Annotated in this window: 53 protein-coding genes and 1 tRNA gene (1 of these 54 running past the window's edge); 48 read left to right on the plus strand and 6 right to left on the minus strand. The window is 69.0% G+C overall.

Features of this window, described 5'->3' with window-relative positions; all coding sequences use genetic code 11:
• Window positions 1-260 precede the first annotated feature (260 nt).
• From ACFV5H_RS23635 to ACFV5H_RS23670, 8 genes are all read left to right on the plus strand, one after another.
• The gene (locus ACFV5H_RS23635) at window positions 261-851 is read left to right on the plus strand and encodes a small secreted protein (RefSeq protein WP_385197129.1); all 591 of its coding nucleotides are present in this window, start codon (window positions 261-263) and stop codon (window positions 849-851) included.
• 36 nt (window positions 852-887) lie between these two features.
• Window positions 888-2,417, plus strand: coding sequence for a methyltransferase (locus ACFV5H_RS23640; protein ID WP_385197130.1), 1,530 nt, complete (start codon window positions 888-890; stop codon window positions 2,415-2,417).
• Window positions 2,418-2,709: 292 nt separating this feature from the next.
• On the plus strand, window positions 2,710-2,907 hold the full coding sequence (locus ACFV5H_RS23645; protein WP_385054325.1) for a hypothetical protein: 198 nt from the start codon (window positions 2,710-2,712) through the stop codon (window positions 2,905-2,907).
• A gap of 246 nt (window positions 2,908-3,153) precedes the next feature.
• Entirely contained in the window at window positions 3,154-6,021 is a 2,868-nt protein-coding gene (gene topA, locus ACFV5H_RS23650; protein ID WP_385197131.1) for a type I DNA topoisomerase, read from the plus strand.
• 136 nt (window positions 6,022-6,157) lie between these two features.
• Window positions 6,158-9,316, plus strand: coding sequence for a dTMP kinase (gene tmk, locus ACFV5H_RS23655; RefSeq protein ID WP_385197133.1), 3,159 nt, complete (start codon window positions 6,158-6,160; stop codon window positions 9,314-9,316).
• An 88-nt stretch (window positions 9,317-9,404) separates the two neighbouring features.
• Window positions 9,405-10,610: a DNA polymerase III subunit delta' gene (locus ACFV5H_RS23660; RefSeq protein WP_385197134.1), complete on the plus strand. Its 1,206-nt coding sequence runs from the start codon at window positions 9,405-9,407 to the stop codon at window positions 10,608-10,610.
• 97 nt (window positions 10,611-10,707) lie between these two features.
• Entirely contained in the window at window positions 10,708-12,300 is a 1,593-nt protein-coding gene (locus tag ACFV5H_RS23665; RefSeq protein ID WP_385197136.1) for an alpha/beta hydrolase, read from the plus strand.
• 117 nt (window positions 12,301-12,417) lie between these two features.
• Window positions 12,418-12,494, plus strand: a tRNA-Thr gene (locus ACFV5H_RS23670).
• Window positions 12,495-12,644: 150 nt separating this feature from the next.
• Here the strand turns inward: ACFV5H_RS23670 and ACFV5H_RS23675 are convergent.
• Window positions 12,645-14,273 carry a tyrosine-type recombinase/integrase gene (locus tag ACFV5H_RS23675; RefSeq protein ID WP_385197137.1) on the minus strand — a complete coding sequence of 543 codons (1,629 nt, stop codon included), beginning with the start codon at window positions 14,271-14,273 and terminating at the stop codon, window positions 12,645-12,647.
• Window positions 14,274-14,383: 110 nt separating this feature from the next.
• Between ACFV5H_RS23675 and ACFV5H_RS23680 the strand changes: the two genes are divergently transcribed.
• Entirely contained in the window at window positions 14,384-14,647 is a 264-nt protein-coding gene (locus ACFV5H_RS23680; protein ID WP_385197138.1) for a DNA-binding protein, read from the plus strand.
• A 24-nt stretch (window positions 14,648-14,671) separates the two neighbouring features.
• Window positions 14,672-15,622, plus strand: a complete 951-nt coding sequence (locus ACFV5H_RS23685) for a recombinase zinc beta ribbon domain-containing protein (RefSeq protein WP_385197139.1) — start codon at window positions 14,672-14,674, stop codon at window positions 15,620-15,622.
• 17 nt (window positions 15,623-15,639) lie between these two features.
• Here ACFV5H_RS23685 and ACFV5H_RS23690 read toward each other — a convergent pair whose 3' ends face one another.
• On the minus strand, window positions 15,640-16,419 hold the full coding sequence (locus tag ACFV5H_RS23690; protein WP_385197140.1) for a hypothetical protein: 780 nt from the start codon (window positions 16,417-16,419) through the stop codon (window positions 15,640-15,642).
• Window positions 16,420-17,163: 744 nt separating this feature from the next.
• Here ACFV5H_RS23690 and ACFV5H_RS23695 point away from each other — a divergent pair.
• The 20 genes from ACFV5H_RS23695 to ACFV5H_RS23790 all read left to right on the plus strand — a co-directional run bounded on the left by ACFV5H_RS23695 (window position 17,164) and on the right by ACFV5H_RS23790 (window position 38,512).
• Entirely contained in the window at window positions 17,164-17,340 is a 177-nt protein-coding gene (locus ACFV5H_RS23695) for a hypothetical protein (RefSeq protein ID WP_385197141.1), read from the plus strand.
• A 163-nt stretch (window positions 17,341-17,503) separates the two neighbouring features.
• Complete coding sequence (locus ACFV5H_RS23700; RefSeq protein WP_385197143.1) at window positions 17,504-18,619, plus strand: ParB/RepB/Spo0J family partition protein; 1,116 nt, start codon at window positions 17,504-17,506, stop codon at window positions 18,617-18,619.
• A 125-nt stretch (window positions 18,620-18,744) separates the two neighbouring features.
• Window positions 18,745-19,101, plus strand: coding sequence for a hypothetical protein (locus tag ACFV5H_RS23705; RefSeq protein ID WP_385197144.1), 357 nt, complete (start codon window positions 18,745-18,747; stop codon window positions 19,099-19,101).
• Between the two features lie 260 nt (window positions 19,102-19,361).
• Window positions 19,362-19,697 carry a hypothetical protein gene (locus ACFV5H_RS23710; RefSeq protein ID WP_385197146.1) on the plus strand — a complete coding sequence of 112 codons (336 nt, stop codon included), beginning with the start codon at window positions 19,362-19,364 and terminating at the stop codon, window positions 19,695-19,697.
• 192 nt (window positions 19,698-19,889) lie between these two features.
• A complete protein-coding gene (locus ACFV5H_RS23715) occupies window positions 19,890-20,636 on the plus strand; it encodes a ParB/RepB/Spo0J family partition protein (protein ID WP_385197147.1) in 747 nt (248 codons plus the stop codon).
• On the plus strand, window positions 20,633-22,108 hold the full coding sequence (locus ACFV5H_RS23720) for a ParB N-terminal domain-containing protein (RefSeq protein ID WP_385197148.1): 1,476 nt from the start codon (window positions 20,633-20,635) through the stop codon (window positions 22,106-22,108). The genes ACFV5H_RS23715 and ACFV5H_RS23720 overlap by 4 nt, the downstream gene beginning before the upstream one ends.
• Window positions 22,109-22,718: 610 nt before the next feature.
• The gene (locus ACFV5H_RS23725; RefSeq protein ID WP_385197149.1) at window positions 22,719-23,267 is read left to right on the plus strand and encodes a hypothetical protein; all 549 of its coding nucleotides are present in this window, start codon (window positions 22,719-22,721) and stop codon (window positions 23,265-23,267) included.
• Complete coding sequence (locus ACFV5H_RS23730) at window positions 23,251-24,804, plus strand: terminase large subunit domain-containing protein (protein ID WP_385197150.1); 1,554 nt, start codon at window positions 23,251-23,253, stop codon at window positions 24,802-24,804. The genes ACFV5H_RS23725 and ACFV5H_RS23730 overlap by 17 nt, the downstream gene beginning before the upstream one ends.
• A 76-nt stretch (window positions 24,805-24,880) precedes the next feature.
• The gene (locus ACFV5H_RS23735; RefSeq protein WP_385197151.1) at window positions 24,881-25,195 is read left to right on the plus strand and encodes a hypothetical protein; all 315 of its coding nucleotides are present in this window, start codon (window positions 24,881-24,883) and stop codon (window positions 25,193-25,195) included.
• A gap of 60 nt (window positions 25,196-25,255) precedes the next feature.
• On the plus strand, window positions 25,256-26,401 hold the full coding sequence (locus ACFV5H_RS23740) for a TIGR02391 family protein (protein WP_385197153.1): 1,146 nt from the start codon (window positions 25,256-25,258) through the stop codon (window positions 26,399-26,401).
• Between the two features lie 424 nt (window positions 26,402-26,825).
• Window positions 26,826-28,397 carry an N-6 DNA methylase gene (locus ACFV5H_RS23745; protein ID WP_385197154.1) on the plus strand — a complete coding sequence of 524 codons (1,572 nt, stop codon included), beginning with the start codon at window positions 26,826-26,828 and terminating at the stop codon, window positions 28,395-28,397.
• On the plus strand, window positions 28,390-29,508 hold the full coding sequence (locus tag ACFV5H_RS23750) for a restriction endonuclease subunit S (protein WP_385197155.1): 1,119 nt from the start codon (window positions 28,390-28,392) through the stop codon (window positions 29,506-29,508). The genes ACFV5H_RS23745 and ACFV5H_RS23750 overlap by 8 nt, the downstream gene beginning before the upstream one ends.
• 3 nt (window positions 29,509-29,511) lie before the next feature.
• Window positions 29,512-32,589: a type I restriction endonuclease subunit R gene (locus ACFV5H_RS23755; protein ID WP_385197156.1), complete on the plus strand. Its 3,078-nt coding sequence runs from the start codon at window positions 29,512-29,514 to the stop codon at window positions 32,587-32,589.
• Between the two features lie 164 nt (window positions 32,590-32,753).
• Window positions 32,754-34,655: a hypothetical protein gene (locus ACFV5H_RS23760; RefSeq protein WP_385197157.1), complete on the plus strand. Its 1,902-nt coding sequence runs from the start codon at window positions 32,754-32,756 to the stop codon at window positions 34,653-34,655.
• A gap of 37 nt (window positions 34,656-34,692) precedes the next feature.
• Window positions 34,693-35,451 carry a hypothetical protein gene (locus ACFV5H_RS23765; RefSeq protein WP_385197158.1) on the plus strand — a complete coding sequence of 253 codons (759 nt, stop codon included), beginning with the start codon at window positions 34,693-34,695 and terminating at the stop codon, window positions 35,449-35,451.
• A gap of 118 nt (window positions 35,452-35,569) precedes the next feature.
• Complete coding sequence (locus tag ACFV5H_RS23770) at window positions 35,570-35,980, plus strand: head decoration protein (RefSeq protein ID WP_385197159.1); 411 nt, start codon at window positions 35,570-35,572, stop codon at window positions 35,978-35,980.
• Window positions 35,981-35,993: 13 nt separating this feature from the next.
• Window positions 35,994-37,043 (plus strand): major capsid protein, encoded by a 1,050-nt coding sequence (locus ACFV5H_RS23775; protein WP_385197160.1) that lies wholly within the window; start codon window positions 35,994-35,996, stop codon window positions 37,041-37,043.
• A 1-nt stretch (window position 37,044) separates the two neighbouring features.
• Entirely contained in the window at window positions 37,045-37,278 is a 234-nt protein-coding gene (locus ACFV5H_RS23780; protein WP_385197161.1) for a hypothetical protein, read from the plus strand.
• Window positions 37,279-37,352: 74 nt separating this feature from the next.
• Complete coding sequence (locus ACFV5H_RS23785; protein ID WP_385197163.1) at window positions 37,353-37,694, plus strand: hypothetical protein; 342 nt, start codon at window positions 37,353-37,355, stop codon at window positions 37,692-37,694.
• Window positions 37,694-38,512 carry a phage minor capsid protein gene (locus ACFV5H_RS23790; protein WP_385197164.1) on the plus strand — a complete coding sequence of 273 codons (819 nt, stop codon included), beginning with the start codon at window positions 37,694-37,696 and terminating at the stop codon, window positions 38,510-38,512. Before ACFV5H_RS23785 ends, ACFV5H_RS23790 begins: the two co-directional genes overlap by 1 nt.
• Window positions 38,513-38,568: 56 nt before the next feature.
• On the opposite strand, the gene ACFV5H_RS23795 is transcribed toward ACFV5H_RS23790, so the two are convergent.
• Window positions 38,569-39,192: a 2'-5' RNA ligase family protein gene (locus ACFV5H_RS23795; RefSeq protein ID WP_385197166.1), complete on the minus strand. Its 624-nt coding sequence runs from the start codon at window positions 39,190-39,192 to the stop codon at window positions 38,569-38,571.
• A gap of 14 nt (window positions 39,193-39,206) precedes the next feature.
• On the minus strand, window positions 39,207-40,688 hold the full coding sequence (locus ACFV5H_RS23800) for an XRE family transcriptional regulator (RefSeq protein ID WP_385197167.1): 1,482 nt from the start codon (window positions 40,686-40,688) through the stop codon (window positions 39,207-39,209).
• A gap of 245 nt (window positions 40,689-40,933) precedes the next feature.
• Here ACFV5H_RS23800 and ACFV5H_RS23805 point away from each other — a divergent pair, with 245 nt between their 5' ends.
• The 9 genes from ACFV5H_RS23805 to murF all read left to right on the plus strand — a co-directional run bounded on the left by ACFV5H_RS23805 (window position 40,934) and on the right by murF (window position 50,567).
• Entirely contained in the window at window positions 40,934-41,491 is a 558-nt protein-coding gene (locus tag ACFV5H_RS23805; protein ID WP_385197169.1) for an ATP-binding protein, read from the plus strand.
• A gap of 169 nt (window positions 41,492-41,660) precedes the next feature.
• Window positions 41,661-42,680 (plus strand): hypothetical protein, encoded by a 1,020-nt coding sequence (locus ACFV5H_RS23810; RefSeq protein ID WP_385197171.1) that lies wholly within the window; start codon window positions 41,661-41,663, stop codon window positions 42,678-42,680.
• An 83-nt stretch (window positions 42,681-42,763) separates the two neighbouring features.
• On the plus strand, window positions 42,764-44,275 hold the full coding sequence (locus tag ACFV5H_RS23815) for an amino acid permease (protein ID WP_385197173.1): 1,512 nt from the start codon (window positions 42,764-42,766) through the stop codon (window positions 44,273-44,275).
• Window positions 44,275-45,633, plus strand: a complete 1,359-nt coding sequence (locus ACFV5H_RS23820; RefSeq protein ID WP_385197174.1) for a glutamine synthetase family protein — start codon at window positions 44,275-44,277, stop codon at window positions 45,631-45,633. The genes ACFV5H_RS23815 and ACFV5H_RS23820 overlap by 1 nt, the downstream gene beginning before the upstream one ends.
• A 49-nt stretch (window positions 45,634-45,682) precedes the next feature.
• The gene (locus tag ACFV5H_RS23825; RefSeq protein ID WP_385197176.1) at window positions 45,683-46,378 is read left to right on the plus strand and encodes a hypothetical protein; all 696 of its coding nucleotides are present in this window, start codon (window positions 45,683-45,685) and stop codon (window positions 46,376-46,378) included.
• Window positions 46,379-46,410: 32 nt separating this feature from the next.
• On the plus strand, window positions 46,411-47,427 hold the full coding sequence (locus tag ACFV5H_RS23830) for a D-alanine--D-alanine ligase (RefSeq protein ID WP_385197177.1): 1,017 nt from the start codon (window positions 46,411-46,413) through the stop codon (window positions 47,425-47,427).
• Window positions 47,428-47,450: 23 nt separating this feature from the next.
• Window positions 47,451-48,446 carry a threonine/serine dehydratase gene (locus ACFV5H_RS23835; protein ID WP_385197251.1) on the plus strand — a complete coding sequence of 332 codons (996 nt, stop codon included), beginning with the start codon at window positions 47,451-47,453 and terminating at the stop codon, window positions 48,444-48,446.
• Complete coding sequence (locus ACFV5H_RS23840; RefSeq protein ID WP_385197178.1) at window positions 48,427-49,149, plus strand: peptidase; 723 nt, start codon at window positions 48,427-48,429, stop codon at window positions 49,147-49,149. The genes ACFV5H_RS23835 and ACFV5H_RS23840 overlap by 20 nt, the downstream gene beginning before the upstream one ends.
• Before the next feature lie 23 nt (window positions 49,150-49,172).
• The gene (murF, locus tag ACFV5H_RS23845; RefSeq protein ID WP_385197253.1) at window positions 49,173-50,567 is read left to right on the plus strand and encodes a UDP-N-acetylmuramoyl-tripeptide--D-alanyl-D-alanine ligase; all 1,395 of its coding nucleotides are present in this window, start codon (window positions 49,173-49,175) and stop codon (window positions 50,565-50,567) included.
• On the opposite strand, the gene murC is transcribed toward murF, so the two are convergent.
• Window positions 50,564-52,018 (minus strand): UDP-N-acetylmuramate--L-alanine ligase, encoded by a 1,455-nt coding sequence (gene murC / locus ACFV5H_RS23850; protein WP_385197179.1) that lies wholly within the window; start codon window positions 52,016-52,018, stop codon window positions 50,564-50,566. The two genes, murF and murC, sit on opposite strands and share 4 nt — an antisense overlap.
• A 182-nt stretch (window positions 52,019-52,200) precedes the next feature.
• Between murC and ACFV5H_RS23855 the strand changes: the two genes are divergently transcribed.
• The gene (locus ACFV5H_RS23855; protein ID WP_385197181.1) at window positions 52,201-52,620 is read left to right on the plus strand and encodes a hypothetical protein; all 420 of its coding nucleotides are present in this window, start codon (window positions 52,201-52,203) and stop codon (window positions 52,618-52,620) included.
• A 199-nt stretch (window positions 52,621-52,819) separates the two neighbouring features.
• Here the strand turns inward: ACFV5H_RS23855 and ACFV5H_RS23860 are convergent, their stop codons facing one another.
• Complete coding sequence (locus ACFV5H_RS23860; RefSeq protein ID WP_385197182.1) at window positions 52,820-53,599, minus strand: hypothetical protein; 780 nt, start codon at window positions 53,597-53,599, stop codon at window positions 52,820-52,822.
• Window positions 53,600-53,932: 333 nt separating this feature from the next.
• Between ACFV5H_RS23860 and ACFV5H_RS23865 the strand changes: the two genes are divergently transcribed.
• From ACFV5H_RS23865 to ACFV5H_RS23900, 8 genes are all read left to right on the plus strand, one after another.
• Complete coding sequence (locus tag ACFV5H_RS23865; protein WP_385197184.1) at window positions 53,933-54,076, plus strand: hypothetical protein; 144 nt, start codon at window positions 53,933-53,935, stop codon at window positions 54,074-54,076.
• Window positions 54,077-54,395: 319 nt separating this feature from the next.
• Window positions 54,396-54,836, plus strand: coding sequence for a DUF6093 family protein (locus ACFV5H_RS23870; protein WP_385197185.1), 441 nt, complete (start codon window positions 54,396-54,398; stop codon window positions 54,834-54,836).
• 52 nt (window positions 54,837-54,888) lie between these two features.
• Window positions 54,889-55,284, plus strand: a complete 396-nt coding sequence (locus ACFV5H_RS23875) for a hypothetical protein (RefSeq protein WP_385197187.1) — start codon at window positions 54,889-54,891, stop codon at window positions 55,282-55,284.
• Window positions 55,268-55,708, plus strand: coding sequence for a hypothetical protein (locus ACFV5H_RS23880; RefSeq protein ID WP_385197188.1), 441 nt, complete (start codon window positions 55,268-55,270; stop codon window positions 55,706-55,708). Before ACFV5H_RS23875 ends, ACFV5H_RS23880 begins: the two co-directional genes overlap by 17 nt.
• Complete coding sequence (locus tag ACFV5H_RS23885; protein ID WP_385197189.1) at window positions 55,705-55,956, plus strand: hypothetical protein; 252 nt, start codon at window positions 55,705-55,707, stop codon at window positions 55,954-55,956. Before ACFV5H_RS23880 ends, ACFV5H_RS23885 begins: the two co-directional genes overlap by 4 nt.
• The gene (locus ACFV5H_RS23890) at window positions 55,957-56,400 is read left to right on the plus strand and encodes a hypothetical protein (protein WP_385197191.1); all 444 of its coding nucleotides are present in this window, start codon (window positions 55,957-55,959) and stop codon (window positions 56,398-56,400) included. It begins immediately after the preceding gene.
• Between the two features lie 142 nt (window positions 56,401-56,542).
• A complete protein-coding gene (locus ACFV5H_RS23895; protein WP_385197192.1) occupies window positions 56,543-57,052 on the plus strand; it encodes a hypothetical protein in 510 nt (169 codons plus the stop codon).
• On the plus strand, window positions 57,049-57,301 hold the 5' end (the start) of the coding sequence (locus tag ACFV5H_RS23900; RefSeq protein ID WP_385197194.1) for a hypothetical protein. It continues 359 nt past the right edge of the window; the window shows 253 of its 612 coding nt (coding positions 1-253); it begins with the start codon at window positions 57,049-57,051; its stop codon lies off the right edge, out of view. Before ACFV5H_RS23895 ends, ACFV5H_RS23900 begins: the two co-directional genes overlap by 4 nt.

Consider the following 57,301-nt stretch of genomic DNA (forward strand, 5'->3'; position numbering starts at 1 on the left):
CGGGGTTGTGCCCTTGCCCGACCCCGCGCGGCACCCCATGTCGCCGGACCGGGGGGTGTTTCCATCGCGCGGGCGGGCTCAATTGTCATCTTGGTGGGGGGGGCCCGCGCTTATTGCCGCGCGCCCCCCCCTCTCCCCGTGCTCGAGGACCATGCCGTGAGCCTTCTCTCGCGTGGTGCAAATGGCTTCAAAAGTTCCTTACCGGATGTTCGACGGGTGGGTGTAGGCCATCTGGCGTGTATGTTCCGGGGCCGAAGGCCATGGAAGGGACCAATCCGGTGAACAAGAAGCTCGCGGCCGCACTGTCCGGCGGTGCGGTACTGGTACTGGCGCTGACGGGATGCGGCGGCGACGACAACAACGAGAAGCTGGACGCCTGGGCGAAGCAGGTCTGCGACGCGGTGAAGCCGCAGGCCGCCAAGATCAAATCGGCCAACGCCGCGATCCAGAAGGAGACCTCGGACAACAGCACGCCGGAAGAGGTCCAGAAGGCCGACTCGAAGGCCTTCCAGGACATGTCCGACGCCTACAAGGCGATCGGCGCCGCCGTGGACAAGGCCGGGGCGCCGGACGTCGAGAGCGGGGAGAAGAAGCAGACGGACGCGGTCAAGGAGCTCAACGGCATCTCCGCGTCGTACGCCTCGCTGAAGAAGCAGGTCGACGGTCTCGACACGGACGACCAGGCGGAGTTCGCCGACGGTCTGAAGGACATCGCCGCCGAGCTGGACAAGCTCGGCAAGAGCGGCAGCGACGCCCTCAGCACGCTGGAGGAGGGCGAGGTCGGCGAGGCCATGTCCCGGCAGGCGAGCTGCCAGACGGCCACCGCGACGGCGGGGGCCACCAAGAGCTGACGCCGTGGGACGCGCCGGGTGAGGGCGGCGGCCACAATGGAGGGCGTGAGTGACGCCAGCCTGCCGCCCCTGCCCTCGTCCGACCGCCCCGAAGCCGCCGCCCGGCTGCGGGACGCGCTGCTCGGAGCCTCCTTCACCGCCGACGGACTGCTCGAACTGCTCGGCGCCCCCGCCTACGCGGCGCTGGCCCGCAGCGAGACCGTGCCCGCCCTGAGGGCCACCCGCGGGGACACGCCGCTGGAGACGCTCGTACGGCTGTTCCTGCTGCAGCAGCCCGTACCGCACGCGCGCGTGGCCGGCGTACTGCCCGTGGACGTCTGCCTGGAGAGCGGATGGCTGACGCGCACCGGCGCGGACGAGCTCACCGCGACCGTGGACGTAAGGCCGTACGGCGGGCCGGGCGGCGAGGACTGGTTCATCGTGTCCGACCTCGGGTGCGCGGTCGGCGGCGCCGGGGGCATCGGCAGCCGCGACGAGGGTGTCGTGCTCGGCGTCGGCGGGGCGTCCACGACCCTGGCCGGCATCACCGTCCGTACGCCCGTGGCCTCCGCGCTCGACCTGGGCACCGGATCCGGCATCCAGGCGCTGCACGCCGCCCGGCACGCCACGCGCGTGACGGCCACCGACGTCAACCCGCGCGCCCTGCACATCACCGCGCTCACCCTGGCCCTCTCCGGGGTCCCGGCCGCCGACCTGCGCGAGGGCTCGCTGTTCGCGCCGGTCCGGGACGACGAGACGTACGACCTGATCGTGTCCAACCCGCCCTTCGTGATCTCGCCGGGCGCCCGGCTCACCTACCGCGACGGCGGGATGGGCGGGGACGATCTGTGCCGCACGATCGTTCAGGAGGCGGGGGAACGGCTGAACGAGGGCGGGTTCGCGCAGTTCCTCGCCAACTGGCAGCACGTCGAGGGGGAGGACTGGCAGGACAGACTCAGGTCATGGGTGCCCCGCGGGTGCGACGCCTGGATCGTGCAGCGCGAGGTGCAGGACATCACCCAGTACGCCGAACTGTGGCTGCGGGACGCGGGCGACCACCGCGGTGACCGGGCCGAGTACCGGGCACGGTACGACGCGTGGCTGGACGAGTTCGAGGCGCGTAAGGTGAAGGCGGTCGGCTTCGGCTGGATCACCCTGCGCAAGTCGGGCTCCGCCGCGGAGTCGATCACGGTGGAGGAGTGGCCGCACCCGGTCGAGCAGCCGCTCGGCGAGACGGTCCGGGCGCACTTCGACCGGCTCGACTACCTGCGGACGCACGACGACGCGGCGCTCCTCGAAGCACGCTTCGCGTTGGCCGCCGAGGTGGTGCAGGAGCAGGTCGGGCTGCCCGGCGCCGAGGACCCGGAGCACGTCGTGCTGCGGCAGAACCGCGGGATGCGCCGGGCCACCAAGGTGGACACGATCGGCGCGGGCTTCGCGGGCGTGTGCGACGGCTCCATGGGCGCGGGCCGGATCCTGGACGCCATCGCCCAGCTCCTCGGCGAGGACCCCGTGCTGCTGCGCGACCGCACGCCGGCCCAGATCCGGCTGCTCGTGGAGCAGGGGTTCCTGGAGCCCGCCGGCTGACACGAGCGGCGGCGGTCCCATGGACGGACGGTCCCACGGGGCACCTCGGCGGGTCGCCTCATGAGTCACGTCACTGTCTCCTGTCGCGTCCTTCACACCGGCCGCAGCCGCCGTCCCGGCCCTTTCACGCCGATCCGGAATTTCCGTGAAAGGGCCCCCGGGCCGCTTTCCGGACACTTGATCAGGTCCGTGGCCCTCCCGTTCACCTCCGATTCGTCTGTCCGCCGCCCGGGCGTGGCAGCGTCACCCCGAGGCCGGTACCAGCGGACGGGAAAGAGGGCATCGGGCGACCATGGAGAGCGGACCGGCGATCTTCGCGGGGATGGTGTTCTGCCTGTTCGGAGGTGGATTGCTGGCCTGGACCGTGACCCGCGCGCGGCAGCACCGCCCCGTCGCCCAGGGTGTGAGCCCCGTCGCATCGGCCACCGTCGCGGGACTGGTCGCGACGATCTCCCTGGCCCTCGGCGCATGGTGCCTGACCCGCCTGTGAGAAGCGCGAAACCCTAGCAGCTCCCGGTAACCGGTAGATCGCGCTCCGCATAAGCGCGGGTGGAGTCTGGGCAGTCCCGGCGGCAGGAACGGTGGTAGTCGGGTTACCGTTCGAGTGGCCGTTGCGGGCTTTTCCCGTTTGACACGGAGGCGGGATGTACCGTCACACTCCGCAGCGTCACCATGACCCGACCCCGGGGGAGACCGCCTGGGGAGCCCCAAGCGCCGACCGGAGAGAAGAGCGAAGTTGTCCCCGACCAGCGAGACCGCGAAGGGCGGCCGCCGACTCGTCATCGTCGAGTCGCCTGCCAAGGCGAAGACGATCAAGGGCTACCTCGGCCCTGGCTACATCGTCGAGGCGAGCGTCGGGCACATTCGCGATCTTCCCAACGGCGCCGCCGAGGTGCCGGAGAAGTACACCGGTGAGGTCCGCCGCCTCGGTGTGGACGTCGACCACGACTTCCAGCCGATCTATGTGGTCAACGCGGACAAGCGGGCCCAGGTCAAGAAGCTCAAGGACCTGCTGAAGGAGTCCGACGAACTCTTCCTCGCCACCGATGAGGACCGCGAGGGCGAGGCCATCGCCTGGCACCTGCAGGAAGTGCTCAAGCCGAAGATCCCGGTCAAGCGGATGGTCTTCCACGAGATCACCAAGGACGCGATCCGCGCGGCCGTGGCCAACCCGCGCCAGCTCAACCAGAAGCTGGTCGACGCCCAGGAGACCCGCCGCATCCTCGACCGCCTCTACGGCTACGAGGTCTCGCCGGTCCTGTGGAAGAAGGTCATGCCCCGGCTGTCCGCCGGCCGCGTCCAGTCCGTCGCCACGAGGCTCGTGGTGGAGCGGGAACGCGAGCGCATGGCTTTCCGTTCCGCTGAGTACTGGGACCTGACGGGCACCTTCTCCCCCACCTCCGACTTCGCTCCGGCGGGGGGACCCCCATCCGGCCGCGCGGGTGACGCGTCGGACCCCTCGTCGCTGGTCGCCCGCCTGCAGACCGTCGACGGGCGGCGGGTCGCGCAGGGCCGCGACTTCGACTCCCTGGGACAGCTGAAGAGCGCGAACACCCTCCACCTCGACGAGGCGAACGCCCGCGCCCTGGCCGCCGCCCTGGAGAACACGCGGTTCGCCGTGCGTTCCGTCGAGTCCAAGCCGTACCGCCGCTCGCCGTACGCCCCGTTCCGTACGACGACGATGCAGCAGGAGGCTTCGAGGAAGCTCGGCTTCGGCGCCAAGGCGACCATGCAGGTCGCCCAGAAGCTGTACGAGAACGGCTACATCACTTACATGCGTACGGACTCGACGACCCTGAGCGAGACGGCGGTCGCCGCCGCCCGCGCCCAGGTCACGCAGCTGTACGGCGCCGACTACCTGCCCCCGCAGCCACGCACCTACGCGGGCAAGGTCAAGAACGCGCAGGAGGCGCACGAGGCGATCCGTCCCTCGGGCGACCGTTTCCGTACGCCCGCCGAGACCGGGCTGACCGGTGACCAGTTCAAGCTCTACGAGCTGATCTGGAAGCGGACCGTCGCCTCGCAGATGAAGGACGCCACCGGCGACTCCGTCACCGTGAAGATCGGCGGCACGGCGGCCGACGGCCGGGACGTCGAGTTCAGCGCGTCCGGCAAGACGATCACCTTCCACGGCTTCCTGAAGGCGTACGTGGAAGGCGCCGACGACCCGAACGCCGAACTCGACGACCGCGAGCGCCGGCTGCCGCAGGTCACCGAGGGCGACGCCCTCACCGCCGAGGAGATCACGGTCGACGGGCACGCCACCAAGCCCCCGGCCCGCTACACCGAGGCGTCGCTGGTCAAGGAGCTGGAGGAGCGGGAGATCGGCCGCCCGTCGACGTACGCGTCGATCATCGGCACGATCCTCGACCGCGGCTACGTGTTCAAGAAGGGCACGGCCCTGGTGCCGTCCTTCCTCTCCTTCGCCGTGGTCAACCTGCTGGAGAAGCACTTCGGCCGGCTCGTCGACTACGACTTCACCGCCCGGATGGAGGACGACCTCGACCGCATCGCGCGGGGCGAGGCGCGCGCGGTGCCGTGGCTGAAGCGGTTCTACTTCGGCGAGGGCGCGAGCAACGGAGACGCGGCCGACGCCGGCAACGGTGACGGGGACCACCTCGGCGGCCTCAAGGAGCTGGTGACCGACCTGGGCGCGATCGACGCGCGCGAGGTGTCGTCGTTCCCGGTGGGCAGCGGCATCGTGCTGCGGGTCGGGCGCTACGGCCCGTACATCGAGCGCGGCGAGAAGGACACCGAGCAGCACCAGCGCGCCGACATTCCCACGGACCTGGCGCCCGACGAGCTGACCGTCGAGCTCGCCGAGGAGCTGCTCGCCAAGCCGAGCGGCGACTTCGAGCTGGGCACCGACCCGGCGACCGGTCACACGATCGTCGCCAAGGACGGCCGCTACGGCCCGTACGTCACGGAGATCCTCCCCGAGGGCACCCCGAAGACCGGCAAGAACGCGGTCAAGCCGCGTACGGCCTCCCTGTTCAAGTCGATGTCCCCGGACACGGTGACGCTCGACGAGGCGCTGAAGCTGATGTCGCTGCCGCGGGTGGTCGGGACCGACGCCGAGGGCCAGGAGATCACCGCGCAGAACGGCCGTTACGGGCCGTATCTGAAGAAGGGCACCGACTCGCGGTCGCTGCAGTCCGAGGAGCAGCTCTTCACGATCACGCTGGAGGAGGCGCTGGCGATCTACGCCCAGCCCAAGCAGCGCGGTCGGGCCGCGGCCAAGCCGCCGCTGAAGGAGCTGGGCACCGACCCGGTCAGCGAGAAGCCGGTCGTGGTGAAGGACGGCCGCTTCGGGCCGTACGTCACCGACGGGGAGACCAACGCGACGCTGCGCTCCGGCGACAGCGTCGAGGAGATCACCCCGGAGCGCGGTTTCGAGCTGCTCGCCGAGAAGCGGGCGAAGGGCCCCGCCAAGAAGACGGCGAAGAAGGCCACCACCAAGAAGACGGCGGCCAAGAAGGCGCCGGCGAAGAAGACGGCTGCCGCCAAGAAGACCGCGGCGAAGAAGACCACGACCGCGAAGAAGACGACGGCCAAGGCGACCGCCGCCAAGAAGGCGACCGCCTCGAACGGCGCGGAGGACTGACCTCTTCTCCGGTCACGCCGGGCGGTCTTCGCCCGGCGTTCGGAATGCGAACGCCCCGACAACACTTCGGTGTCGGGGCGTGTGCATGTCAGGCGCGTCGCGCCGGACTGTCGGCGCGGGCCGATAGGCTGAACGCATGACGCGAGCCGAGCAGCCAACGGCCCCTCGACCGAACCCCGACGACGCCCTTGTCGCGGACTCCCGCGAGCGTGCCGTCCGCGCCCTGCTGCGCCGACCTCAGCTGAAACGGCTGTGGAGCGCGCAGCTCGTGGGCGGGGTCGGTGACGTCCTCGCCCTCCTGGTGCTGGTCCTCCTGGCCCTGCAGGCGGCGGTCGCCGAGGGGTCCTTCGGCGGGGGCTACCGGGGCGTGGCGTTCGCAGTGGCGACCGTTTTCGGGGTACGCATCCTGGCGACGCTGCTGTTCGGCGCCGTACTCCTCGGCCCGCTCACGTCGCTCACCTCGCAGGACGGACCGCTGGACCGCCGCTGGACCATGGTCGGCGCGGACGGTCTGCGGGCCGCGCTGCTCATCGTGGCGCCGCTGTGGATCGACTGGACGCCCGAGGACGCGCTGGCCGTGCTCCTCGTCACCGCTTTCGTGACCGGAGTCGCCGAGCGGTTCTGGGCGGTGTGCCGGGAGAGCGCCGCGCCCGCCCTGCTGCCCGCCCCGCCCCCGGAGGGCGCGACCGTGCGCCCGCTGCCCGACCACATGGACGCGCTGCGCCGGCTGTCACTGCGTACGGGCTTCGTGGCGATACCGCTGGCGGCCGTCACACTCGTCGTCGCGGCCCTGTTCAACAACCTGCTCGGCACCGGGATCGACTGGTTCGGCGAACACCGGGCGGCCCTCGCCTCGTACGTCGCGGCCGGTCTGTTCGCCGCGTCGCTGTCCGTCCTGACCTTCCTGGAACTGCCCGGCACCCGCACCCCGCGCGCACGGTCGCCGCTGGAGGGACTGCGCCGCCCGAAGAGCGCCACCGGCTCCGACAAGGGCCGCACCGGCGCGATGCCGCTGCTGGTGCTCGCGTCCGCGTCCGTCGCCGCCGCGGTGTCGGCCGCCGTCGCCGTGTCGGTGCTGCACGCCAAGGACCTGGGCGGCGGCCCCGTGCTGTACGGCCTGCTGGTGGGCGCGCTGACCGGTGGTGTCGTCGTCGGCATCCGTACGGCGCCCGCCCTGCTGCCGGCCCTGTCCCGGCGCCGGCTGCTCGCGCTCGCCCTCGCCTTCACGGGCGTCGCGCTGCTGGCCGCCGGACTCGTACCGGACGTCACCAGCGTGGTGCTGATCATGGCGCTGGCCGGTGTCGGCGCGGGGCTCGCCGCCAACACCGGGCACACGCTGCTCGACCAGGAGGCCGAGGACCAGCGGAGGGCCCGTACGACCGAGCACCTGCACGCGGTGGTCCGGGTCTTCGTGGCGCTCGGCGCGGTGATCGCCCCGCTGGTCGCCGCGGCCATCGGGCCGCACCGGCTGGAGAACGGCCGGTTCGTCTTCGCGCACGGCGGCGCCGCCTTCACGCTGATGCTGGTCGGCGCGCTGCTGCTGCCGGTGGCCGCGCTGGTGCTGGCCAAGGTCGACGACCGCTCCGGCGTGCCGCTGCGGCAGGACCTGCGCGACGCGCTGCTCGGTGGCGCCGACCCGGACCAGACGCCCGCCGCCTCCGGCTTCTTCATCGCCCTGGAGGGCGGCGACGGCGCCGGGAAGTCCACTCAGGCCGAGGCCCTCGCCGAGTGGATCAGGGCCAAGGGCCACGAGGTCGTGCTCACCCGCGAACCCGGGGCGACCCCGGTCGGCAAGCGGCTGCGCTCCATCCTGCTGGACGTCTCCAGCGCCGGACTCTCGCACCGCGCGGAGGCACTGCTGTACGCCGCGGACCGCGCGGAGCACATCGACACCGTCGTACGGCCCGCCCTGGAGCGCGGCGCCGTCGTCATCACCGACCGGTACATCGACTCCTCCGTCGCCTACCAGGGCGCCGGGCGCGATCTGTCGCCGACCGAGATCGCCCGCATCAACCGCTGGGCGACCGACGGACTGGTCTCGAATCTGACGGTGCTGCTGGACGTGGCCCCGGAGACCGCGCGGGAGCGCTTCACCGAGGCGCCGGACCGGCTGGAGTCGGAGCCCGCCGAGTTCCACGCGCGTGTGCGGGCCGGTTTCCTCACCCTGGCCGCGGCCGACCCCGGCCGCTACCTGGTGGTCGACGCCGGCCAGGAACCGGAGGCGGTCACCACCGTGATCCGGCACCGGCTCGACCAGGTGCTGCCCCTGTCCGAGGCCGAGATCGAGGCCCGCGAGGAGGCACGCCGCAAGGCCGAGGAGGAGGCCCGCCGCAAGGCGGAGGAAGAGGCGGCCCGCAAGGCCGAGGAGGAGCGCCTGGAGCGCGAGCGCGAGGAGCAGCTCGCGCGGCTGCGCGCCGAGGAGGAGGAGCGCAAGCGGCGCGAGCTGGAGGAGGCGCAGCGGCGCGAGGCGGAGCGGCAGGCGGAGGAGGCCCGGCAGCGGGCCGAGGAAGCACGTCGGCGCGCGGAGGAGGAGCGGCAGCGGCTGCTCGCCGAGGAGAAGGCGCGCGCCGAGGAGGAGGCCCGCCGCAAGGCCGAGGAGGAACGCCGCCGTAAGCAGGCCGAGGAGGAGGCGCGGCTGCGCGCCGAGGCCGAGGCACTGCGCCTGGAGAAGCAGCGCAAGGCCGAGGAGGCGCTGCTGCGCGCGGAGCAGGCCCGGCGGCTGGCCGAGCAGGCGGCGGCCGCGGCGGAGGCGGGACCGAAGACGACGGCTGCCCCCGACGCCGTACGTGGGCGAGCGGCCGACGAAGCGGCGACCGTGCCGACGCCGGTGGTGACGCCGACGAACGCGTCGGGCGGGCCGGTCGACGAGACCGCCGTGCTGCCCCGGGTGCCGGAGGAAGACGCCGGGCAGCGGTCCGGCGGCCGGTCCGAGGTGTCCGACGCAGAGGTGACGACCGAGCTGCCGATGCCGTCGGTTCCGCCGGGCGCGGCGGACGAGACGGCGGTGCTGCCCCCGGTGCGGGGAGACGAGCAGGGCCCCGCGGACCGGAGGGTGCCGTCCGGCTACTTTCGGGGCGAGCGTCCGGTGAGCGGCCCCGAGGACCCCGACGGCCCCGACGACCGCACGCGCGAGCTGCCCCAGATCGACCCCGAGGGCTCGCCCCGCCGCCGGCAGCGTTCGGACTGGGCGGAGGAGACCCCGCTGGACGACCTGCCGACGCTGGCCGACGAACTGCTGGGCCCCCGAGACGGCGAGGACGGCGACGAGGACGGCCGCCGGGGGCGCCGGCGCTGACCGGCCGGTCCACAGGTGCGGGTGTTGTCAGTGCCCACCCGCACAATGGATCCGGTAAGGCAGACGTGACGGAAGGACGGGCTGACCCATGACCGTGTGGGACGACCTCGTCGGGCAGGAGCGGGTGAGCGAGCGGCTCGACGGCGCCGCCCGCGACGCCGACGCGCTCGTCACCGCCGCGGCGGCCGACGCGCCCCCGCCGGAGGCGTCGAGGATGACGCACGCCTGGCTGTTCACGGGCCCGCCCGGCGCGGGACGCAACCAGGCGGCGCGTGCCTTCGCCGCCGCGCTCCAGTGCGTCAGCCCCGACCGCGCCCTCGGCGGAGCCCCCGGCTGCGGCTTCTGCGACGGCTGCCACACCGCCCTGATCGGCACCCACGCGGACGTCAGCTCGATCGCCGCCGTCGGCTCGGAAATCCTGGTCAGGGACATGCGTGACACCGTCCGCAAGTCGTTCACCGCCCCGGCGAACGGCCGCTGGCAGGTGATCCTCGTCGAGGACGCCGAGCGGCTGAACGAGAGATCGGCCAACGCCGTCCTCAAGGCCGTAGAGGAGCCCGCCCCCCGTACGGTCTGGCTGCTGTGCGCCCCCTCCCTCGAGGACGTCCTGCCGACGATCCGCTCCCGCTGCCGCCACCTCAACCTGAGCACGCCGTCGGTGGCCGCCGTCGCCGACATGCTCGTCCGGCGCGAGGGCATCGAGCCGGACGTCGCCGCCTCCGTCGCCCGCGCCACCCAGGGCCACGTCGACCGTGCCCGCCGCCTCGCCACCGACCCCGCCGCCCGCGCGCGCCGGGCCGCCGTGCTGAAGCTGCCCCTGCGGGTCGAGGACATCGGCGGCGCGCTCAAGGCCGCCCAGGAACTCGTCGACGCCGCCACCGAGGACGCCAAGCAGCTGGCGGAGGAAATGGACAACAAGGAGACGGAGGAGCTGAAGGCGGCGCTCGGTGCGGCCCAGGGCGGTCGCCTGCCGCGCGGCACGGCAGGCGTGATCAAGGACCTGGAGGAGATGCAGAAGCGCCGCAGACGGCGCACGCAGCGCAACAGCCTCGACGTCGCGCTGAGCGACCTGACCGGCTTCTACCGCGACGTCCTCGCCCTCCAGCTCGGCTCCCGCGTCGCCATCGCCAACGGTGACGCCGAGGACGTACTGGAGCGCATGGCCCGCGGCAGTTCCCCGGAGTCCACGCTCCGCCGCATCGAGGCGGTCGCGGCGTGCGGCAGGGCCCTGGACCGCAATGTGGCCCCGCTGCTCGCGGTGGAGGCGATGACGATGGCCCTCAGAGCGGGCTGACCGAGGGCATCCGCTCAGTGGCTCGACGCGGTAACTCGTACGAGGCACGACATGCACACTGAGCACCCGTTGCGTTGCACACGGTTACGCTCGCAGTATGCACACAAGGCGCACCCACCGCAGGACCCGTACCGGGACCGGAGTCGCTCTGCTCGCCGCCGCCGCGCTGCTGGTCTCGGGCTGCTCCTCAGGGAACAGCCCGAGCACGGCCAGTGCGGCGGCGGGGGAGGCGGCGGCAGCCCTCGCACCCCTGCCCCGCTCCACACCTGCGGCCCTCACGCCGTACTACGGGCAGAAACCGGCCTGGCGCGACTGCGGAGTCCCCGGTTTCCAGTGCGCCACGCTGAAGGTCCCGCTCGACTACGCCGAACCGGCGGCCGGTGACGTGCGCCTCGCCCTCACCCGCAAGAAGGCCACCGGCCCGGGAAAGCGGCTGGGCTCACTGCTGGTGAACCCCGGCGGCCCGGGCGGCTCGGCGATCGGCTACGTCCAGGCGTACGCCGGGATCGGCTACCCGGCCGGTGTGCGCGCCCGCTACGACATGGTGGCCGTCGACCCGCGGGGCGTCGCCCGCAGTGAACCCGTCGAGTGCCTGGACGGGACCGGGATGGACGCGTTCACCCGGACGGACATCACCCCGGACGACGCGAAGGAGACCGGCGCGCTGGTCGCGTCGTACAAGAAGTTCGCCGAGGGCTGCGGGGCGGACGCGCCGAAGCTGCTGCGCCATGTGTCCACCGTCGAGGCGGCCCGGGACATGGACATCGTCCGGGCCGCGCTGGGCGACGAGAAGCTGAACTACGTCGGCGCCTCGTACGGCACCTTCCTCGGCGCGACCTACGCCGGCCTGTTCCCGGACCGGGCGGGCCGGCTCGTCCTGGACGGCGCGATGGACCCCTCGCTGCCCGCGCGCCGGCTCAACCTGGAACAGACGGAGGGCTTCGACACGGCGTTCACCGCCTTCGCCAAGGACTGCGTGCGGCAGAGCGACTGCCCGCTCGGCGGCCGGGGCACCGCCCCCGAGCAGGTCGGCAAGAACCTCAAGACGTTCTTCGAGAAGCTCGACGCCCGTCCGGTCCCCACCGGTGACGCCGACGGCCGCCGGCTCACCGAGTCGCTCGCGACGATCGGCGTGATCGCCGCGATGTACGACGAGGGCGCCTGGCAGCAGCTGCGCGAGGCACTGACGGCCGCGATGAAGGAGAACGACGGCGCAGGACTCCTCCTCCTCTCCGACAGCTACTACGAGCGTGACGCGCACGGCGACTACAGCAACCTGATGTTCGCCAACGCGGCCGTGAACTGCCTCGACCTCCCGCCCGCCTTCGACTCCCCGAAGGAGGTGCGCAAGGCGCTCCCCGCCTTCGAGAAGGCGTCCCCGGTGTTCGGCGAGGGCCTCGCCTGGGCCTCACTGAACTGCGCGTACTGGCCGGTGCGGGCCACGGGCGAGGCGCAGCGCATCGAGGCGAAGGGCGCGGCCCCGATCGTCGTCGTCGGCACCACCCGGGACCCGGCCACCCCGTACCGCTGGGCCGAGGCCCTGGCCGGCCAGCTCTCCTCGGCCCGCCTCCTCACCTACGAGGGCGACGGCCACACCGCCTACGGCCGGGGCAGCTCCTGCATCGACTCCGCGATCAACGCCTACCTGCTCGACGGCACCCCGCCGAAGGACGGAAAGCGCTGTTCATAGCCGGTACGACCACCCCCGGAGGCGTACGCTCCGGCCCGCCTCCGGGGCCGGTACGAAGCACCCTCGGAAACTGTGTAGACTTACCGACGTTGCTGATCGCACCATGGTGCGCAGCGCGCCGCCTTAGCTCAGATGGCCAGAGCAACGCACTCGTAATGCGTAGGTCTCGGGTTCGAATCCCGAAGGCGGCTCCATTGAGAAGGGCCAGGTCAGTATCTCTGACCTGGCCCTTTCTTGCTTTCTTGATCAACTCGCGGTCTAGTCCACTGCCCTGTTAGGTGTGTATGAGGGCCAGATGGGGCCAGGATGGGGCCCGCGCTGACCCAGATGGGGCCCGGAGTCCGTCAGGCGACCCGCCTACGCTGCCTCTTGGCCTTCTTCGCCATCTGCCTGGACTGCGCCGCCTGGTAGGTGGCACCCGCGACCCCGCCCTCGGCGTGTCCGAGGGACGCTCGCGCCGCCTTCTCCGCTTTCCGGTAGGCGGTGACGAGGTCCAGGGACGCCGAGGCGGTCGCGGCATGCATCTCAGGCAGCACCGTTTGGTAGGTGTCCGTCGTCATCCGCATGGACGAGTGTCCGAGCATCGCCTGCACGGCCTTGGGGGCGACGCCAGCCGCGAGTGCCAGGCTCGCCGCCTCGTGGCGGCCGTCGTGGAGCCGGATCGGCGGCAGCCCGGACAGTTCCACCAGTCGGTCCCAGCGGTCGGTGAAGAATTGCGGGTGGTAGGCGGTGCCGTCTTCCTTGGTGAAGACCCGGTTGCCGGACGCGGCGGGCACGCCAGCGTCCGCCCACTTCTGGCGTTCGGCGGTCTGCTTCTCGCGCCACGCCTCCAGCAGCATCACCGAGTCGCGGTTGAGCTTGATGTCGCGGACGCTGTCGGCCTTCGGATCGTCCTCGTGGACCTCGTACGAGATCGACACCAGCTGCTCGCTGATGTGGATGACCTCCTCGTCCAGGTCTACCTCGTCCCAGGCGAGCGCGGCCAGCTCGCCGCGGCGCAGGCCGTGGAAGAGAACCAGGTGCCAGGCGGGGAAGTGGCGGTCGTCGACGATGAAGTCCAGGAACTGGGCAGTCTGCTGCAGTGTCCACACCATGACGGGGGACGGCTTCTCGCCGGTGCGCTTCCAGCGGGCAACGCGCGGGGCGGTCCAGGCGAGTGCGCGGGGCTTGGTCACCTTGGGGAGGGACAGGAACGCCGCGTAGTTCTTGGCGATCAGTTCTTCCTTCACCGCGTCCGAGAGCGCCGAGGACAAGGTGGCCTTGATGCTGACCATGGTGGCCGGGCCGGTGATCCGCTGCAGCTTCTTACGCCCGGCCAGGTACTCGTCGCGGGCCTGTGTCCATATGCCACGCCGTAGGGCGCGTTCGGCCTTTTCCTCCAGTGTCTTGGCCGGTGCCGAGCGCCAGGTGGCAGAGGCCGCGTCGGCGGCCTGTTTCAGTTCCTCAACCTTGGCCCGGTGCTCGATGCGGCGCTCGTTGTCGGAGACGATCCAGTCGAACATCGCCTGAGCGTGGCGGGCGCGCAAGTCGCGCATTTTCAGCGCCCCGAGGTGCGGCACCAGGTACAGCTGGATGTCGCGTTCGTACTCGTGAGCGGTGGTCCGCTTCAGCTCGGTCTTCTTCTTCTTGAGCCAGCGGGCCAGGAACTCGGTGACCGTCTCGTCCGACAGGACGTTCACGCCGGCCTTGGAGGCCCGCCACACCTCCTCGGCCTTGGCCGCGGCCTCAGCCTGGGTGGCGAAGCCGCCCTTGCGGGGCCGCTTGCGTTTTCCGGTGCCGTCGCGCTCCAGTTCGATCTGGTAGTACCAGGAGCCGTGGGTGCGTTCCTTCAGCCGCGGGCAGGCGCGCTCCAGGTGCCCGATTTTCTGCTCGCCGTTGTCGTCGAGTACGGGCGTACCGTCCGGATGTGTCAGTGGCCCCTTGCAGGCGCACCGCTTGAATGTCTTGTCCTCGAACACCGTTCCCACCCCCACGCTGGGCTGTCCCTATTGGCGCTCATTCTTACTGATCTAGCTCAGGACAGTCCCTCTTTGCGCGTGTATGGTGTGCCCAGGTTGGCGCGGGGGAGAACGCGGCAGCGAAGATGGCGACGACGAACACGATGGTTGCTGACCAGCGCGGGATGAGCCTGGAAGAGGTTCTGGCACTGCCTGCGACGGTCAACGTCGTGACTGCGGCCCGCGCGTTGGGCATCGGTCACAACAAGGCGTACGACTTGATCAAGACTGGTCGGTTTCCTGTGCGGACGCTGACGATGGGGAACACCATCCGCATCCCCACGGCCGCTCTGTGGGAGGCGCTTGGTATCGGCTCGCTGCGGCAGGGACGACCCGCAAGGACTGAGTAGTGGGGAACGGGTGGAATGCCGCGCTTGTACGGCTTCGACAACCAGGCTCTGACGCGCGTTCGCGCTGAGGAGCGGCAAGTTGTGCGCGAGGCCGTGGGCCGGCTGCGCGCCGGTCAGTCGCAGGCTCAGGTTGCGGCCTGGATGACGGCTGAGGGCCACCGCGGCACGATGGGCGGCGAGTGGACGAGCATGAAGCTCGGTCGGCTGTTGGACAATCCGGCGGTCGCCGGCCTGGAGCGAGACCCCAAAACGGGTGAGCTGTGCGAGACCGGCCGAGAGGCGCTGATCACACCGGAGGAGTTTCGGTGGCTGCAGCAGCGTCCAGGCCGGCGTGGCGGTGTACGCAGCGAAGAAGCACGTGAACCCGACTTCGAATACCTGCTGGCGAGCGGGCTGAGTGTGTGCGGTCAATGTGGCCAACAGATGACCGGTGGCCGTACCAGCGCGGGCACACCGTCCTACCGATGCCCGACCAACTTCGAGGGCCGTGGCGGGTGCGGCAAGGTCCGCGTCAATGCCTCGTTGCTCGAGGACTACGTGGCCGAGCACATTCTTGGTGAGTTGGCACGCCCTGGTGCGCAGGCCGCCCTGGAGGAGGCTCGTGCGCGTATGGCCGCCGAGGCCGACGAAGTGCGCGCCCGGATCACCGCACTGGAGAAAGCCCGGATCGAGCTGGCCGAGCCGTACGAGAAGCGCCAGCTGTCGCGAGCCGCCTTCGGCGCCGCCGACAAGCGCATCGGGGACAGCCTGAAGAAGGAACGGGCCCGGCTTCGGTTCCTGGAACAGATCGTGGACGTACCGCTTGGCGGGGTCGAGGACCTGGCCCGTTGGTGGAAGCATGCGCCGCACGGCTCCAAGCGGAGCCTGGCGGCACTGCTGGTGGAGAAGGTCCTCGTCCACCCCGCGCGGGCGCGCGGGGTACGGGATGTGGACGACCGGGTCACTCTGAGCTGGCGTACCGAAATGGCTGCGTAGGCCTGTGCGGCGGCGCCTCAGTCCTGCAGCTCATGATCGGGCGACTTCGCCCACCAGTAGATGACTTCGTTCAGGGTCGCCACGTCCAGCTTCTTGCGCAGCTGGCTCAGATGCTCGTTGATCCAGGCTGGACCGATTCCGAGGTTCCTCGCGGCCTGGGCCTGCGTGCGGCCCATACACAGCTCTCGCAGTATCGCCCGCTGAAGGGCCGTCGTCGCCAAGCCCTGGTCCTCGCCGCGGGTCCCGCCGTACCACGGGTCCGCGCGCTCCCAGAACAGGTCGAAGGCGTAGGCGATCCGCGCCACCACCAGCGGGTCGGAGATCATGACGGCTTCGTCGGCGGGGGGCTCGCCCTCGCCGCTGTGCACAGGGACGAAGGTGACGCGGCGATCGAAGATGATGCTGCGAGGGAAGCGGCCGTTGAGCGTGCGGATCTCTCCGCCGGCGGCGGCCATGGCCTTCGCCCACTCGCCGACCGTGGCGACTCGGCGCACTGAGCTGTGGTACAGCGTCAGCATGCGTACGCCCTGCTTGAGGGCGCCGCGGTCGCGGTCGTAGGAGAACGCCAGGTCCTCGGGAGTGCGGTGGCCGGGCTGCGCGGAGATGATCTCGGCTCGGGCGCTGGCGTGCTCCCGGGCGATGTGCTCGTTGATCAGCTCTCGGCCCTTGAGATGCTGGATGGCCTCGTGCGACTGCCTGGACGCCTGGAACTGGTCCTGGAGAGTACCCAGGAACTCCGGCAGCGCCCCCACGTATGCGGAGAGGGCAGCCAGGTGAGTGTGGATCTGCTCTAACATCCCGAGTGTCGGGTATCGGGGCTCGACGGCGCTGTAGGTGTCGTTTCCTGCGTGCAGACCCACGACCAGACCAGTTGCGAGCAGTTCGGACAGCCCCGGAGTTCCACGCGGTACTGGCTTGCCGTCAAGTATGCGCTGATACACGGAAGCCATGCCATCGGACAGATCCGGCAGGTCAGGAACTTGTGGCACCTTTCCATCCCCTACTTCTTAGGTCTGGTGAAAGTACGGTGATGATCACTCTTGCACTTCTTTCACGACCATTACAAAGTGTGGTGTGTCGGGTACATGGCGCGAATTCAGCGGCCTTCTGACCGATTGTCGCCGCCCTCCCATGCCGCCCGCTTGGCTGACGCGTTGAAACATCAGGGGAAACAGTGCCTATCAACCGTGCGCTCCGCGCTACTTCGATCGTCGTTCTCGCTGTTCTGGCAGCCATCATCGGCGTGGGGTCACAGCATTCGACGCCGCACCAGGTGCAAGCTCAGGACGCTACCGAGGCCGCCCACGCCAACAGCGGTAGTGGCGGCGGTGCTCAGAACCAGCCTGCTGACACAACCTGGGTCATCCGCGCCGACAGTGACGGTGACCAGACCCAGCCTGCTGACACGACCTGGTAGTTCCTTCCCATGCTCGGTGGGGACTGGGCAGCCTGGCGGGGGCCGGGCTTCTGGGGGGACTGCGGGGTCGGTGGATGTGGCTGAGGTCGAGGGCGGGTGACCGCCGTAGGGGAGGGATAGTGCAGTGGCGATCGATCCGGCCCGGATTCGGAGACGTGCGATCGAGGCCGAGCAGTCCAGCCGACGCTCCTTAAGCGTCGATGAAGCCGCGGAAGCGTTGCGCGCGTTAGCCGTAGTGGTCGACGCGGAACCACAGGAGAAGCCGTCTGGCGACTCGGTGGCGCTGCAGCAGGCGAGCTGAACCACATCCAATGGGGCGGGCATCTCTCGATGCCCGCCCTTACGTGTGCTCTGACCTGGGAAAATCGCCTCGAAAAATCTGGCCCAAGATCCATAATGCGGCTAGAATAAGAGGAAAGGAGTGGGGGAAGCCCCCACCCCACCAGGCCTCTTGGAGTGAAGCCGTGACGATCCAAACCCTGCCCATCAACGAAATCCACCGCAACGAGCGTCAGCCGCGCGAATACTTCGAACCCACCGCCCTTCAGGAACTCGCCGACTCCATCAAGCGGTTCGGCCTCATGCAGCCGATCGAGGTCCGCCGCGACGCCGAGACCGGCGGCCATGAGATCGTCGCGGGCGAGCGCCGCTGGCGCGCCCACCAGCTTGCCGGGCTGGCCGAGATCAAGTGCATCGTCACCGACGACGACCTGACCGTCCTGGAGCGTTTCAAGCGGTCGGTCGCCGAGAACATCAACCGCGCCGACATGACGCCGATGGAGGAAGCCAAGGCGTTCCGCCGGATCCTCGACGAGCAGGAGAACACCGAAGCGAAGGACGTCGCCAAGGAGTTCGGCAAGTCCACGCAGTACGTGATGCTGCGCCTGGCGCTGCTGAACCTGACCAAGGAAGTCCAGCAGCACGTCAACTCCGGGGCGATCGGCACGCAGGCCGCAGTCCAGATCGCGGCCCTCACGCCCGGCAACCAGACCGCGGTCCTCAAGAAGTGGGCAGGCGGTGCCTTCGCCGGCGACAACGACCTGGTCCACTTCGCCTACGCGCTCAAGCAGCAGCAGGGTCAGGTCGTCGCGATGATCGTGGAGGAGATGACCCCCGAGGAGCGCGAGGAGCGCCAGCGTGAGCGCACCACAACCCGCAAGAACATCGACCGCATCGAGCAGGTGCTGGGCCTGCTGGGCGAGCTGGCCAAGGCCGACCCGATGAAGCTCGCCCTGGCCCTGGAGGGCGAGGTCACCAAGCGCCTGGAGCAGATGGACCGCGTCGCCGACGCCGTAGCCAAGGCCCGGTTCAACATGCGGCAGGCCAAGGCGCACGCCGAAGCCCGCGAGATTGCGCGCCTCAACCCCGGCGCCGAACACGAGAGCCTCGCCGAGAAGGCCAAGGCGGCGACCGAGCAGAAGACGGCGGCGAAGACGGCCGCGCCCAAGGCCCCGGCGAAGACAGCCGCTGCCCGGCCCGCCGCGCCCAAGCCGAAGGCTCCGGCCAGGCGGACGTCGGCCAAGACCGCCGCGCCCAAGCCGAAGGCGCCCGCCAAGCGTGCCGCCCAGGCCGCATCCTGACCTCGCTTCCGGCCCGCCCCGCAGGGGGCGGGCCCCGGGAGAAGGTCGTGGCCGCGATCGGCGCGGGCTTCCGGCCCGCCCCGCAGGGGGCGGGCCGCACCTCTTCCAGCACCGAAAGGATTTCCGTGAGCGACACCACCGGCCGCCCCGACTGGCGGCGCATGGGTCCCGGCGACTTCGGACGCCGCGTCGAGCCTAGCCAGGACGCGCTGTTTCTCATCGACGAGCCCGACGCCTGCGGTACCGACACCCTCGACGGCTTCGGCTACGGCGCCTCCCTGTGGGGCGGCCCAGCCGGCGACACCGACCGGCTCGCCAACTACCCGCGCCGCGCGATCGAGCCCGACGGCACCGTGCACGCCGCCCGCTTCACCGGCCGCCGCACGTTCATCACCGCCTGCGCCGTCTACCTGGCCCCGGCTGTCGACCGGCTGGAGCGCGGCAGTGACCAGCAAGTCACCTGCCTCGACTGCATCCAATAGATGTGCCACAACATTGGAACGTGGTACGTTCTGTTCGCTGGACGGGAACGGCTGCAGCCGCGGAACCGGCCCTTCAGCACTGCCGTGGCATGCGGCATCCCCCAATGGTGTCTGGCGGGTGGCAAATCCCCCGCGCCCTACCCGTCAGACACCGGCACCGCCCATGCGGCGCCATACGGGGATGCCGCACCACGTACCCGCGAATGGACCCGCCCGCGCCGACAGGCCGGGCGGGTCCCCGCGTCCCCAGGAGAAACCACATGACCGCGACCTACCGCTCTGACCATGCCGCCGACCCCGTGTTCTTCGAGCGGCTGATGAGAGAACGCTACGGACCGCTGTCCAAGGTCTTGGCCGAACGCAAGCGCCCCTGCTCGCCTCCCCCAGCCCGGAGACCCGTAATGGCCCCCGCCTACCAGTCCAAGCCCGACCCCGACGCGGCCAGGCACCTCGCCGAACTGCGAGAGGCGCTGGATGAGAACCCCGCCCCGACCGTGACCGGCAAGCGCACCCCGCCCGCTCCCGGCATGGTCTGGTGCTACTCGTGCGACGGCTGGTGCACCCCGCAGGGCATCTGCGGTTGCAACAACACCTAGACGAGGCGCCCTTGCGCTACTTCCACGGTGAGGTCCCAGGCCCAGACCAGCGCCCGGGACCTGCCGCGCGCCGCCTGCAAGACGCCCGTCAGCATCGAACCGCAGGTACAGCTGGAGCTGCTGAGCGCCTGATCCTCTAATGTGGGCGGGCGTAGGGCGCGGGGGCACGCTCCTACACGAAGGGCTCCTGCTGTGAGTGCTGCGCCCGCCCGCATCCCCGAGTCGCTGCTGCCGCTGGCAGTCCCGGTCGACGACCTGAGCGAGTACCACCGCAACCCGCGCAGCGGCGACGTCGAGGCCATTGCCGACTCGCTGCGCGTCAACGGCCAGTACAAGGCCATCGTCGTCAACCGCGGCACCCACACCGGTCGCCCCAACGAGATCCTGGCCGGCAACCACACCTGGGCCGCTGCCAAGCAGCTCGGCTGGGAGCAGATCGCTGCCACGTTCATCGACGTCGGCGACGAGGACGCGGCCCGCATCGTCGTCGTCGACAACCGCACCTCCGACCTCGCCGGCTACGACAGCGAGCTGCTGGCCGACATCCTCGAGGAACTGCCCGACCTCGAAGGCACCGGCTACGACCAGGAAGCCTTGGACAAGCTCCTCGACAACCGGGCCCTGCCCGCGACGATCGACCTGCCCTCCGACGGCCAGGGCACTGGCGCGATGGCCAAGCTGGAGTACCTGCAGTGGGGCTACCTGCAGTGGTCCAACATGCGCGTGCAGATCACCGCGGCCGAGGTGGAAACGCTCAACGCCATCTACGAGCGGTACACCACCGAGAACCGCGGCGACCTCGGCTTCGGCTGGCACCTGCTGCAGGAGCCCCACACCGAGACCGCCGAGGCCCCGGACGTCGAGGTCAAGGCCGCGCCCGACAGTGACGAGGACGAGGGCTACGAGGCCGACGAGGACCAGGAGGACGAGGACGCATGAGGACTGTCGCGCCCAAGACCACGTTCTACGAGGCGTACCCGCTCGCCGATCTGCAGCCCGCCGACTACAACCCGCGTCTGCTGAGCGAGGAAGCGTTCGCGAGGCTCCAGAAGTCCATCGGACGTCACGGCATCGTCAAACCCGTCATCCTCAATGCCGACGGCACCCTGGTCGCGGGCCACCAGAGAACCAAGGCGATGAAGGCGCTCGGCATCACGCACACCCCGGCCGTCATGCTGGGCACGAAGGTCCGCCTCACCGACGAAATCCAGTTCAACCTCCTGCACAACCGGGTCGAGACCGAGGCGAGCATCGTGTACGCCGAACCCGGCCCCATCGGGCAGTGGACGTGGATCCCATGGGAGACGATCAACGTCGCCCACTCCCGCAACAAGCCGTTCCAGCAGGCCATCTCCTACATGACCGGCGGGCACGGGGCGTGGGGCAGCGTCGTCATTGACGACCAAGGCCAGATCGCCCTCAACGCCGAGTACGCGGTGGTGGCGGCCGCGAACCACTTCGACGTCCTCGCCTGGACCTGCGCGAGCCTGGATGCCGCCGAACTCGTCGCCGACCTCACCGGCGAGTACGGCGTCTACGACTGGTCCGGTCTGGAGGACCAGGCCCCGGTCTACAACCAGCACATCGTGCAGCCCAAGCGGCTACGCCAGTACAGCTCGCTGAAGAAGGCCGGGAAGCTTGCCTACAAGAGCGAGACGTGGGAGAAACTGGCCCTGCCCCGGCTGCGCAAGGCCCCCGACATGCGGGTGGTCGACTTCGGCGCCGGGCACGGCGACTACGCCAAGAAGCTGCGGGCCGACGAGGGCTACCTGATCGACGACTACGAGCCGTACCGCACCACCCCCGGCAAGTACGCCGTCGACATCCAGGGCGTCGTCGGCATGATCCGCACCATCGAGAAGCGGGTAGCCGAGCACGGCCTGTACGACATGGTGGTCCTCGACTCCGTCATCAACGCCACCACCTCGCTGGACTACCAGCACTGGGTGCTCACCACCGTGAACGCGCTCTGCTCGGCCAACGGCACCGTGTGCATCGGCACCCGCAACCTGCTCGCCGAGCTGAACTTCGAGAAGAAGCAGCACTCCACCAGCCGGCACGACTCCACCCGCCTGTCCTTCCTGGACAAGGAGAACGTGGACATGCGGTTCATGCAGGGCAAGTGGATGCGGATCCGGTACCACACCCCCGAGACGCTGCAGGAACTGCTGGAGGCGTACTTCGGAGAGGTCAAGGTCGCCGGCCGGTCCAACGCCACGCTCCGGGCCGTCTGCCAGAACCCTCTCAGGCTTTCCGATCTCGATTACGAGAAAGCTTTGGACGAGGAATTTAATATGCCTTACCCCAACGAATTCCGGCATGATCGCCATAAGCGCCTTGTAGGAAATTTGGTAAAATTGGTGAAAGAAAGGGAAAGTCCCTGGCGTTCATCAAAAGGGGGATTTAAGTAATGCCGCAACCGCCCGTACGGGTCGGTCTGAACAGCGCCGCTCCATACCTGATCATGTGGCTGGCCGGGATTCGCAACGTGAACCTCGACCGTCACTGCCTGGAATGCTTCGGCACCTCCGACCGCCACCCGGTCAACTCGCGGGCACCCCGACAGAGCGTCACCCTGCCGGCGGAGAACCCTCCACTGGCCTGGTACGTGTGCGCCCTCCCTCACCCGTGGGACTGGTCGAGGAACGCGCACTTGGCCTTTGAGTACGCCGAAGGCCATCAGTGGGAGGGCCCCGCTCTCGTGCGGGGCCTCAAGGTGACCCTCGAAAACGCTCGCCCCATCGCCGGATGGGGAGAGCACTCGATACCGGCCTCCGCTCACAAGCGGGGCCTGTGGAGGTACCGCACCTGCCGCAACTGGCAGTTCGCGTGGTGGCTGCGAACCAACCGGAACGCACCCGACGCACCGCCTCCCACCTGGCAGCCGCCGGAAGACCCAGACGCCCCCGAGCAGCTGACCTTCCCGTAAGCCAGGCGGCTCGGCGACCAGCCAGGGCGCCGGGCCGCAGTGCCATCATGAAACTGGCGTGGGGGCGCGCAGCACCGAGAGGAACCCTGCCGGTGGGACGCCCCGACAAGGCCGCGCGCGCCGCCATCGCACAGCGGCGAGCGGACGCCATCGACCTGCGCCTAGCCGGCGTCGACTGGCTCACCGTAGGCCGCAAACTCGCCGCCGACCCCGCCATCAACTCCGACCGGATCGCCTACCCGCAGGGCTACGGCATCGACCGGTACAACAAGGGCCTCGCACCCCTCAGCGACGACCAGCTCATCAACGCCGCCTGTAAGGACGTCCGCCAGGCCCTCAAGGAACGCACCACCGAGGTCGACGAGAAAGCCGACGAGCTGCGCGCCGTGGAGAACCTGCGCCTGGACCGGCTGTTCTTCGTCGCCTACCGCCAGGCCGTCAAGGACGGTGACCTGCCTGCCATTGACCGGGCCCTGCGCATCATGGAACGCCGTGCCCGCATGAACGGCCTCGACAAGCCCTCCAAGACCGAGATCGTCACCCCGCCCGTCACCGGCAGCGAGCTGACCGCGGTCGCCCTCGACGAACTCGAAGCCCTGATCGGCATATCCGAGGAGGCCGCGCGTGGCTCGGACGAGTAGCCCCGAGCGTGAGGCGCAGCTGCTGGCCGCCTACCGCGCTCAGCCGCCGGCCGTACGCCGCGCCCTGGCCGCGAAGGCATCCCTCGCACTGCGCGTCCAACTCGCCCGTATCGAACGCTCCATCGCCATGGACGCCTCCCCCGGCGCGCTGGCCGCCGTCCTCACCGAGCGCCGCGAGATGCAGGCCCGCCATCTCCACCTCATCGACCAGGCGTGGATCGACATGGCCGAGGGCCGCGCCGACCGTGTGATGATCACCATGCCGCCCCGGCACGGCAAGTCCCGCCGCGCCTCCCGCTGGGCGCCCCTGTGGTACCTGCGCCAGCATCCCGACCGCCGCGTCATGATCGCCTCCTACTCCGGAGACCTCGCCGAGGAACACTCCCGGTGGATCCGCGACGCCATCGAAACCTGGGGCGACGACCTCGGCATCCGCCTCAACCCCTCCAGCCGGGCGGCGATGCGCTTCGACATCGCCGGCCACCAAGGCGGCCTCGTCGCAGCGGGCATCGGCGGCAGCCTCACCGGCAAGGGCGCCACCATCGCCCTCGTCGACGACCCCGTGCAGGACATGGCCTCCGCCGACTCCCCGAGTATGCGCCGCAAGACCTGGGAGTGGTGGCAGTCCGTCCTGCAGACCCGCCTCGAACCCGACGGCGCGATCTGCGTCATCCAGACCCGCTGGAACGAAGACGACCTCGCCGGGCGCATCCTCGCCGACGCGCAGGCCAACGAGTGGAAGATCATCGACCTGCCCGCGCTCGCCGACAGTGACATCGACCCGCTCGGCCGCAAGCTCGGCGAGCCGCTGTGGCCCGAACGCTTCGACGCCGAACACCACGCCACCACCCGCCGCCGCGTCGGCGAACGCGTGTGGGCCGCGCTCTACCAGCAAAAGCCCCGCCCGCCCGAGGGCGGCGTGTGGCAGCGGGCCTGGATCACCGACCACCGGATCACAACCGTCGAGTTCGGCGGCCTCGACATGGCCCGCGTCATCGTCGCCGTCGACCCCGCCGGCGGAGAATCCGCCATCGGCGACGAGACCGGCATCATCGGCGCAGCCCGCAGTTACGACGGCCACCTGTACGTCCTCGAGGACCGCTCCGGGAGCATGGGCGCGAACGACTGGGGCCGCACCGCCTGCCTCCTAGCCCTCGCCCTCAAGGCCGACGCGATCGTGGTCGAGTCCAACTACGGCGGAGACATGGCCCGCCAAGTCCTCTCCCAGGCATGGGAGCAGCTGCGCCGCGAAGGCTCCACCAACGGAGCTCTCATGCCCCGTGTCCTCGAAGTCACCGCCAAGGTCGGCAAACGCCTGCGCGCCGAACCCATCGCGCAGCTGTACGAGCAGGGCCTGGTCCACCACGTCGGTGCGCACGTCGCCCTGGAAGACCAGATGGTCACCTGGGTCGTCGGCATGGACAGCCCCGACCGCATGGACGCCGCCGTCCACGGACTGACCGAACTCGCCGACCCCGACCAGCTCGCCGCCGTGGCCGGACACATCCACGACGACCGCCTCGGCGGACGCCGATAACCCCCAGAAACGGCCCCATAAAGACCAACGACACGGCCGGGCACCGGATTCGGCCCGGCTGCTAGCCTTCCGGGCCATGTCAACCAGGGGGAAAGCCGTCGCCACAGCCATCGTCTGTGCGGCCTCCGTCGTCGGCACGATCCTGCTATGGCCCGCCTCGCACTCCGCGCCCGCAGCGCCCACCTCGGAGCAGATCAAAGCCTCTGCGCAGGCCCGCCTGGATATGTCCCTGGAAGCGGGGCGCACCGCTCGGGAGATGATCCGCGCCACCGGCCAGACACCCGGCGACGAGTCATGCCAGGCCGCGTGGGACAACATGCTGCCCGAGGAGCAGCAGGACCTGCGCTACGCGATGTGGAGGCAGGGTTGCGCCGACGATCCCACCCCGTAGCCCAGTGCCTCAGTAGTAGCCTGCGGGCATCATTCAGGCTCGGACGCTGGGGGGCAGCACGTGATCGTTCGGACCATTGCGCCGGAGGGAATGCCGCGCCCCACGGGTGCGGAAGGCCACATCCTTCTCGACATGGTCTGGGCGTACTTCAGCAACAGCTATGTCTGGCCGACCTTCGACGACATCGACCGGAAGCTATATGGGGCAGGCCTGAAGTTCGAGGAGGTCGTACAGCAACTGTGCCCTGCGTTGCTGCGGGGACTGGATCCAGACATCTCGCGAGTGCCCCAGGGGGCGCAGCAACTATCGCTGACCGTCGCTGGCGCTGCGAACTGCAACGACACCGGTCCCGCTATCACCCTGTTCCTCCACATGGTGCGGACAGCGGCCGAGATCGAGCCCCACTTTCGGCCTGTGCTGCCGGGTCAGCTGCCAACGCTGTTGCCCGAAGACGTGACGACTCCCATGCTGACCGACCCACTGCTGATGGGCCGGGAGGTCATGTTCGCAGCCGCCGCGCTCGCGCGACATGAGCCCTGCTTCCGCGGTGGCGGCAGCAACCATTCTGAACTGACTTGGTCGCTGAACTACGATCGGGGCATTCGGCCGTTCGTCGGCAAGCTCGACGTGGATGACTACTGGCGAATCCGAGAGCAGGAGCTGGGGCCGGTACGGACAGAGGCCGAGAACCGGCCCTTCTCCAAACACCCGCTCCCGGTGGACCCCGTTTTCGCGCCCGTGCCAGTAACAACGCCAGCTGCCTCGGATCCCGCCGCAGAGTCGCTGGAGACTCTGTCCGTCACCTGCAACCTGCATCCGCTGATCGAGAAGGTCGCCGCTGAGCGGTTCAGCAGCGGTTTCTACTACGACGCGGTCAGGAGTGCCTTCCAGGCGGTCGAGCACCGCGTTGCGACGCTGATCGGTGTCAATGAGGTTGGTGAGCGGCTGATGGGTATCGCCTTCGGTAAGCCCGCTCCCAAGATCACGGTGACCCGGTCGACGGGAGGCTCGCTGGAGAGCGAGCAGAACGGCATGCAGTTCCTGTTCAAGGGCGCGATGGGCGCTCTGCGCAACCCTCGGATGCATGGGCCGGACGAGAAGGACGCCCGCGACGAGGCCGAGGAGATGCTGGTGATCGCTAGCTTCCTGATGCGGCGCCTCGACATCGAGGACGACAAGCGCGCAGCCGCCGCTTCAGGCCCGTGATCACACACTGTCTCTCATACTCCAGCCTGCCCAGCTCAGGGCACCAGACGAACACCGCGCCGGGTTCCATGAGGGGCAGGGAGCCGAGGTTAATCAGGACCTGGGAGGGACGGTCAGCATGGTGCACGCCTGACCGAGGGGTGCAACGGCGCAACACAGGCAAGCACCCTGCTTGAGCAGGAGAGAGATCAACAAACGGGGGATGCCCGGCCACTGCTGGCCGTGCCGTTTGTTTGAGCCGTTCGCCGTATTTCGTGGTCCTGGAGAGGGATATCGTTGGCGAGTCGCCCGCGCAGGGGATACGACGCTCCCGCGTGTGTTCGCCAGGCGTGTACATGGCGGGTGCATCCGAAATAGGGTGACCAGCAGGAACACCCCGGCCTTCGGGTCGCCACCTTTTGACGAGCAAGGACACCACTAACTGATGGCAGTGACCCAGCAGGAGATCGAGAGCCGGCTCTGGGACGCCGCCGACGAGCTGCGCGTGGCGATGCCCGAAGCACAGTACTCCTCGGTCGTCTTCCCGCTGATGTTCTGGAAGTACCTGTCGGACACCTGGGAGCACCACCATCAGGAGTTCCTGGACGAGAACGACCTGGACAGCCTCTCCGCTGAGGAAGCCCGCGAGATCGAGTACCGCGACTACCAGTCGTTCGAGATCCCGTGCATCTACCCTGGCACCGTTGCCGAGCGGCGCGCGTCCTGGTCGTCCATCCTGGCCACGATCACCCAGTCCAGCCTCGGCCAGCGGGTCCGAGCCTCCCTGCAGTCCATCGAGACGGCCAACCCTGACAAGTTCTCCCGCATCTTCGGGTCCATGACCTGGACCTCCGAAGAGGTGCTGTCAGGGGAGGTGCTGGCGGCGGTCATGCAGGCGATGGACCGCACCCCGAAGATGCACGAGGGCAACATGTCCCACGACGTGCTCGGCGGGGCGTACGAGTACCTGCTGAAGCGGTTCTCCGACGGATCCGGCACCCGCGCCGGCCAGTTCTTCACCCCGCGCGAGGTCGTCGAGCTGCTCGTCGAGATCCTCGACCCCAAGGGGCATGAGTCGGTGTACGACCCGACCTGCGGGTCAGGCGGCATGCTCATCGCCTCCGCGAACCTCCTGAAGGCCCACGGCGGCCGCGGCTACACCCTCGACCTGTATGGGCAGGAGGCCGTCTCGGACACCGCCGGTGTGGCCCGCATGAACCTCTTCATGCACAACCTCACCCAGTTCCAGGTCGAGGTCGGCGATACCCTGAAGGACCCACGCTTCAAGAAGCCGGACGGGTCCGCCGCGCAGTTCGATGTGATCCTCGCCAACCCGCCCTACAGCCTGAAGTGGAAGCCTTGGAGCAACGACCCGCGCGCCATCGGCGGCACCGCGCCGGCGAAGTCGGCTGACTGGGCGTTCGTGCAGCACATGATCGCCAGCATGGACCCGAAGAAGGGCCGTGCTGGCGTCGTCCTGCCCCACGGCGTCCTCTTCCGCGGCGGGGAAGAAGGTGCCATCCGTCGGCGAGTCCTGGACGACGACCTGCTCGAAGCGGTCATCGGCCTGCCTGCCAACCTCTTCTACAACACCACCATCCCGACCTGCGTCCTGGTTTTCCGTGCACCCGGTACCAAGGCCCCGGAGCGGCGGGACGGCGTGCTGTTCATCGATGCCTCCAAGCGGTTCACCAAGGCCAAGAATCGCAACGTCCTCACCGAGGAGGACATCGCCGACGTCGTGACCGCCTACCACTCGGCCTTCGACGCCGAGGGCAGCCCGGCGGACCCGGACGGCGAGGGCGGCCTGTCCGCACGCTTCGTTCCCATCACGGAGATCGTGGAGGCCGGGTACGACCTGAACATCGGCCGCTACATCAAGCAGGCCGCCGCCGAGCAGGAGGACTTGGGAACCCTCATCAAGGCCTACAACGTTGCCCGCGCCGAACGCCAAAAGACCGAGCAGCGGATGCTCGACGTCCTCGCGGCCGCCGGAATCGAGGGCTTCGATGAGTGACTGGCGGCAGACGACGATCGGTGAGTTGCTGACCCTTGAGTACGGCAAGCCGCTGCCCGAAAAAGCTCGGGACGGTCAAGGATTCCCCGTTTACGGGAGCAACGGCATCGTCGGTTATCACTCTCAGGCGATGGTGAAGGGACCTGGCATCGTCGTTGGACGGAAGGGTTCTTCGGGGACCGTCAACTTCAGTGAGGGCGACTTTTCCCCCATCGACACTGCCTTCTACGTGTTGGTCAAGGACTCAACCCAGATAGGAATGGAGTTCACCTACCACCTACTCGTCAATGCGAAGTTGACGGAGCTCACCACCCAGACCGGGGTTCCTGGTCTGACCCGCAGCCGGGCTTACGAGATTCGTGTTGCCTTGCCGCCGGTGCCGTTGCAGGAGCGGATCGTCGAGGTCATCGGTGCGGTCGACGACCAGATCACCGCGATCGAGGCTGAGGCTGTGGCACTGGAAGGTATGTATCGGGCCGCGACGTCTCTGCTATGGCGCACCTCTCAGGGTGATGAGGCCGAGCCGCGGCCTCTCAGCGACGTGATGCACCTCGACATCGCACGGACACCAATGGAATCGGGGACGACCTACCACCTCGCTGGAGTGCTCAACTCTGGAAAGGGCCTCGTAGACAAGGAAGCGTTCGACGGCGCGGACACCGAGTACAAGGCCATGAACGTCCTCCGGAAGGACCAGGTGGTCATGCGGAAGCTGACCGCTTGGGAGGGGCCGATCACGGTTGTCCCGGCAGAATTCGACGGGTTTGTGGCGAGCAACGAGTTCCCGACCTTCACCCTAGCCAGTGACATCGATCCGAGGTGGATGAAGCACGTTTGCCGCACGCCTCGGTTGTGGGCAGAGATGCAGAGCCGGGTCGTCGGAACCGTGCAGCGCCGTAAGCGACTCAACCCCGACCAACTCCTGATCGTGACACTGCCCGTCCCGCACCGACGTGAGCAGGAGCAGGCGGCTGATGCCCTGGATGCGGTTGAGGGGCAGGTCGCCACCCTCCGCACCGAAGCTGACCGTCTCCGCAGCGTTCGTGCCAGCCTGCTGTCGGGCCTACTGGACCGCACCATCGACATCGAGTCCGCCGAGGGGGAGGCCTGAGCCATGGCTAAGGGCATTCGGGAGCGTGAATTCCAGAACCTGATGATCCAGTGGTCCCTCCCGATGAGCTGGGGTTATACAGCGGGCAGGTCGCTGCCGCGTGAGACGACGCAGACTGTGCTCGCCGGCCAGCTGCGGGACGCCATCGTCCGGTTCAACCCCGGGGTGATCGACGGGTTCGACGTGGACGCGGTGGTCGAGGAGATCATCGCCACGGTCAACGCCGTCGAAGGCGGGCTGGTGCGGGCCAACGAGCAGGTGCTGCACCTGCTGCGCGGGCGCAAGGAGTTCCGGGACGCCGACGGCGTGTGGCACGCCCTGAAGGTCATCGACCTCGAACACCCGACCGCCAACACGCTGGTCGTGTCGGACGAGGTGACCATCACCGTCCCCGGCAAGACCTCCCGCCGGTTCGATCTCGTGTACTGGGTCAACGGCCTGCCTCTGGTCGTGGTCGAGGTGAAGTCCCCGACCGCGAAGTCCGGGTGGGCCGACGCTGCCCGCGAGATCAACGACGTGTACGCCACCGAATACCCGTGGTTCTTCACCCCCAACGTCTTCACCGTCGCCTCCGACGGGCTGAAGCTGCGGTTCGGTGCCGCCGGCGCGCCCACGAATCTATGGCAGCCGTTCCGGTCCACCGACGACGACGAGAACCTGTCCGGGCAGGCCGACGTGCAACGCTCCGTCGAGCTGCTCATGAACCCGTCCACGGTCCTGGACATGCTCGCCAACTTCGTCCTCTTCGACACTGCCGGGGGCGGGGCGGACAAGAAATACCTGCCCCGCTACCCGCAGATGGAGGCCGCGCACCTGATCCACAAGCGGGTCCTGGAGGGCGGGTCAAAGGGCCTCATCTGGCACCACCAGGGGTCGGGGAAAACGCTGCTGATGGTGTTCGCCGCCTCGCTGCTGCTGGCCGACACCCGCACCGATTCGCCCACGATCATCCTGCTCTCGGACCGGACCCAGCTCGTCCGGCAGACCTCCGGGGTGTTCACCTCCGCGATGGGCGACGCCTACTTCCACCAGCCCGTCACCAGCGCCGAGCTGCGCTCCCTGCTGGCCGACGACGTACGCGGCGTCATCTCCACGACCGTCCACAAGTTCGCCGACGCCGGCAAGAACCTGTCGATGCGGGACAACATCATCGTGCTGGTCGACGAGGCACACCGCACCCAGTCCGCCCGGTCGAAGTCCCTGGCGGGGCAGATGCGCGCAGCGTTGCCGCACGCGAAGTTCTTCGGCATGACCGGCACCCCCGTCAGGACCCTCGCCACCGACACCTTCGCCCTCTTCGGCGAGGAGAGCGACCCGGACAGGGTGCTGCACCGGTACTCGGTGTCCCGGTCCCTGCTGGACGAGGCGACCGTCCCGGTCCTGCTGGACCCGCACCCGGTCGCCTTCGAGATGAACGACCAGGAGTTGCAGGCCGAGTTCGACGAGTTCGGCGACAACTTCGACCTCGACGATCCCGACCGTGAGGCTCTGTCCCGCAAGTTCGGTCGCCTCACGAGCGTCTTCGCCAACCCTGACCGCATCCACGCGGTCTGCCAGGACATCGTGGACCACTACCTGGCCGGCGCCTACCGCAACGGTCTCAAGGCCCAGGTCGTCGCCTACAACCGTGAGCTGGCCGTGGCGTACACGGACAAGATCAACGAGCTGTTGGCGGGCTTCGAAGCCTCCCAGGTACTCGCCGAGGTCGGGAAGCACGACCAGATCACCGCCGAGGTGAACATCTCCGTCTCGGACTCCAAGGACGAAGATCCCGCCATGCGGCCGTACCGGCTCTCGGAGGTCGAGGAGGAGGAGCAGAAGCGGCGGTTCCTCAGCCCGGACGACCCGCTGTGCTTCCTGGTGGTGACCGCGAAGCTGATGACGGGGTTCGACGCCCCCAACGAGGGCGTCCTCTACCTGGACAAGCCGCTGAAGGCCCACACCTTGTTCCAGACGATCACCCGCCCGAACCGCACCTGGGTGTCCCCGACCGGGTTCGTGAAGACGCAGGGTGTGGTCGTGGACTACATCAGCCTGGCTGAAGAGGTCCAGCGGGCCGTCGCCGACCCCACCTCTGTGGCAGCCGGCAAGGGTGGCGGATTCGTCACCGACCTGACCGAGCTGGTCGCCGAGTTCCGTACGACCTTCGCCCGCATCGAAGACCTCTTCGCGGACGTGGACGGCCTGGACCTCACGGTCCACGGGTACGAGTCGGTGCGCGCCATCAACGTCTTCCTGGCTGCCGACCCTGATGCCGCCGAGGTGTTCAGCAAGGACTACCGGCTCCTGGCTCGCCTGTTCCCGCTCATCAACACCGACAAGCGGGTCGCCAAGTACCGGGACGGCTTCGGACTGTTCGGTTCCGTATACACGACCCTGTTCAAGAAGTCCTCCGACGAGGAGCGGAAGGAACGGCTGAACGAGCTGGGGCCGATGGTCCTGGAGATCATCAACGCCCACGTCCACTCCTTCTCCGTGGTCGCCTCCCAGGAGGAAGCCCTCGTCCTGGACGCCCAGGGCATCGCCATACTCAAGGAGCTGCTGGCACTCGTCCGCCCCAAGCCCGACAAGGACGACGGCGAAGAGAGGAAGCCGCCGTCCGCGGCGGAGATCCTGGACCACATCAAGGCCGCCCTCGACAAGGGCGTCGAACCGGGGTCCGCGAAGTACACCGCCCTCGCGGAGCGGATCAAGCAGCTGCGGGACCGGATCATCCAGAACGCCCAGGACGCCTTGGAGTTCCTGGCCGAAGCACTCCGGGTCGCCCGTGCCATCGTGGACGCCGAGAAGCACCCCGACGAAGCCGTCGTCGTACTGGACGACGACCACGTGGGTGTCCTGTCGCGAATCATCCACGACCACGCACCGTCCGGCCTCACCGTCACGGAGAGGAACCTGGCCGAGGAGATCGACCAAGTGGTCACCCGCACCCTCGCCCGGTCATGGGACAACGCCGACGCCCGCAACCGAGGCGCCCGCCGCGCCACCGCCGCGGTCTTCCGCCGGTACGCGCTCAAGCCGGTGGGAGAGCCGTACGACTCCACCGTCGCCTACATCGAAGCCCACTACCTCGTCGACTGACGAACGCACGGAGGCTCGGACCCTGTGGCGGTTGCCGAGCCTCATCGCGCTGCTCGGACCCTGATCTACCCCCTTAGCCGTACCTGACCAGGGAAAACAGCGAGATGCTTCTGGAGCACTAGGCTGGCTGCGAGCGCGGGGCTCGGTTGCCTGGAGGGGCACCCATGAGGCATCTGCGTGAACTGCTCATCGACGCTTGGTCATGGCTCAACTACAAGCAGGCGATGACCCACCCGACGAGGCCGGGCCTGCACGCATTCCCCGAGCTGAACACCTCGTGGGTGCCAGGCGAGGACCTGCGCCGCCTGGCGGCCTACAAGTTCCTCGCCGCTTACGACTCCAACCAGGCCGGGCAGCTCGCCTCTGTCACCGGCGACGACAAGCAGGGCGTGGAGCGCCGCGAGTTCGGCGACCCGTCCAAGCTGATCGACACCACCCTCAGCTACCTCCTCGGCTCGGAGCAGACCATCGTCGTGCCCGGCGCGGAACACGCCGACAAGGCCGGCGAGAAGGCCACCTCCGAGGCTCTGGCGGCGGCCGACCTGCAGGAGCGGCTGCGCACCTGGGCGGACAAGGAGCTTCTGCCGCTGCGGATCCAGCAGGCCGAGCGGTGCGCGGTGCGCTGCGGCGACGGTCTCTACACTCTCGCCTGGGAGCCCTCCAAGCGGCGGGTTCTGCTGCGCACCTACGACCCCGGCTGGTACTTCCCCGAGTGGGAGGACAGCGAGCAGGACGCCCAGGAGTACCCGACCCGTGTGCACTTCGCGTGGGAGCTCCCCGCCGACCCGATCCGTGGCCTGAAGGACCGCGTACGGCGCATCACGTACGAGCTCGGCCCGATCGGCCCGGCGACCGCACCGGGCCGCACCCGTGGCGGGCGGGCGATCCGCGAGCAGGTCGTCGGCGCGGAAGGCGACCCGGTGCTCATCGTCGGTGACAGCCTTGACCCGGTCACCGGCACCGTGACCCGCACCTACCCGTGGGCGCCGGGCGTGCCGTCATCGACGACGTGCTACCTCACCGACGCGGAATGGCTGCTGGAAGATCTCGGCTCCGCGAACGACGTGTTCTCCTTCCTGCCGGACAAAGCCACCTACCGGGTGCGGTCCGACGGGCAGGTCCTCGACCACCTGGACCTCATGGTGGACTTCATCCCGGTGGTGCACCTGCCGAACTCGATTCCGGACGCCGGTGAGCACTGGGGCAAGTCGACGCTGGCGACCGTTCTGCAACTGTTGGACGAGCTGGCCGCCACCGACACCGACAGCTCCTCCGCCTCCTCGACCACCGGCACACCGATCGTGGCGCTCGCCGGGGCACGGTTGCCGGTGGACCGCGTCACCGGCCAGCCGCTGCCGGTACGGGTGGAAGCCGGGTCGGTGTGGCAGCTGTCCGACACAGGCCGCATGGACAGCCTCGACACCTCCGCGCAGCTCGCCGAACTTCGTCAGCGCGTCGACCACATGCTCGACCGGCTCGCCTCCAACACCCGCCTGACCACGGCCGGTCTCGGCACCCTCGACGTGGCGAAGGTGCCGTCCGGGTACGCGCTGCAGCTCGCCCTGGGCCCGCTTGACTCCCTCGTCAGCGCGATGCGCCTGGCCCGCAACCACAAGTACCAGCTGCTGCTGCGCATGGTGCAGCGCCTGCACCAGGCCGGGCAGGAGTGGCCTGCTGGTGAGTCGCTGCCCGCACGCCTGATGTGGGGCGCGCACACCCCCACCGACCGCACCACCGTCCTCAACGACGTCGCGCAGGGCTACGAAGCCGGGGTGTTCTCCCTGGAGACCGCGGTGCGCATGCTGCAGGAGGCCGGGTACCCCATCGACGACGTCGCCGACGAGATCGAACGCATCCAGAAGCGGGCCTTCGACCAGGCCGCGCGCCTTGCGGACGCGACCGGCGACAACAGCGCGGTGCGCGAGTACCTGGGCCTGCCCGAAGCCGACCCCGTGCAGGAGGTGCCGCTGGTCGAGTCGCCCGCCGGCCAGCCCGCCGACCTCGCGCCCGCGCAGCCGCCCGGCCAGAGCACGCCCGCCGAGGACGTCGACCCCGAGGAGGGCTGACCGGCCCCACGCACGGACAGGTGCCGCGTACAGGGCTGTGGCTACACTGGTCTGCGGCGCGGGGGCGCTGCTGCTGGAGGACTGGATCCGCATGGACAGGCTGCTGCCCGACCCCCGTACGCCCGTCGGATACCGGCGCGACGGCCGCCCCGTCTACCCCATCCTCGGCGCGGCCCCCACCGACCCGGCCAACCAGCAGCCGCCCACCGCTCCCGCCCCGGCCCCGGACCCGGCTGTGCTGGCGACACCGACGCCGGACCAGGAGGCGCTGAACCGGCTGCTGGCCCGCGAGAAGCAGCAGGGCGGGCGGGCCGCGATCCGTGACCTTGTCGAGCAGCTGGGCTTCACCAAGGCCGACGAGCTGGCCGCGTTCGTACAGCAGCAGCGCGACGCGCAGCAGGCAGCCCTGTCCGACCTGGAGCGCCGCGAGCAGGCCGCCGCAGAGCGGGAGGCGACCGCGCAGCAGCGTGAGGCGCAGGCCCTCGCCCGGGAGCGGGCCGCTACGCGCCGTGCCGTCCTCGTCGGACTCGGCGCGACGGGCGCGGATCTGGCCGACGCCGAACTGCTCCTCATCGCCGACGACGACGCCGACGAGACGGCCCTCACCGAGGCCGCCACCGCCCTCAAGGCGCGCAGGCCCGAACTGTTCGGTGCCTCCACCACCACTGCCGCGCCGCCGGCCGCGCCCGGGGGTTCCCCTGCGGGCGGTCCCCCCTCGCGCGGCACGAACCTGCCCAAGCCCGGCTCGCACGGTGCCGAGATGGCCCGCCAGCGCGGGTTCCTGACGGGCTCCTGAACTTCCCACCGGCGGGGCAAGGCCGGACCTGCGGGGACCACGCCCCTCCCTTCCGTGGACGACGCCACCGGCCGGTGAGCGGACGATCACCAGCTTCGTCACGTCCACGGGAGGACTCATGACCGTTCAGCCGGTCACCACCACCCTGAACCTGACGGCCGACCGGTCCTGGCTCGCCAGCCTGCACGGAACCGATGCGGTCGACACCATCACCCTCGACATGTCCACCTTCACGTCCGGCACCCACTACGTGCCGTCGACCGACACGGACATCCCCTTCTCGCGGTTCCTGTCCGGCATCCCCGTCGGGAAGATCACCGCCTCCGGGCTGTACGGCCTGTACGCCACGGATGCCACCGACGGCCGGCAGAACCTGGCCGGGTTCGTCTTCGCCGAGGTGCTGTTCACGCCGTCGCAGACGAAGGCCCCGGCCGCGCTGCTGTGGCACGGCTCGGTGGTCACCGCGAAGCTCCCGGTCGCCGTGACCGCGGTCGACCCGTCCGCCACCTGTCAGATCCGCTTCGTGTAAGGAGGCCCTGCAGATGACTGTTCAGGACCTGATCAAGGACATCTCCGTGGCGGACCTGACGACGTTCGCTCGATACATCCCGTCCCCGGCCGACTTCCTGCTCACGCAGACGGTGTTCGCCAAGGTGTCCGTGAAGGACGTCATGTGGCGGATCAAGCAGACCGGCCGCTACGTCAACGCCGCGAAGTACCGAGCGTTCGACGCCTCGGTGCCGTTCGCGGACCGGCAGGCGTGGCAGACGTCCACGCAGGGCATGCTGCCGTCCCTCGGCCAGAAGCTGATGGTGGGCGAGGTGGAGCTGCTGCTGCAGGAAGCGGACCGCGGGCAGGACGCCTCCCGCCTGGAGCAGCTGCTGTACGACGACGTGGAGCGGCACGTCGAGGCGATCAACTCCCGGCTGGAGCTGGCCGCCGGTGACGTCCTCGTGGACGGGAAGTTCTCCCTGCAGGGCGAGAACGGGCTCACGCAGGAGGTCGACTTCGGTGTGCCGGCGGCGAACATGCCGACCGCGCCGACGCTGTGGTCCGACCCGACGTCGGACCCGATCGCGGACGAGCTGCGGTGGATCGACTACCTCGACTCCATCAGCGCGCCCATGCCCGAGCTGGTGTTCACGTCGCGGCGCGTCTACTCGTACCTGGCCGGCAACAACGCCTACAGGGCGGCCTACTACGGGAGCGTGAACCCGTCGCTGACGCCGACGGCTTCGCTGACGCCGCAGCAGATCAACGTGGTCCGCGACAACTACAGCCTGCCGCCGATCACCCTCTACAAGGCGCAGGTCCGCGTGGACGGCGTGTTCACGAAGTGCCTGCCCGACGACCGGTGGGTGATGGTGCCGCCGGACCGTTCGAAGTGGGGGCAGACCCTGTACGGCACCACGGCGGAGTCGCTGCTGCTGTCGCGGGGCGGCAACCCGCAGATCACCCGCGAGGACGCGCCGGGCCCGATCGTCACCCGAGGTGGCCAGGACGACCCCGTGCAGCTGTGGACCAAGGGCGCGGCCGTGGCCATGCCGATCATGTACTCCCCCGACTGCCACATCACTGCGAAGGTGCTCTGACATGGGACGACGACTGGCGGCATCGGTGCACGTGACGCACCCGGAGACCCGTGAGGCGCTGATCCTGCAGCCCGGCGACGAGCCGGATGAGGCCCTGACCGCGGTGATCACCAACCCGGCCGCGTGGGAGCCCGACGAGGACGAGGACGGCGACCCGGACGCCGGCACCACCGATTCCGAGGCGAAGGCCAAGGCGAAGCCCCGCTCTCAGCCGCGCAAGCAGGCCGACGAGTAACCCAGCCAGGCCCGGCGCCCCTGTTCCACGCGAGAGGGCGCTGGGCCTAGCCGCTACCTGGAAGGAGGACGCCTGTGGACGCTGCAGTCCTGGCCTGGCTCCTGGCACAGCTCGGCCCCACCGCCGACCCGACCGACCTGCAGACCCGCTACGCCCGGCTCGGAACCGCGCGAGCCGTCGCCCTGGAAGTGCTGTACGAGCGACGTGCCAAGCTGCTGGCCGAGCCGCTGCAGCTGACCGTCAACGGGATCGCCACCCTCGACCAGTCCGCCAACCTCACCGGCCTGGAACGGCAGATCGCCTCCGTGGAGGATACGACCGCACCCGACGAGCCGAACGGCGGGGACACCCTGATCATCGCCCCGCTGCAGTCGGCGCACCGCCGACGCCACCACTATCTGCCCTGGTGCCTGTGATGGCGTACGAGTTCCCGCCGCTGACGCCGGGGGATACGAACAGTGTGGCCGCCCGCGTCGCCGCGGTCCTCGACGATGCGTGGCAGCGGCTGGCCGGCCACCAGGCCGCCGTGCTTGCGGCAATCGGCGACAACGAGCGCACCCGGATGGTGGCCGACCGCATTGGACAGTTCCAGGCCGCCATCGTCGACTTCCGGCAGCGCGTAGACGCCGAGGCGCGGGCGTTCGTGACCCGGCAGCTTCCTCACTTGTACGAGGAGGGCGCGCGGGCCGCAACGCAGGCGGCCGGCGGGCGCTTCTCGTGGACGCTGATCCACGCCGAGGCGCTGCAGTCGCTGGCCTCCGACTCCTACGCCGACTTTCTGCGCCGCTCCGAGGAACAGCAGCGCATGGCGGCCGTGTTCTACCGGGCGGTACGGGAAGCCGCCCGCAAGGAGGTGCCGCAGCTGGCGGTTGGCCACACCACCGCACTGCAGGCTGCGAGGGACCTCGCGGACCGACTCGCCGCCGAACACCAGCTCACGTACGTCATCTACCGCAACGGTGCCCGGATGCCAGTACGGGCATGGGCGGAGTCGGCAACCCTCGCCAAGAGTGCGGTCGCCTACAACGCGGGCACTTTGAACCGGGCCAGCGAGCTGGGGGTTCGGTTCATGGAAGTGTTCGACGGCCGCGGGTGCGGCTGGACCCACCACAGAGACCCCGACAAGGCCAACGGCACGATCCGCAGCGTGGAAGAGGCGGCTGCATGGCCGATCTCCCATCCGAGATGCCAGCGCGCGTTCGGCCCGCGCCCGGATCTCGGGAAGCCGGCCTGAGGCGTCTCGGGGTCTCACCGTCCACGAGCGGCAAGACCCCGATGAGCAGGCACCTGTCAGCCGAGGGGCACCTTCGCGTACGACTCCCACTCGTACATCTGGTTGTCCCGGTGGATCACGATCAGTTCCGCACTGGAGATGCGGGCCTGTGCCGGTGCGAGGTCGAGGCCGACGAGGGCCTGTGCGATTGGCTCGGCAGGACCGTCTCCGGCGCTGTAGGCCACGGAGACGTGCGGGGTGAAGCCCTCGGCTTTCTCCGGGACCTCGTCGAGAACATCCCCGATGGCGTCCCGGATGGCGTTCCTGATGGATCGGACCGGGCTGTCAGGACGGACGTGGAGGAGCACTGCCTCGGGGTCGAGCACCTCCGGCCCGATTCTGACGTCGAAGGCGGAGATGGCAGCCAGCCGGTTGTGGGCCGCGTCCACGATGGCGTCGACGTCCCGTTCCTCGGTCTCGCCCACGAAGCCGATGCCCTGCATGGTCAGGTGCAGCCACTGGTCGGGGATCGGAGTGAGGATGTCTCCGAGAGGGGCCAGCGCGGACCGGTACTGGCCGGCGAGCCGGTGCACATCGTTCTGGCCCTCGAACGTCAGATGCCAGGTGTAGAAGCGGCGGCCTGCACTCCAGCCGGGCCGCCACCACCAGTGGTTCCGCATGAACTCGGGTTGAGTCGTCATAGCTCGGGATCAAATCAGGCTGGGCCCTCGCCTGGCGAGAGCACGAGGTGGCGTGGAGCGGAGTCCACGCAGAACTCTTCGATGGCTTGCCGCAGCCCAATGGCCGCGACGCCGCTGGTGTGGGACCGTCCGATGCTGGAGCGCAGTTCACCTAGGCGGCGAGTGACGGGCTCCAGGCGATGGTCCGGCGGAAGCGCGAGGACAGGCGCGAGAGCTTCGAGAGCGCCCTCCGCTTCACCGGTGGCGAGATGCGCTGCGGCTTGACTGATGTGGATCTGCGCCTCGGTGCCGTACGCCCTGACCGGCTGTCGGGCCAGAAGGGCGAGGGCGTTGTCTGCGGATCGCAACGCGTCGGCGGGGCGACCGACACGTAACTGGACGGCTGCCGCATAGTTCTCCTGCCGCGCGGGCTGGCAGGCGAAGATGCCCCCGATCTCGTCCTCACCGCTCACCGTGGTACGCGCCTCCTCCGCACGGGCGAGCGCCGCCAGCGCCTCTTCCTGCGCCCCCAGCTCGGACCAGCCGTCGGCTTCCTGGCACGCGAGCAGTACCGCGACCGTGCCCTTCGTGCGGTATGCGGCGCCCTGCCGGGCGAAGTTGATCGCCTCCCGAAGACGGCGGTCCCAGAACGCCACCTTGGAGCGGGTCGAAAGCACCCAGGCGCGCAGGTCGTTGTGCCCTGCCAGCTCGGCGCACAGCCACGCCGTCCGGCCCTGGGTGTCGGCGTCGCGTAGCTGCCCCAGGTCCGAGGACATCCAGGCGAGGAGCCCGCACAGGTATCCGGCCGCGGCGTACAGGTCTGCTGACTGACGGGGGTACTGGTGGCCTTCGAGAAGAGCGAAGACGCGGTCGCGCAATGCCCGCGTCCTGATGAAGAGGACGAGGGGATCCGAAGTGAGGTAGTCCGACGCGAGCGCACGTGTCTCGGCCATCAGCTGCTCAAGGGCGATGTCGCCGACGTTCGATGCCTCCGCCCATTGCGCCCATGTCGCGGACTCGTCGGCGGCAAGACGTACGAGTTCGGTTCTGGTCGGCTCAGGCACGGTGACGATGAGCGACGGTGGGGTCGCTTGGGCCGGTGGCTCCGTGGATGGCGCGCCCTGAATGAGTAGGCGCAGGTCTGCCTCGGGCAGCGCACGCCGGTCCTCGAGGTCCAGCAGCTCCTCCACACGGCAGGCGAAGGCCTCCGCCATGGCGGACAGGACCGAGAGACTGGGGCGACGGGAGGAAGGGCCGGGCCACTTCTCCCACTTGCCCACAAGGGATGCGTCGGCGGCGACGGACTCACTGGTGAGCCTGGTGCTTGCCTGGGTGATGCGGTCCGCTGTCTCTTGAAGCGTCCACCCAAGGGCATGCCGCCAGGCTTCCCTGGGCCGCATCCGGAAGCGGGTGCGCATCTCGACCGCGATGTCCGCGAGCGAACATCCGGCGACTGTCATGTCCTGGCGGAGGGCATCACGGTCCGCCTTGGAACCGGGTTTTGAGGGGGCGTTCATCGGCGTGCTCCCTGTGCGGTGTTGTGGACTCACGGTAGCTGTGTCGTCGCTCCACTGGGTGAACGTGATCCGGAAGAACGCGGGAACCCAGCCCAACCAGCTGTCCACAGAAGCTGATTTTCCCTGGTCAATGGGGCCGTACGTGTCCAGAAAAGTTGGTCACGGGCGCCCGTGACGCCAGCTGTCGGGCTTGGAACGGTAGAGGTACCGCAACCACCACTTCCGAGGACCCGATGTCAGCAGGCATGAGCGAAGGCGACCGGTTCAGCACGGCGGCGCTGCGCGGACGAGGCGTTGGGCCGGACAACGGCGAAGAGGTGGAGGCCGGAGGTCGGCCGCCGGCCCCGGTCCGCGGCCTTCCCCGGCGTCCGCAGCGGTTCGCGCGCAGTTGGCCGCTTCAACCGACGGCCGTACAGCTCGCTCGGATCCATGCCCGCACCTGGCTGGTGATGAGCAGATGGGCGGGAGACCAGGATGCTGCACTGCTCGCCATCCACGAGCTCGTGGAGAACGGTGTCAAGCACCCCACGGAGTCGGTTGAGGGCGCGGTCGAGCTCGGTCTGCTCATCACTGAGGAGGAGGACCTGCTCATTGACGTGTCGGATCCGGACCCGAAGTTCGCTGATTTCGATGCGGCCATCGCCGTGGAGAAGACCAGAGGTCTGGGGCTGGTGATCGCGCTGGGAGGCGCGATCACTTGGGGCACTCCTGACCCCGGCCGGGGGAAGACCGTCCGGGTCAGGATGCGCCCTGGAAAGCCTCTCGGCCTCGGTCAGCCGACTGCGACCGTCAAGTCCCCCTGACCGGTCGCCGGGCCGCTGTTGTCCAACTCCCATGGTGCTCCAACCGCTGCCCGGCGGCCTTCCATCCTCCAACCTTGAGGCTTCCCCATGCCACCCATCTCCCCTTTAGGCACCCGAAGCGCGATCGCTTGCTTCGTGGCCGCTCCTCAGACGGCTCGGGGGCACGCTGATGCCCGCTCGTGAGATGCCCCTGATCGTCGATCCCGCGGGCCGTGACAATGATCTCCGTACGGCTCTGGACGACCTGCGGATGAACCGCTGGCTGTCCACACACGACCTGCTCTTCAAGACGGGCACCGATTGGGCGCTGCGTACGTCCCGCAGCCAGGTCCTGGCCGTCGGGGCCGGCGACGGCGGCGCGATCGCGGCCTGGCTGAAGGAGGAGCCGGGCAACCCGGACGCGCTGATGATGTGGACGCGGGTGCTCACCCGGCAGGCCACGCGCGCCATGCACCGGGGCGTCGATGGCGAAGTGTTGCGCCGGGCCGCCGGCATTGCCCGTGACGCCTGCTGGAAGGCGCTGCGCAGATGCCCGGACGACCCGGTGCTGTGGATATGCCTTCTGTGTCTGGCCGGCCTCCCTCTCGACGCCAGATACCTCGACCCGTTCTACCGGCACCGGCCGCACCACTGGGGACGACCGTCGGATCCGACGCTTCCGCCAGGGCCGTGGCCCCTGCTGGATGAGGTGGAGCGGCGTGATCCGGGCAACCGCGAGGCCTACCACCGGATGCGGGAGTACTTCCACGCGCGCGTCTCGCTGAGCCACGCGGTGGACTTCTCACGGTGGGTCGCGATGAGTGGCCGGGCCGGCTCTCCGCTGCTGATGCTGCCCTTGTATGCGTTCGTCACGGAGTACCAGTGCTGGCACGGTGACGGGCGGGGCGCGGCGATCAGGTACTGGAGTACCGACCGGGTCGTGCACCACACCCGGCGTGCCCGCGATGACTGGTTTTACCGAGTTTCCGGCACCATGCGTGCGCAGATGTCCCTCCTGGACCTCAACCACCTGGCGCACGCGCTGACGGCCTGCGGGGAGCCCGGCGCGGAGCAGGTGTTCGAGGCTATCGGCCCGTACGCCACCAGTGCCCCGTGGGCGCAGGTCAGCAGCAGCCTCGGCCGGGACTGGCAGGTCGAGTTCTGCCGCCTGCGCGACGCCGCCCACCGGAAGGCGGCGCGCTACCGATGAACACCCGATCACCTCCTTGCCGGTAAAGCCCCGTGCGCTGTCTGCTTCAGCCCTTTATCGCCCTTCATCCCAGAGGAATCCTGGTGTCCCGGAGAAGAACAGACCGGTCGCTCGCCGCAGACGACGACGTCCTGGCCCAGCTCGGCATTACGCCCGAACTCGCCCGCAAAATGGGCGTCTTCGGTAACTTCGCGATCAGCTTTTCCGTCATCTGCATCCTGGCCGGAGGCATGAGCCTGTTCGGCTTCGGCCTGGATCACGGAGGCCCGGCAGTCATGCTGGGCAGCTGGGTCGTCATCGGCTTCATGACGCTGCTGGTGGGCCTGTCCCTGGCCGACGTCGTCTCCGCCTACCCCACTTCCGGCGGACCGTACTTCATGGCCGACAAGCTCGGCGGGCCACGCTGGGGCTGGTTCACCGGCTGGCTCAACCTGTTAGGCCTGCTCGGCGCCATCGCCGGCATCGACTACGGCGCCGCCGCGTTCATCGGCGCCTTCGCCCAGATGCAGTGGGGCATAGACCCGACCGACACCACGACGATGGCCATCTTCGGCTGCATCCTGCTGCTGCACGGCCTGGTGAACACCTGCGGCGTGCGCGTGGTCACCGTCCTGAACACAGTCTCGGTGTGGTGGCAGCTGATCGGCGTGGGGGTCATCGTCGGCGCGCTTGCCTTCGCCCCGGCCGAGCACCAGTCGCCCGAGTTCGTCTTCACACACTTCAACAACGACACCGGCATCAGCAACATCTTCTACGTCTGCCTCATCGGGGCCCTGCTCGCCGGCTACACCTTCTGCGGATACGACGCCAGCTCCCATGTCGCCGAGGAGACCACCCGGGCACAGACCTCGGCGCCCAAGGGCATCGTGCGTGCCATCGCGGTCTCGTGGATCGCCGGCTTCGTCCTGCTGGCCGGAATGCTGTCCGCCATCCAGGACTACAAGGCCACCCAGAACACCGCGACCGGCGTGCCACCCGCGCAGATTTTCCTCGACGTCCTCGGCGCTGGCGGAGCCAAGGCCCTGCTGCTGATCGTCATCGTCGCCATGCTGTTCTGCGGCAACGCCGAGGTAGCCGCCGCGAGCCGGATGATCTACGCCTTCTCCCGCAGCAGAGCCCTGCCCCGCTGGCAGACCTGGCGACGCGTCAGCAGCCGTACGAAGACTCCTGTCGCCGCCGTGTGGCTCGCGGCCGGAGTGCCGTTCGTGCTCGCGCTGCCCGCTCTGTGGTCACCCGCAGCCTATGGCGCCATCACCGCGATCAACGCGGTCGGCATGATCCCCGCCTACGGCATCCCCGTCTACCTCGCCCTGCGCCAGGGCGAGGGCTACCGGCCCGGCCCGTGGAGCCTGGGCCGCTGGCGGCGACCAATCGGCATCATTGCCGTCGTCTACGTGGTGATCATTACGGTGGTCTTCTGCCTGCCCCAGTCCGCCCCCCTCACCGTCGAGTCCTTCAACTACGCCGGCGTGACCCTGACCGTCGCACTTCTGCTGGCCTGGCTGACGTGGATGACCCGAGGCCGCCGCGACTACCGGCTCACCACCCCCGCCAGCAGTTCCCAGCAGGCCGACCTGGCCAGCGAGGTCATCTGATGAACCAGCATGCGCAGAACACCGAGAACGGCCCCTGGCCCACCGGGACGGTTTCCCTCGACGAGTTGAAGGGAGCCGTGGCACGAGGAGAGATCACCACCGTACGGCTCGCCGTACCGGACATGCAGGGCCGGCTGAAGGGCAAGATCCTCAACGCCTCCGTGTTCCTGGACCGGATGCTCTCCAAAGCGGAGATGTGCGCCTACGTACTGGCCACAGACATCGACATGACCCCCCTCGGCGGCTTCGACCTCACGGGCTGGGAACAGGGCTACGGCGACATGGGCATCACCGCGGACCAGAACAGCATTCGCCTGCTGCCTCACCAGCCCGGCACAGCACTGGTCCTCGCCGACGCCTTCCACCACGACGGCAAGCCCGTCGAAGTCGCTCCGCGCCGCATCCTGCGCACTCAGCTCGCCCGCCTGGCGGAACTCGGCTTCGAGGTACGTGTGGGCCTGGAGAGCGAATTCCTCCTCTGCAAGGGCCTTCAGCCCGTGGTGCCGCACAATCTCGACTACGCCCTCACCCATCCGCCGCTGCTGACCGAATTCTTCCGCCAGGTGGAAGACGCTCTGCGCGGTGCCGGCACCCCGGTTGAGTCGATCAAGACAGAAGGCGCTCCTGGGCAGGTCGAGATCACCTTCCCCTACGGTCCGGCCCTGGAGGCCTGCGACGCCTACACGGTCTACAAGCACACCGTCCGGTACCTGGCGCAGCGCCAGGTACTGACAGCGTCCTTCATGGCCGCTCCATTCACCGGTGTGGGCAGCGGTATGCACCTGCACGTGTCCCTCTGGCAGAACGGCACGTCGGCCTTCGCCACCAGCTCCGGCACGCGGCTGCCGGAGGTGATGCGGTACGGCATCGCCGGACTGCTCTCCGGAATGCCACACCTTGCTCCGCTGTACGCCCCTTTCCCCAACTCCTACAAGCGCCACGCCACCCCCCACTCCTTCGCCCCCCAGCACATGAACTGGGGGTACGACAACCGCGGGTGCGCAGTCCGCGTCACCGGCCACGGCGACAGCACGCATCTCGAAGTCCGCCTGCCGGGCGCCGATGCCAATCCCTACCTGGCGCTCGCAGCTTCGCTCGCAGCCATCACACACGGCGTCACCGAGAAGCTCACTCCGCCAGACCCCTGCCTGGGCGACGCCTACGAAGACCGGCAGGCACCCCCCGTGCGGCGTGACCTCGCTGAAGCCTTGGCGTACTTCGACGGCAGCACGCTCGCGCAGAGCCTGCTCGGGGACGAGGTGGTGCGGCACTACGCCCGCGCTGCCCAGGCCGAGATCACCGAACACAGCAGGCAGGTCACCGATGTCGAGCGGGAGCGGGAGTTCGACCGTGCCTGACGCCTCAGTCACGGCGACTCGCACAAGGGAACACGACGGGAGCAGCGTGATGAGTAGAGGCCTGGTTCGTCAGTTCTACTGGAATGGCCTCCGCGTCCCGTTCATCGCCTCCTGGTCGAGCGAGAAGGTGCCGAACCACCGGATCGTGCTGCGGCGCGGGAAGGGCGGCGAAGGCATCGGCTACGCGGACGAGGACGGATGCCTCGACCGCAGGAACGATGTGCTGTGGACGCGCATGCCCGCCACGCGAGGGCTCGGGCACCCGAAGCTGGCTCTGGTACATCCGCTGCGTCAACGGCAGGCGATGACACGACTGTTGTGCCAGGTCTGCGGTCTGACCACCTTCGGTCGCAGCGACGAACGGCACCTGTTCCTGGTCCGGGGCGACGAAGGACAGCCCATTCGCGAGGGCGAGAAGACCAGTTCGCCCCCGGTCCACGAGGCATGCGCGTACGAAGCCGCGCGGACCTGCCCACACCTGCTCAAGGGGTGGACGGCCGCGCTGGTGAAGTACACCCCGGCCTGGGGCGTCGCCGGCATCGTCCACGACCCCAGAACCCTGGAGCCGATACCCGGACCGATGGGCCCGGACGGCAACCCGCAGCTGGAGTACGTCGCGTACGACGACCTGAGGATCCGCTGGACGTGCGCCGTCCGTGAAGTGGTGCAGCTGCTCGGCTGTGAGGTGGTGGACCTCAACGACCTCGCACCCCCGACGGCGAAGCAGACGTCCACGAGCGTCTGAGCCTGTTTCCCCACCCGGCGTCGACGCAGTGCGTGTCGGCCTGGGACCAGCGATCAACCGAGGAGAACACTTTGCACATCCCCCTTCGTCGACCGGACGAGTTCACCGACCCGGTCGCAGTGATTACCGGCGGCTGGTCACAAGAACGTGATCGTTCGCTCCTGTCCGGCCGGACCGTCGACGATGCCCTGACCGGTATGGGCATCAAAACCCACGTCCTCGACCTCAGCGTTCCATCCGGGGAACTGCTGGCACGGTTGGCCGACATGGACCTCGCGGTCCTCGCCATCGCCGGGAGGGGCGCAGAGGACGGACGCCTCCAGGGCCTGCTGGAAACGCTGGGCATCCCCTACACCGGCTCCGGGGTGCTCGCATCCGCCACCGGTATGCACAAGCTGTACGCGAAGACGCTCGTCTCGGCCGCCGGCGTCCGAGTTCCTCGAGCGGTCGGCATCAACTCCGCGGCCGACACGGACGAAGAGGCCGCGCGCATCATGGAACGTCTCGGCCTCCCGGTCATCGTGAAGCCGGTCAGCGAAGGTGGCTCCATCGGGCTGCACGTCGTCACGGCCGACGACTTCACCCTCTCCGCGGCGATATCGCACGCTGAGGAAGGGGAGTGGATGGCCGAGGCATTCCACTCGGGGCGCTCCGTAAGCGTCGGCGTCCTTGAGGACCGGCACGGTGGCGTGCATGTCCTGCCGGCGCTGGAGGCCCGCACGCCGAATGGCGTCTACTCGTACGCGGCCAAGCGGGGCTCCGCCGAGTGCGACTACTACTGCCCGGCCCGGATCAGCGAAGAGACGCTGGACGAGCTGCGGCGTCAGGCCGTGGCTGCACACCGAGCCCTCCACTGCTACTCGTACTCGCGGCACGACTTCGTCGTCGAAGACGACGGGAAGGCCGTCTGGCTGGAGGTCAACACACTTCCCGGCCTCTCCAGGGGCGGGAACCTGGCCCAGATGGCGCTCGCCGACGGCCTCTCCTACGAACAGTTGCTCCTCCACATCCTTCGCGGCGCGCACGTCGACCGCCGCGCCCGCCCATGAGACAGGGGACACCGAGCGTGCGCATGCCGATGGAGTCCGTCGAGGTGCTGTACGCGGCCGACAGGCTGCGACGCGTGGCTGTTCGAACGCCTCTGCTCACCTCCACCGTGATCGATGACCTGGCAGGTCGCAGGGTCATGGTGAAAGCCGAGAACCTGCAGTGCACCGGATCCTTCAAGTTCCGTGGCGCCTACAACGCGCTGGCTTCCATGGACCAGGCCGACCGCGATGCGGGGGTGATCGGCGCTTCCTCCGGCAACCACGCCCAGGCCCTGGCTCTGGCCGCGCGCCTGCACGGGACACAAGCCACCGTGGTCATCCCCGACGACGCGCCGGCCGTGAAACGGCAGGCTGTCGAAGCACTGGGAGCGCGGATCATCACCTACGACCGGCGACAGGTCCGCCGCGACGCACTGGTACGCGAGACGGCCCATCGAGAGCAGTTGACCATCGTGTCCTCGTCGGACCACAGGGACATCATTGCCGGGGCGGGGACTGCCGCCTGGGAGATGCTCGAAGAGGTGCGGGACCTGGCCGCGATCCTCATACCCGTTGGCGGTGGCGGGCTGGCCGCCGGCACGGCGCTGGCCGCGCGTCACCTGAATCCGAGGATCCAGGTGATCGGCGTCGAACCCGCCACCGCCAACGACACCCACCGCTCGCTGGTCGCCGGGCGCCGCCTGCCGATCTCGCCGCCGGACACAATCGCTGACGGCCTGGCCCACACCGTGCCGGCCGCCCTCCCGTTCGAGATCATGCAAAAGCTGCTCTCTGACGTCGTCACCGTCCCTGAGAGGGCCATAGCCGACGCCATGGCCCGGCTGTGGAGGCACTACCGCACCACGGCCGAGCCGTCAGGAGCGGTCGCGCTCGCCGGGCTGCTACGGATCAAGCACCGTCTGCCGAACGGCCCCGTCGGCGTGATCCTCTCGGGCGGCAACGTCGACTGGGGCCGATTTCGCGGACTCGTGGACCGTGCCATGAAAGGAAGGAACGCCAATGCCACTGTGCTGCACTGAAAACCCCGGCCCTGGGCCGCGCCCCGTTCACGATCCGGTTCCCGTCGTCACCCAGTACGCCACCGCGGACCTGATCAGCGACATCGCCTACGAGGGACACGACTCGCGCGACGACTCCGCATGGCGGACGACCGGCGCGCCGACCCAGGCCGCATACGGCCGCTGGTGCCGGCACATGTGCGGCGTCGCCTGCCTGCGGATGGTGCTGCTGCACCGTGACGGCAACGCTGCCACGCTCTTCGAGCTCCTGGCAGGAGTCCGCCGCTACGGGGCTTACGTGCGGCAGGACGACGGCTCGATCAAAGGGCTGATCTACACGCCGTTCGTGCGGTACGTGGAGACCTCGCACAATCTGCCGGCCGTGGTGCACCCGAACCTCGGCCTGAACGAACTGGCCACTCTGCTGGACGACGGCCTCATGGTGATGGCGTCCGTGTCCAAGGAGATCCGCCGACCCGAACGAGACCCCGAGCGGCGCGGTGGGCACCTCGTACTGGCGATCGGCCGCCTGCCCGACGGTCAGGTCGTCTTCCGCAACCCGAGCGGCCACACCACCGAGGCCCGTGCGGCGGTCATGCCCCTGGACCGCTTCGGCGCCTTCTTCGGAGGCCGTGGCATCAGCCTTGATCCGCGCTCCTCCGTACGACACGCGCCTGCACGAGCCAGGGCAATCCGCCCGGTAGCGTCGCGACCCACCACCTGAGCAGGGAGAACCACGTGGAACCCATGTCCTTGACCACGATCGCGCAGGTCATCGGAGGTCGCCTCGCCGACGTCGCCGACCCCGAGACCCTCGTCACCCAGCCCGCGGTGTTCGACTCCCGCGAAGCGACGAAGGGCACGCTGTTCCTCGCCCTGGTAGGCGATACGGCCGACGGCCACGACTACGCCACGGTGGCAGTCGAGAACGGAGCCGTCGCTGCCCTGACGACCCGACCTGTGGGGGTGCCCGCCATCGTCGTCGACGACGTCCTCGGCGCGGTCGGCCGCCTCGCGCAACACCTCGTCCAGACGACACTCCAGGAGACCGCCATCGTGGCGATCACCGGCTCCGCCGGGAAGACCTCCACCAAGGACCTCATCGCCCAAGTCCTGCCGGCCGCCGGCCCGACCATCGCCACCTTCCAGTCGTTCAACAACGAGATCGGCCTGCCGCTCACCGTGACCCGGGCCGACCTCACCACGCGCTACCTCGTGCTGGAGATGGGGGCCCGCAAGATCGGCCACATCCGGGACCTGACCGGCATCGCCCCGCCCCGCATCAGCGTCGTCACGAACGTCGGCACCGCCCACGTCGGAGAGTTCGGCGGGCAAGACAACATCGCCAAGGCCAAGGGCGAGATCGTCGAATCTCTCCCCGCCCACGGGCTCGCGGTCCTCAACGCCGATGACGCGCGCGTGCGTGCCATGGCCGAGCGAACCCATGCCCGCGTCGTCACCTACGGCCTGGCCGAAACCGCGGACATTCGCGCCACCGACGTCACCCTCGACGCCCAAGGACAGCCCGCCTACACTCTCCTCACTCCCGAAGGCTCCGCGACCGTACGGTTGCAGTTCGCCGGCCAGCCCCAGGTCCACAACAGTCTCGCCGCAGCCGCTGTCGCGCGTGAGGCCGGACTCGCCGTCGGCCGGATCGCCGAGCTGCTGTCCTCCGCCGCACCACAGTCGCGGTGGCGCATGGAGACGCATACCCGAGCCGATGGTGTCGTGGTCGTCAACGACGCGTACAACGCCAACCCCGACAGCATGCGTTCTTCCCTGGACGCGCTCGCGTCGATGGCCCGCGGGCGTGACCGGCGCGCCATCGCCGTCCTCGGCCGGATGAACGAGCTCGGTGACGACGCACGCGCTGCACACGAGGAAGTGGGACGGCACGCCGCCGGCCTGGAGCTCGATCAGCTCATTGTCGTCGGAGGGGAAGAAGCCGAGTGGATCCAGAAGGCCGCCGGCGAGGCGGGCGCCCGGGCCGTGCACCTGCCCGACCAGGACACCGCGCTGCGACTGCTCCATTCCACTCTCCGTCCCGGGGACGTCGTCCTGGTCAAGGCGAGCCGGGGGGTCCAGTTGCAGGCCCTTGCCGAAAGGCTGCTGCAACCGGACCCCGAGCCGGCCGGTGCTTAGGCCACGGCCAAGTGGGCGTCGTCGACCTCGTTGAGCAGGGTCTGCCCGTACTCGACGAGGTCGCCGGTGCCGATGAGCATCACCACGTCACCCGGCCGGGCCGCCGCAGCGGCGACCGTCACCGCGGCGGCCCGGTCCCGCTCCACCGGGGCGTCACCGCTGTCGACCGACGAGACCATGACGGACAGCTCCCGCAGAGACGCCTCCCGCACGCCGGAGGCGCTGTCCGTCAGCACCACCTCATCAGCACCCGCCAGGGCCAGGGCGAAGTCGGCCCCGAAGGCGTCCAGCCTCGCCTGTCCGGCGGGCTGGAACACGGCGAGCACCCGGCTCCGGCCGCCCGTCAACGCGTGCGCGGCGGCCAGGTCGGCGGTGATCTCCGTCGGGTGGTGGGCGTAGGAGTCGTACACGCGTACCCCAGCGGCCTCGCCACGCAGACTCATCCGGCGTGCCACCCCGCCGAAACCGGCGAGCTTCTTCACCAGGAGGTCGATGTCCTGGTTCAGGGCGTCCGAGGCCGCCACGACCGCGGCCGCGTTCATGAGCTGGTGTACGCCGGGGAGAGGCAGACGCAGGTCGAGCACCCGACCGCCCGGGCCGTGCAGGGTTGCCGTCCCACCGCCGCCCTCCCACTCGACGTCCGTCAGGCGCCAGGTGGCGTTGGGCGTCCGGCCGAAGGTCACCAGTCGCGGACCCGTGCCGGTCGTGTGCAGCCGGGCGGCGAGTTCCCGGCAGGCCGGCGAGTCGGCGTTCAGCACCAGAACGCCGTTGGAGCCCATGCCCCCGACGAACTCCGCGTAGGCGTCGACGTGGTCCTCCACACCGGCGTAGTTCTCCGGGTGGTCGTGGCCGATGTCGGTGATCACCGCGATGTCGACGCTCAGCCCCAGGTGCGTGCGGTCGGACTCGTCGACCTCCGCGACCAGGATGTCGCCGAGTCCTGCCCGGCCACCGCTGGCGGCCGAGCCGTGAAGGTCCCCGCCCACCACGTAGGTCGGGTCCTGCCCGATGCCGGTCAAGCCGACGGCGAGCATGCCGGCTGTGCTGGTCTTCCCGTGGGTGCCCAGCACGCCGACGGTGGTCTTGCCCTCCATCACCGCCTGCAGGGCCATCGAGCGGTGCACGACCGGGATGCCGCGCTCGACCGCCGCCTCGATCTCCGGGTTGTCCGCCGCGACGGCGTGCGTGAACACGACCGCCGTCGCGTCGGCGGGCAGCTGTGCTGCGGCGTGCCCGATGTGCACGGTGACGCCGCAGCAGGCAGCAAGCATCTCGGTTCCGGCCGAGGACCGGAGGTCGCTGCCGGTCACGGTGAACCCCCGCTCGGCGCACACACGCGCCAGCGGCAGCATCCCCATCCCGCCGATACCGACGAAGTGCACGCGGCTCAGGTCGACCTGTGCGCCGACCTCCAGGGACGGGACGATCCTCGGCACTGCGGTTTCTGCCATGGAACAGCCTCCTCGCGGGCGGCATCCGCCGCCTCAACCGGCAAGCGCAAAACCCGGGTTGGGCGCGCACCGCAACGGTCCCGTCTCACCCGGACCAGGGGCTATGACCTGCGGGTGTGCGAACCCGAGCGCACAGTCCCCACGTTCACCACTCCAGACATCACCACGCCCGGGGGTGCTCCGTGAGCACGCCGAACTACCGGCTCGCACTCGCCCTTGCCATGGTCGGCTGGACCAACAGCGAGACCGCCCGTCGCATCAACCACCGTGCACTGTGCGAAGGGCACAGCGGTATTGCCGTCGATCACTCCCGCGTCAGCCGGTGGATACGTCTCGGAGAAAGACCCCGCCGCCCCGTGCCAGAACTCTTGGCCGCGCTCGTTACCGATCACCTTGGCGAGCTTCACACCCCCCAATCACTCGGCATCGCTCCCGCTCGCAGCGTGCGCATCCCTTTGGAGGACGATGAGTTCCGGCACCTCGTGAGGCATGCCGGGGCTGCGAACATGCCCGTGGAGATCTACGCGCAGGCGCTGCTGCGTTCAGTGCTCTCTGGAAAGAAGAGGAGAGGGCCGCCCAATTTTCCACCGATCGGCCAATAGCTGCCTGCAGGCGTCTATCCGAGCGCCCTCAGTCAAGGTTCGATGCGACAGGGCAGCAATGACACAGCTCCGCCCGCCCATCGACGGGCCAAGCGAGCCGAAGGACGCATCAGACGGTCAGTAACCCAGCTGAAGGATGAGGTCAAGTCTCCAGGGAACTTTCGGGGCTGTCCTTCTGGAACGCCAGTCTTCCAGGAGATCAGCCGTCCACTGGCTGCCACTCCCCACAGTGCTCGCTATTGAAAGCGTAGTCGCTGCTGCTGATGGTTACTTGCACCCGCTTCGCGGCAGAGGTGAAGTTGTTGTCTACCACCTCACCGTTCGCGTCCTGACGCTCCCAGTAACAGCCCTCCACATCTGTCGTGTAGTAGGTGCCGGGTTTGATCTCCAAACCCACGCGATAGACACCAGATCCGAAGACCCGCCCATCCGCCTCCAAGTCGTTGCGCTTGTCTGCACCGCCGATCAGCTTGTTGATGGTGCCTTGTTGGGGGTGGTCTGGACACAGCTGCAGGGCGCCACGAACTTCGCTCAGCTGCTCCTCCGATCCGGCCGTTTTGAGGTAGTCCCAGGATTCCGCGCCGTTCTCAGCGCAGATCCCGTAGAGGACGGCGAGTTGGTCCAGGCCGGCACCTTCGCCGTAGGCAGTCGTCACCGCCTTGCTCTCGACATCGCTCAACTCGACACCGCCAAGCGTGGCATCACAAAGGCCGTGCTTACCTGCCCACGCCGCTTCGACGGTGCTGTAGTACTCGCTTGGTCCATCGCCGCCATAGCAGTAGAGCTCAATGACGGTCACGGGCGCCGGTGCTTCGTCGACCGTCGCTGGCGGTGGCGCTTCATCAGCCGGCTCCTCGGTCAGCCCGCTGGCCGTGGCTACGGATGTCTGCTGCGGCTTTTCATCTGGCTCGTCCTCCGACGGGCTGGAACACCCGACGAGCAGCAGGCCAACCGCTGCCGCGACCACGGTTCTCTTCATATTTCCCCCACATGTGCCACAAGGGCTACACGACTGCCCTGTGTGCCGCACAATAGACGACACCTCAGACTTGGGCAGGTCGCTGGGTGCTGGGTTGAACCACCCCGAATCCAGCGGATGACCGGAGAGGGTGGCTGTACCGTCGGCAATGCCCTGGACCCAGCACCGTCACCGCACTGAACGGGATGCCTGGCTCCCTCGGGCCACAGGTCCGCGTGCCCCATCAGGATCGGCCGCTGGGATGATGCAGCGCGACCGCCGCGAAGCGCGCCGGGGTCGGATCAGGGCGATCCGTACTGGCTGTGGGACAGCACCACTGTGCGATGCTCGGCGGTGCTCTCGAAGGCCGGAGCGTACGCGGGCGAGTCCCAACTCGACCTCGTCGGGATGAAGCTTCATACCGATCATCCCGTGCGCCTCCAGCAGACCCCGCAGCCGTTCTCCCGCCTGCCGATCGTACGGCTGATCACGGCGTAGCCCAGCGACCGTCCCGGATGCCGCGCGAGCGCCTCCACGAGTAGCGCGTGCCCGCATGACGGTGGCGTCCGACGAGTACCACAAGTCCTTGTTGAGCAGGGCGGATGGAGCCGTTTAAAGCTGCACGACGACCTTCAGAGGACACACCAGCCAAACCTTGGGCCAGTACACCCCAAGAAATCCCGGGTCGGCCTGTAATGGCCCAATGAGGAAACGGCTCGGGGCGCGCGATGATGGTCTTCCTCCTCTCGGCCCCGTATGGGAGGGGGATCCCTCTGTCTGCAAGGAGGTGTCCGCGCGGGCACCTACGCTCGAATGTATGAGCAGTCCCATCTCGCTAGCCGCCCTCGAGCCGGTTCTGAAGCGGATCATGGTGGATACGGTGCGGATCTTCCGGCCCGGTCCGCAGGTCCTGAACGAGGACACGGGCGTGTATGAGCCTGGCCCGGACGTCGTCGTGTGGGAGGGCTTGGGCGCGGTGTTCGCTGCTGGTGGGCCCGGCATGGTGATGTCGCTGGCCGGCCAGGTGTACCAGGACGACACCCGTAACCGGTACCAGCTGCTGACGGACCTGGACGCGCCGGTGGCGTCCCGTGACGACCTGGTGCGGGTAACGGCGGTCACCCAGGACCAGGGGCTGCTGGGGCGGGTGTGGCGGGTGCTGGACCTGTCGCAGGCGAGCACTCTGGCGGTGGCGCGGGTGACGTGGATGAGTGAGGTCACGCAGTCCGCGCCGGACCCGCTGACCCCGCCGTTCTAGCCGTTCTGCTGGTCTGACCTGGCTGTCCGTGGCGGTCCGTACGCTGACTCGCATGGACGACGAGCTGCGTCAGGTGAGGATCAGCGCCAACCACGCCACGGGCACGGTGGTGATGGACGGGCGGGACATTTCCAAGTCGGTGGCCGGGTACGAGCTGCGGCAGGTGGCCGGTCAGCCGGCGCAGCTGGTGCTGTTCCTGTCCCGGCTGGTGAAGGACGACTTCGAGGGCCTGGCCCACGTGGTGGTCGGGGATCCGCCCGACCCGGGGCCTTCGGCGGCGGCGTTCCTCGGCGCGCTCGACGCGGGCGAGCTGGAGCGGCAGGTGCTGTCCCGGCACGATCTGATGGACGGCGGCCCCAACGAGCTGACGAGAGCGATGCTGCGGCTGCTGCAGGAGTGGGCGCTGGGCCAGTGGAGTCAGGAGGCGGCCGGTGGCGTCCCCCAGTAACCCGCACCCCAACGCTCATGGGAGGGCGGGGGCTTACTCGAACGCCGCGCAGGTGGCGGCGGCGCTGGACGCGCGTGCCGCGCGGGTGCTGCCGCAGGCGCTGGCGTTGGTGCGGCACTACACGATGCTGCTGGAGACGCAGGTCAAGGCGAACGCGAGCGGCCGGCCCGGCCCGAACGTGATCACGGGTGACTACCGGCGTTCGTGGACGCACGAGGTGCATGTGGCTGCCGGCGTGGTGTCGGGGACGGTCGGCACGAACAAGCCGCAGGGCAGACGCCTGGAGTACGGCTACGTCGGGCCGGATGTGCTCGGCCGGATCTTCGACCAGCCGCCCTACCCGCACCTGGGACCCGCGGTGAACACGATCGAGCCGCTGTTCGTTCAGGCCCTGGGCAACATCGCCGACGGCGGCTTCGCGTGAGCGGCCTGGCGGAGGACCTGCACCATGCCGTCGCCACCGTGCTGAGCGCGCACGGCTTCGGCCTGGTGTCGCGGATGGTGTTCGTGGTGGAGCTTGTGGAGGAGGGCACCGGCGAGCTGGGCGTGCTGCGCGGCTCCATCCCCGCCAGCCTGCCGGTGTGGGACGAGCTTGGCCTGCACCGGTATGCGGTCGCGGACATCGAGGCGGTCATTACCGCGGCGAGGACGGCCGGCGAGGAGGGCGAGTAGATGAGCGTGTCGGGCCGCAGGGTGGCGCTGGGGGTGCAGGCGATGCTGGTGTCGGTGACGGGCCGCTCCTGTGGGTACGGGACGGCGCCCGCCTCGGATGCGAAGCCCACGGGCAACACCATCCCGTACAGCGTGCTGTACGAGCTGGGCCAGGTGGCCGGGTTCGGGCCGCCGTTCGGTGACGTGGACGCGGATGCGCGCGTGTACGTGCAGGTGTCGTCGGTGGGGACGACGGCGGAGCAGGTGTCGCTGCACGCCGACAGGGTGCGGGCGGCGTTTCTGGACCGCGTGCCGGGGAGTGGGCAGTTCGCCCACCCGATTACCGTGGCTGGTGCGAGGGTCATCGGCCGGGCCCTGGATCAGGAGGACGGTACAACTGTCGTGTCCGGGACCTACACTTACGTGCAGCGTTTCGCCCTGACGGTCTCCTCGCCGGCTGGGTGACCGCTCCTCACCGCGGAGGCCTATCGCGCGGACGTCCGGCCACATCGGTACGGGCTGACCCCCTGGCTCGCATATGCGACCTGTTGGGGACGGGCCTCCGCCGTGTCGCCGGGGGTCGGGGTCCCCGGAGAGCGAGATCCCTTTGAGTACGCAGCAGCGGTTCATGCGCCGCGGCATCACGAAGTTCTACTTCCTGAAGGCGATCGCGGCCACAGACAACGTGCCGACGCGCACGGAGCTGGCGGTCGCGAACGCCACCGACCTGTCGCCTGCGATCTCCGATGTCGCGGGTTGGTCGCTGGCCAACTCGCCGATCGACACCCCCGACATGGGGTCGACGCTGACGACGAGCATCCCCGGCGAGGACAAGGCCGACTCGTCCACCCTCACCTTCTACGAGGACCAAGTCGTCGAGACCATCGAGACGCTGCTGTCGAAGGGCGTTGTGGGGTTCATCGTCATCATGCGTAAGGGCGACGTCCCGAAGTCGAAGTCGATGGACATCTTCCCGGTGCGGGTCGCGGGCCGCGCCCCCGCCTACTCGGCCGGTAACGACCCGGCGAAGTTCACCGTCACGTTCGCCATCTCGGGCCAGCCGGAGCTGGACGCCGCTATCCCTGCTGCGGCCGGATCTGAGGGGGATGTCGCATGACTACGAGGAAGACTGTGGAGCCGCCGGCGGCGGAGGTCGCCAAGGACGCGCACTGGGCCGCGAAGATGGAGCGCCTGCGGAACCGGAAGCTGCCCGAGCGTCCTATGAAGGTCTGTGACGACGAGGGCCTGAAGGCTGCGGTGACGGACGCGGCGATGGAGCTGGCCAGGGCCCGCGCCGAAGCCATCGAGGAGTGCGCCAAGCAGGGCGTCGGTGAGCAACAGCGGGACGCCTTCGTGGCGGCCAACC

This window comes from Streptomyces sp. NPDC059787 (assembly GCF_042732315.1).
Lineage (GTDB): Bacteria > Actinomycetota > Actinomycetes > Streptomycetales > Streptomycetaceae > Streptomyces > Streptomyces atrovirens.

What these genes read in the sequence shown, in the direction of transcription:
- murF (WP_385197253.1), top strand. Translation starts at nt 49,173, where the DNA reads ATGTCCTTGACCACGATCGCGCAGGTCATCGGAGGTCGCCTCGCCGAC.
- ACFV5H_RS23840 (WP_385197178.1), top strand. Translation starts at nt 48,427, where the DNA reads ATGCCACTGTGCTGCACTGAAAACCCCGGCCCTGGGCCGCGCCCCGTT.
- ACFV5H_RS23790 (WP_385197164.1), top strand. Translation starts at nt 37,694, where the DNA reads ATGGCGTACGAGTTCCCGCCGCTGACGCCGGGGGATACGAACAGTGTG.
- ACFV5H_RS23660 (WP_385197134.1), top strand. Translation starts at nt 9,405, where the DNA reads ATGACCGTGTGGGACGACCTCGTCGGGCAGGAGCGGGTGAGCGAGCGG.
- ACFV5H_RS23835 (WP_385197251.1), top strand. Translation starts at nt 47,451, where the DNA reads ATGCCGATGGAGTCCGTCGAGGTGCTGTACGCGGCCGACAGGCTGCGA.
- ACFV5H_RS23770 (WP_385197159.1), top strand. Translation starts at nt 35,570, where the DNA reads ATGACCGTTCAGCCGGTCACCACCACCCTGAACCTGACGGCCGACCGG.
- ACFV5H_RS23825 (WP_385197176.1), top strand. Translation starts at nt 45,683, where the DNA reads ATGAGTAGAGGCCTGGTTCGTCAGTTCTACTGGAATGGCCTCCGCGTC.
- ACFV5H_RS23805 (WP_385197169.1), top strand. Translation starts at nt 40,934, where the DNA reads ATGAGCGAAGGCGACCGGTTCAGCACGGCGGCGCTGCGCGGACGAGGC.
- ACFV5H_RS23870 (WP_385197185.1), top strand. Translation starts at nt 54,396, where the DNA reads ATGAGCAGTCCCATCTCGCTAGCCGCCCTCGAGCCGGTTCTGAAGCGG.
- tmk (WP_385197133.1), top strand. Translation starts at nt 6,158, where the DNA reads ATGACGCGAGCCGAGCAGCCAACGGCCCCTCGACCGAACCCCGACGAC.
- ACFV5H_RS23760 (WP_385197157.1), top strand. Translation starts at nt 32,754, where the DNA reads ATGAGGCATCTGCGTGAACTGCTCATCGACGCTTGGTCATGGCTCAAC.
- ACFV5H_RS23860 (WP_385197182.1), bottom strand. Translation starts at nt 53,599, where the DNA reads ATGAAGAGAACCGTGGTCGCGGCAGCGGTTGGCCTGCTGCTCGTCGGG.
- ACFV5H_RS23780 (WP_385197161.1), top strand. Translation starts at nt 37,045, where the DNA reads ATGGGACGACGACTGGCGGCATCGGTGCACGTGACGCACCCGGAGACC.
- ACFV5H_RS23665 (WP_385197136.1), top strand. Translation starts at nt 10,708, where the DNA reads ATGCACACAAGGCGCACCCACCGCAGGACCCGTACCGGGACCGGAGTC.
- ACFV5H_RS23710 (WP_385197146.1), top strand. Translation starts at nt 19,362, where the DNA reads ATGACCGCGACCTACCGCTCTGACCATGCCGCCGACCCCGTGTTCTTC.
- ACFV5H_RS23890 (WP_385197191.1), top strand. Translation starts at nt 55,957, where the DNA reads ATGAGCGTGTCGGGCCGCAGGGTGGCGCTGGGGGTGCAGGCGATGCTG.
- ACFV5H_RS23645 (WP_385054325.1), top strand. Translation starts at nt 2,710, where the DNA reads ATGGAGAGCGGACCGGCGATCTTCGCGGGGATGGTGTTCTGCCTGTTC.
- ACFV5H_RS23755 (WP_385197156.1), top strand. Translation starts at nt 29,512, where the DNA reads ATGGCTAAGGGCATTCGGGAGCGTGAATTCCAGAACCTGATGATCCAG.
- ACFV5H_RS23735 (WP_385197151.1), top strand. Translation starts at nt 24,881, where the DNA reads ATGTCAACCAGGGGGAAAGCCGTCGCCACAGCCATCGTCTGTGCGGCC.
- ACFV5H_RS23635 (WP_385197129.1), top strand. Translation starts at nt 261, where the DNA reads ATGGAAGGGACCAATCCGGTGAACAAGAAGCTCGCGGCCGCACTGTCC.
- ACFV5H_RS23690 (WP_385197140.1), bottom strand. Translation starts at nt 16,419, where the DNA reads ATGTTAGAGCAGATCCACACTCACCTGGCTGCCCTCTCCGCATACGTG.
- ACFV5H_RS23640 (WP_385197130.1), top strand. Translation starts at nt 888, where the DNA reads ATGGAGGGCGTGAGTGACGCCAGCCTGCCGCCCCTGCCCTCGTCCGAC.
- ACFV5H_RS23775 (WP_385197160.1), top strand. Translation starts at nt 35,994, where the DNA reads ATGACTGTTCAGGACCTGATCAAGGACATCTCCGTGGCGGACCTGACG.
- ACFV5H_RS23875 (WP_385197187.1), top strand. Translation starts at nt 54,889, where the DNA reads ATGGACGACGAGCTGCGTCAGGTGAGGATCAGCGCCAACCACGCCACG.
- murC (WP_385197179.1), bottom strand. Translation starts at nt 52,018, where the DNA reads ATGGCAGAAACCGCAGTGCCGAGGATCGTCCCGTCCCTGGAGGTCGGC.
- ACFV5H_RS23750 (WP_385197155.1), top strand. Translation starts at nt 28,390, where the DNA reads ATGAGTGACTGGCGGCAGACGACGATCGGTGAGTTGCTGACCCTTGAG.
- ACFV5H_RS23745 (WP_385197154.1), top strand. Translation starts at nt 26,826, where the DNA reads ATGGCAGTGACCCAGCAGGAGATCGAGAGCCGGCTCTGGGACGCCGCC.
- ACFV5H_RS23795 (WP_385197166.1), bottom strand. Translation starts at nt 39,192, where the DNA reads ATGACGACTCAACCCGAGTTCATGCGGAACCACTGGTGGTGGCGGCCC.
- ACFV5H_RS23820 (WP_385197174.1), top strand. Translation starts at nt 44,275, where the DNA reads ATGAACCAGCATGCGCAGAACACCGAGAACGGCCCCTGGCCCACCGGG.
- ACFV5H_RS23800 (WP_385197167.1), bottom strand. Translation starts at nt 40,688, where the DNA reads ATGAACGCCCCCTCAAAACCCGGTTCCAAGGCGGACCGTGATGCCCTC.
- ACFV5H_RS23720 (WP_385197148.1), top strand. Translation starts at nt 20,633, where the DNA reads ATGAGGACTGTCGCGCCCAAGACCACGTTCTACGAGGCGTACCCGCTC.
- ACFV5H_RS23680 (WP_385197138.1), top strand. Translation starts at nt 14,384, where the DNA reads ATGGCGACGACGAACACGATGGTTGCTGACCAGCGCGGGATGAGCCTG.
- ACFV5H_RS23810 (WP_385197171.1), top strand. Translation starts at nt 41,661, where the DNA reads ATGCCCGCTCGTGAGATGCCCCTGATCGTCGATCCCGCGGGCCGTGAC.